This is a genomic window from Kordia aestuariivivens (assembly GCF_014397005.1).
GTDB classification, from domain to species: domain Bacteria; phylum Bacteroidota; class Bacteroidia; order Flavobacteriales; family Flavobacteriaceae; genus Kordia; species Kordia aestuariivivens.
Genome location: NZ_JACGWS010000009.1, coordinates 1 through 57,671 on the forward strand (window position 1 = coordinate 1; position 57,671 = coordinate 57,671).

Annotated in this window: 55 protein-coding genes and 1 pseudogene (1 of these 56 running past the window's edge); 21 read left to right on the plus strand and 35 right to left on the minus strand. The window is 34.8% G+C overall.

The features are described 5' to 3' along the window. A pseudogene (locus tag H2O64_RS24050) lies at window positions 1-127 on the plus strand (NAD(P)/FAD-dependent oxidoreductase); the annotation flags it as partial. 238 nt (window positions 128-365) lie between these two features. Here H2O64_RS24050 and trxA read toward each other — a convergent pair. Further along, window positions 366-662 (minus strand): thioredoxin, encoded by a 297-nt coding sequence (gene trxA, locus H2O64_RS14555; protein ID WP_187562938.1) that lies wholly within the window; start codon window positions 660-662, stop codon window positions 366-368. 1,151 nt (window positions 663-1,813) lie between these two features. On the opposite strand from trxA, the gene ffh reads away from it, so the two are divergent. From ffh to H2O64_RS14570, 3 genes are all read left to right on the plus strand, one after another. After that, a complete protein-coding gene (ffh, locus tag H2O64_RS14560) occupies window positions 1,814-3,145 on the plus strand; it encodes a signal recognition particle protein (RefSeq protein ID WP_187562939.1) in 1,332 nt (443 codons plus the stop codon). Between the two features lie 119 nt (window positions 3,146-3,264). Then, window positions 3,265-4,152, plus strand: coding sequence for a bifunctional 5,10-methylenetetrahydrofolate dehydrogenase/5,10-methenyltetrahydrofolate cyclohydrolase (locus tag H2O64_RS14565; protein ID WP_187562940.1), 888 nt, complete (start codon window positions 3,265-3,267; stop codon window positions 4,150-4,152). 190 nt (window positions 4,153-4,342) lie between these two features. Next, window positions 4,343-4,783 carry an SRPBCC family protein gene (locus tag H2O64_RS14570; protein WP_187562941.1) on the plus strand — a complete coding sequence of 147 codons (441 nt, stop codon included), beginning with the start codon at window positions 4,343-4,345 and terminating at the stop codon, window positions 4,781-4,783. A gap of 192 nt (window positions 4,784-4,975) precedes the next feature. Here the strand turns inward: H2O64_RS14570 and H2O64_RS14575 are convergent, their stop codons facing one another. After that, on the minus strand, window positions 4,976-5,362 hold the full coding sequence (locus tag H2O64_RS14575; protein ID WP_187562942.1) for an HU family DNA-binding protein: 387 nt from the start codon (window positions 5,360-5,362) through the stop codon (window positions 4,976-4,978). 850 nt (window positions 5,363-6,212) lie between these two features. Here H2O64_RS14575 and H2O64_RS14580 point away from each other — a divergent pair. Next, window positions 6,213-7,577, plus strand: a complete 1,365-nt coding sequence (locus H2O64_RS14580; protein ID WP_187562943.1) for a hypothetical protein — start codon at window positions 6,213-6,215, stop codon at window positions 7,575-7,577. Window positions 7,578-7,807: 230 nt separating this feature from the next. Here the strand turns inward: H2O64_RS14580 and H2O64_RS14585 are convergent, their stop codons facing one another. The 8 genes from H2O64_RS14585 to H2O64_RS14620 all read right to left on the minus strand — a co-directional run bounded on the left by H2O64_RS14585 (window position 7,808) and on the right by H2O64_RS14620 (window position 19,087). Next, window positions 7,808-10,516: a carboxypeptidase-like regulatory domain-containing protein gene (locus H2O64_RS14585; protein WP_187562944.1), complete on the minus strand. Its 2,709-nt coding sequence runs from the start codon at window positions 10,514-10,516 to the stop codon at window positions 7,808-7,810. Window positions 10,517-10,595: 79 nt separating this feature from the next. Continuing rightward, on the minus strand, window positions 10,596-11,438 hold the full coding sequence (locus H2O64_RS14590; RefSeq protein WP_187562945.1) for a GLPGLI family protein: 843 nt from the start codon (window positions 11,436-11,438) through the stop codon (window positions 10,596-10,598). Between the two features lie 175 nt (window positions 11,439-11,613). Further along, on the minus strand, window positions 11,614-12,192 hold the full coding sequence (locus H2O64_RS14595) for a hypothetical protein (protein WP_187562946.1): 579 nt from the start codon (window positions 12,190-12,192) through the stop codon (window positions 11,614-11,616). A 254-nt stretch (window positions 12,193-12,446) separates the two neighbouring features. Then, window positions 12,447-13,199: a LytR/AlgR family response regulator transcription factor gene (locus H2O64_RS14600; protein WP_187562947.1), complete on the minus strand. Its 753-nt coding sequence runs from the start codon at window positions 13,197-13,199 to the stop codon at window positions 12,447-12,449. A gap of 344 nt (window positions 13,200-13,543) precedes the next feature. Continuing rightward, window positions 13,544-16,579, minus strand: a complete 3,036-nt coding sequence (locus H2O64_RS14605) for a ligand-binding sensor domain-containing protein (protein ID WP_187562948.1) — start codon at window positions 16,577-16,579, stop codon at window positions 13,544-13,546. A 1-nt stretch (window position 16,580) separates the two neighbouring features. After that, window positions 16,581-17,369 carry an SH3 domain-containing protein gene (locus tag H2O64_RS14610; protein ID WP_187562949.1) on the minus strand — a complete coding sequence of 263 codons (789 nt, stop codon included), beginning with the start codon at window positions 17,367-17,369 and terminating at the stop codon, window positions 16,581-16,583. A 185-nt stretch (window positions 17,370-17,554) separates the two neighbouring features. Beyond that, on the minus strand, window positions 17,555-18,604 hold the full coding sequence (locus tag H2O64_RS14615) for a hypothetical protein (protein WP_187562950.1): 1,050 nt from the start codon (window positions 18,602-18,604) through the stop codon (window positions 17,555-17,557). Between the two features lie 267 nt (window positions 18,605-18,871). Continuing rightward, a complete protein-coding gene (locus H2O64_RS14620; RefSeq protein WP_187562951.1) occupies window positions 18,872-19,087 on the minus strand; it encodes a hypothetical protein in 216 nt (71 codons plus the stop codon). 370 nt (window positions 19,088-19,457) lie between these two features. On the opposite strand from H2O64_RS14620, the gene H2O64_RS14625 reads away from it, so the two are divergent. After that, window positions 19,458-20,924 (plus strand): hypothetical protein, encoded by a 1,467-nt coding sequence (locus tag H2O64_RS14625; protein WP_187562952.1) that lies wholly within the window; start codon window positions 19,458-19,460, stop codon window positions 20,922-20,924. Between the two features lie 161 nt (window positions 20,925-21,085). On the opposite strand, the gene H2O64_RS14630 is transcribed toward H2O64_RS14625, so the two are convergent. The 4 genes from H2O64_RS14630 to H2O64_RS14645 form a co-directional block, all read right to left on the minus strand. Beyond that, window positions 21,086-21,457, minus strand: a complete 372-nt coding sequence (locus tag H2O64_RS14630; protein ID WP_187562953.1) for a cupin domain-containing protein — start codon at window positions 21,455-21,457, stop codon at window positions 21,086-21,088. Continuing rightward, complete coding sequence (locus H2O64_RS14635; RefSeq protein ID WP_187562954.1) at window positions 21,447-22,037, minus strand: hypothetical protein; 591 nt, start codon at window positions 22,035-22,037, stop codon at window positions 21,447-21,449. Before H2O64_RS14635 ends, H2O64_RS14630 begins: the two co-directional genes overlap by 11 nt. A gap of 63 nt (window positions 22,038-22,100) precedes the next feature. Then, window positions 22,101-23,615, minus strand: coding sequence for a helicase HerA-like domain-containing protein (locus H2O64_RS14640; RefSeq protein WP_187562955.1), 1,515 nt, complete (start codon window positions 23,613-23,615; stop codon window positions 22,101-22,103). Between the two features lie 162 nt (window positions 23,616-23,777). Beyond that, entirely contained in the window at window positions 23,778-26,117 is a 2,340-nt protein-coding gene (locus tag H2O64_RS14645) for a T9SS type A sorting domain-containing protein (RefSeq protein ID WP_187562956.1), read from the minus strand. Window positions 26,118-26,347: 230 nt separating this feature from the next. Between H2O64_RS14645 and H2O64_RS14650 the strand changes: the two genes are divergently transcribed. Then, a complete protein-coding gene (locus H2O64_RS14650; RefSeq protein WP_187562957.1) occupies window positions 26,348-26,881 on the plus strand; it encodes a DUF2059 domain-containing protein in 534 nt (177 codons plus the stop codon). Window positions 26,882-26,935: 54 nt separating this feature from the next. Here the strand turns inward: H2O64_RS14650 and H2O64_RS14655 are convergent, their stop codons facing one another. Beyond that, the gene (locus tag H2O64_RS14655; RefSeq protein ID WP_187562958.1) at window positions 26,936-27,640 is read right to left on the minus strand and encodes a class I SAM-dependent methyltransferase; all 705 of its coding nucleotides are present in this window, start codon (window positions 27,638-27,640) and stop codon (window positions 26,936-26,938) included. Between the two features lie 582 nt (window positions 27,641-28,222). Between H2O64_RS14655 and H2O64_RS14660 the strand changes: the two genes are divergently transcribed. The 6 genes from H2O64_RS14660 to H2O64_RS14685 all read left to right on the plus strand — a co-directional run bounded on the left by H2O64_RS14660 (window position 28,223) and on the right by H2O64_RS14685 (window position 34,478). Continuing rightward, complete coding sequence (locus H2O64_RS14660) at window positions 28,223-28,738, plus strand: YkgJ family cysteine cluster protein (protein ID WP_187562959.1); 516 nt, start codon at window positions 28,223-28,225, stop codon at window positions 28,736-28,738. 56 nt (window positions 28,739-28,794) lie between these two features. Beyond that, complete coding sequence (locus H2O64_RS14665; RefSeq protein ID WP_187562960.1) at window positions 28,795-29,646, plus strand: sterol desaturase family protein; 852 nt, start codon at window positions 28,795-28,797, stop codon at window positions 29,644-29,646. Window positions 29,647-29,655: 9 nt separating this feature from the next. Beyond that, window positions 29,656-30,894: a glycosyltransferase gene (locus tag H2O64_RS14670; RefSeq protein ID WP_187562961.1), complete on the plus strand. Its 1,239-nt coding sequence runs from the start codon at window positions 29,656-29,658 to the stop codon at window positions 30,892-30,894. Between the two features lie 63 nt (window positions 30,895-30,957). Then, window positions 30,958-31,620 carry a hypothetical protein gene (locus H2O64_RS14675; protein ID WP_187562962.1) on the plus strand — a complete coding sequence of 221 codons (663 nt, stop codon included), beginning with the start codon at window positions 30,958-30,960 and terminating at the stop codon, window positions 31,618-31,620. Window positions 31,621-31,785: 165 nt separating this feature from the next. Then, the gene (locus tag H2O64_RS14680; protein ID WP_187562963.1) at window positions 31,786-33,027 is read left to right on the plus strand and encodes an ABC transporter permease; all 1,242 of its coding nucleotides are present in this window, start codon (window positions 31,786-31,788) and stop codon (window positions 33,025-33,027) included. A gap of 89 nt (window positions 33,028-33,116) precedes the next feature. Beyond that, the gene (locus tag H2O64_RS14685) at window positions 33,117-34,478 is read left to right on the plus strand and encodes a pyridoxal-phosphate dependent enzyme (protein WP_187562964.1); all 1,362 of its coding nucleotides are present in this window, start codon (window positions 33,117-33,119) and stop codon (window positions 34,476-34,478) included. A gap of 66 nt (window positions 34,479-34,544) precedes the next feature. Here the strand turns inward: H2O64_RS14685 and H2O64_RS14690 are convergent, their stop codons facing one another. From H2O64_RS14690 to H2O64_RS14705, 4 genes are all read right to left on the minus strand, one after another. After that, window positions 34,545-34,907 carry a hypothetical protein gene (locus H2O64_RS14690; RefSeq protein ID WP_187562965.1) on the minus strand — a complete coding sequence of 121 codons (363 nt, stop codon included), beginning with the start codon at window positions 34,905-34,907 and terminating at the stop codon, window positions 34,545-34,547. Window positions 34,908-35,471: 564 nt separating this feature from the next. After that, the gene (locus H2O64_RS14695; RefSeq protein ID WP_187562966.1) at window positions 35,472-36,218 is read right to left on the minus strand and encodes an LVIVD repeat-containing protein; all 747 of its coding nucleotides are present in this window, start codon (window positions 36,216-36,218) and stop codon (window positions 35,472-35,474) included. Window positions 36,219-36,223: 5 nt separating this feature from the next. Next, window positions 36,224-36,715 (minus strand): hypothetical protein, encoded by a 492-nt coding sequence (locus tag H2O64_RS14700; RefSeq protein WP_187562967.1) that lies wholly within the window; start codon window positions 36,713-36,715, stop codon window positions 36,224-36,226. Window positions 36,716-36,844: 129 nt separating this feature from the next. After that, entirely contained in the window at window positions 36,845-37,018 is a 174-nt protein-coding gene (locus H2O64_RS14705) for a hypothetical protein (RefSeq protein ID WP_187562968.1), read from the minus strand. Window positions 37,019-37,343: 325 nt separating this feature from the next. Here H2O64_RS14705 and H2O64_RS14710 point away from each other — a divergent pair, with 325 nt between their 5' ends. Then, window positions 37,344-38,471, plus strand: coding sequence for a M57 family metalloprotease (locus H2O64_RS14710; protein ID WP_187562969.1), 1,128 nt, complete (start codon window positions 37,344-37,346; stop codon window positions 38,469-38,471). 249 nt (window positions 38,472-38,720) lie between these two features. On the opposite strand, the gene H2O64_RS14715 is transcribed toward H2O64_RS14710, so the two are convergent. From H2O64_RS14715 to H2O64_RS14725, 3 genes are all read right to left on the minus strand, one after another. Then, the gene (locus tag H2O64_RS14715) at window positions 38,721-38,873 is read right to left on the minus strand and encodes a hypothetical protein (RefSeq protein WP_187562970.1); all 153 of its coding nucleotides are present in this window, start codon (window positions 38,871-38,873) and stop codon (window positions 38,721-38,723) included. 415 nt (window positions 38,874-39,288) lie between these two features. Continuing rightward, a complete protein-coding gene (locus tag H2O64_RS14720) occupies window positions 39,289-39,450 on the minus strand; it encodes a hypothetical protein (RefSeq protein ID WP_187562971.1) in 162 nt (53 codons plus the stop codon). A 215-nt stretch (window positions 39,451-39,665) separates the two neighbouring features. After that, window positions 39,666-39,881 (minus strand): hypothetical protein, encoded by a 216-nt coding sequence (locus H2O64_RS14725; RefSeq protein ID WP_187562972.1) that lies wholly within the window; start codon window positions 39,879-39,881, stop codon window positions 39,666-39,668. Between the two features lie 79 nt (window positions 39,882-39,960). Here H2O64_RS14725 and H2O64_RS14730 point away from each other — a divergent pair, with 79 nt between their 5' ends. The 5 genes from H2O64_RS14730 (at window position 39,961) to H2O64_RS14750 (ending at window position 43,313) form a co-directional block, all read left to right on the plus strand. Further along, window positions 39,961-40,737, plus strand: coding sequence for a DUF6261 family protein (locus H2O64_RS14730; protein WP_187562973.1), 777 nt, complete (start codon window positions 39,961-39,963; stop codon window positions 40,735-40,737). A 382-nt stretch (window positions 40,738-41,119) separates the two neighbouring features. After that, entirely contained in the window at window positions 41,120-41,377 is a 258-nt protein-coding gene (locus H2O64_RS14735; RefSeq protein ID WP_187562974.1) for a hypothetical protein, read from the plus strand. Between the two features lie 122 nt (window positions 41,378-41,499). Then, window positions 41,500-42,012, plus strand: coding sequence for a hypothetical protein (locus tag H2O64_RS14740; RefSeq protein WP_187562975.1), 513 nt, complete (start codon window positions 41,500-41,502; stop codon window positions 42,010-42,012). A gap of 12 nt (window positions 42,013-42,024) precedes the next feature. Continuing rightward, a complete protein-coding gene (locus H2O64_RS14745; RefSeq protein WP_187562976.1) occupies window positions 42,025-42,249 on the plus strand; it encodes a hypothetical protein in 225 nt (74 codons plus the stop codon). Window positions 42,250-42,440: 191 nt separating this feature from the next. After that, window positions 42,441-43,313: an HNH endonuclease gene (locus H2O64_RS14750; RefSeq protein WP_317173834.1), complete on the plus strand. Its 873-nt coding sequence runs from the start codon at window positions 42,441-42,443 to the stop codon at window positions 43,311-43,313. Window positions 43,314-43,416: 103 nt separating this feature from the next. On the opposite strand, the gene H2O64_RS14755 is transcribed toward H2O64_RS14750, so the two are convergent. The 12 genes from H2O64_RS14755 to H2O64_RS14810 all read right to left on the minus strand — a co-directional run bounded on the left by H2O64_RS14755 (window position 43,417) and on the right by H2O64_RS14810 (window position 55,869). Next, complete coding sequence (locus H2O64_RS14755; protein WP_187562978.1) at window positions 43,417-43,758, minus strand: hypothetical protein; 342 nt, start codon at window positions 43,756-43,758, stop codon at window positions 43,417-43,419. Beyond that, on the minus strand, window positions 43,758-44,381 hold the full coding sequence (locus tag H2O64_RS14760; protein WP_187562979.1) for a JAB domain-containing protein: 624 nt from the start codon (window positions 44,379-44,381) through the stop codon (window positions 43,758-43,760). The genes H2O64_RS14755 and H2O64_RS14760 overlap by 1 nt, the downstream gene beginning before the upstream one ends. 412 nt (window positions 44,382-44,793) lie before the next feature. Beyond that, complete coding sequence (locus tag H2O64_RS14765) at window positions 44,794-44,934, minus strand: hypothetical protein (protein ID WP_187562980.1); 141 nt, start codon at window positions 44,932-44,934, stop codon at window positions 44,794-44,796. Between the two features lie 109 nt (window positions 44,935-45,043). Further along, entirely contained in the window at window positions 45,044-45,289 is a 246-nt protein-coding gene (locus H2O64_RS14770) for a hypothetical protein (RefSeq protein ID WP_187562981.1), read from the minus strand. Window positions 45,290-45,504: 215 nt separating this feature from the next. Next, a complete protein-coding gene (locus tag H2O64_RS14775) occupies window positions 45,505-45,750 on the minus strand; it encodes a hypothetical protein (protein WP_187562982.1) in 246 nt (81 codons plus the stop codon). 215 nt (window positions 45,751-45,965) lie between these two features. After that, entirely contained in the window at window positions 45,966-46,214 is a 249-nt protein-coding gene (locus H2O64_RS14780) for a hypothetical protein (RefSeq protein ID WP_187562983.1), read from the minus strand. 481 nt (window positions 46,215-46,695) lie between these two features. Beyond that, the gene (locus H2O64_RS14785; protein WP_187562984.1) at window positions 46,696-47,082 is read right to left on the minus strand and encodes a hypothetical protein; all 387 of its coding nucleotides are present in this window, start codon (window positions 47,080-47,082) and stop codon (window positions 46,696-46,698) included. A gap of 236 nt (window positions 47,083-47,318) precedes the next feature. Further along, window positions 47,319-49,589 (minus strand): beta-glucosidase BglX, encoded by a 2,271-nt coding sequence (gene bglX, locus H2O64_RS14790; RefSeq protein WP_187562985.1) that lies wholly within the window; start codon window positions 49,587-49,589, stop codon window positions 47,319-47,321. 115 nt (window positions 49,590-49,704) lie between these two features. Next, window positions 49,705-50,643, minus strand: a complete 939-nt coding sequence (locus H2O64_RS14795; protein WP_187563139.1) for a carbohydrate kinase family protein — start codon at window positions 50,641-50,643, stop codon at window positions 49,705-49,707. Beyond that, window positions 50,643-51,818: a glycoside hydrolase 100 family protein gene (locus H2O64_RS14800; RefSeq protein ID WP_187562986.1), complete on the minus strand. Its 1,176-nt coding sequence runs from the start codon at window positions 51,816-51,818 to the stop codon at window positions 50,643-50,645. The genes H2O64_RS14795 and H2O64_RS14800 overlap by 1 nt, the downstream gene beginning before the upstream one ends. Further along, a complete protein-coding gene (locus H2O64_RS14805) occupies window positions 51,815-53,119 on the minus strand; it encodes an MFS transporter (RefSeq protein ID WP_187562987.1) in 1,305 nt (434 codons plus the stop codon). Before H2O64_RS14805 ends, H2O64_RS14800 begins: the two co-directional genes overlap by 4 nt. A 134-nt stretch (window positions 53,120-53,253) precedes the next feature. Beyond that, window positions 53,254-55,869 carry a TonB-dependent receptor gene (locus H2O64_RS14810; RefSeq protein WP_187562988.1) on the minus strand — a complete coding sequence of 872 codons (2,616 nt, stop codon included), beginning with the start codon at window positions 55,867-55,869 and terminating at the stop codon, window positions 53,254-53,256. Between the two features lie 158 nt (window positions 55,870-56,027). On the opposite strand from H2O64_RS14810, the gene H2O64_RS14815 reads away from it, so the two are divergent. Beyond that, window positions 56,028-57,047, plus strand: coding sequence for a LacI family DNA-binding transcriptional regulator (locus tag H2O64_RS14815; protein WP_187562989.1), 1,020 nt, complete (start codon window positions 56,028-56,030; stop codon window positions 57,045-57,047). Window positions 57,048-57,175: 128 nt separating this feature from the next. Here the strand turns inward: H2O64_RS14815 and H2O64_RS24220 are convergent, their stop codons facing one another. Beyond that, a complete protein-coding gene (locus H2O64_RS24220) occupies window positions 57,176-57,301 on the minus strand; it encodes a hypothetical protein (protein WP_262890646.1) in 126 nt (41 codons plus the stop codon). 363 nt (window positions 57,302-57,664) lie between these two features. On the opposite strand from H2O64_RS24220, the gene H2O64_RS14820 reads away from it, so the two are divergent. Then, window positions 57,665-57,671: the 5' portion of a hypothetical protein gene (locus H2O64_RS14820; protein WP_187562990.1), read on the plus strand. Its footprint extends 1,451 nt past the window's final position; the window shows 7 of its 1,458 coding nt (coding positions 1-7); the start codon lies at window positions 57,665-57,667; its stop codon lies off the right edge, out of view.

A 57,671-nucleotide genomic window follows, 5' to 3' on the forward strand; every position in this document is an offset into this window, starting at 1 on the left:
AGATCCAAAATTAAAACGACTCTTAATCAAGGATTCATCAAAAGAACATTGGAGACTTTGGGTTCTTAAAAAATATATTCTACCCTATCTATATTGGAATAAAATGCTAAAAGGGAAAGAAGTCTAATACAAATGTCAATCTGTTTTCCTCAATACAATAGATAGTGATTTCTTGACCTAAAAGTAAGCGAATAATATTGACCACATAAAAGAGTATTTCAATGGTGCTAGCACCAAAAATAGTTGGTATTTTTGTTAAAAATATTTCTGAAATCCGCTTGGTGCGCATTGAATCTGCATGCAATAATACAGTTTTTGCTACTTATCCTTTTTTTGCTTCTATATGTATACTCATAATCTACATTTTAATTTGATTTTATAATTTTTATAATATCATCTTTTTGAAGCACTCCAGATTGTCGCCACACTTGTTTGCTATTTTTAAACAATAGCATAGTTGGAACACCACGTACTTGGTATTTTACAGCTAGCGGTTGATTTTTATCTACATCTATTTTTATGACCTTAACGGTGTCTCCTAATTCTTGTTTTACTTGTTTTAAAATTGGAGACAATATTTTACATGGACCACACCAATCGGCAAAAAAATCTACTAATACTGGTGTATCTGAATTAATGATTTTATTAAAACTACTCTTCATTACTTCTATTTTTTATTGCTTTTTCTAATCTTAAGCTCACATTGTTTATTATTATCATTACTAAATAACTTATTAAAATTTTAATAAAATACTATTAGCCCTTCTTAAATGGATTTATAGTATAATTAACTAATACAAACTTAAAGAGTTATTAACTTTATATATATGATATAGATCATTTTATAATGAAAGCTAACCCTTTATAATAAAAATACTAGATAACAAAAAATCATACGCCGTTAAAGGATTGTACTGCTAAATTTTTAATTAGTAAACTTCTACAATTTGTGTTCAACTTTTCGAACATATAGTTCTTTTAAGGTATTTATTGCTTCTTGTATAAATACATCAGTTAATACATCAATTTTTTTTAATTCTTCAACGGAAATCCTTTTAATATATGTTGTGTTTTACAACCTTCATTTAAAGGAACTATTGTGTTGCAACTCACTACTAATAAATAGCCGCAAGCTATTCTTCCCTTTTTGATAACTGTAAGATTGTTTGAAACGAAATCTTTAATAATACAAAGAATAGTTTTTTTAACATTGATCCATTAACTGATAGTTAAAACCTTATAACCAAAAACTAAGGGAAGTCCTTATATTTTAATTCAATAAGATATTCATCTTATTATTTCTAATCTTTTACTTGATTTTGTATCAAATATGAATAGAATTTTAATAATGCTTTACAGTTTATGAATGTTCATGATGATTCGTTAAGCTTCGTTTAAAACAATTTGTATTTATTGCATTATTTTTTAACCTACACAGGTTTTTTACTCTTCATGAGTAAAAATTAAAGATTTATGTATATTTTTGAAATCTTTAATTAAATAAGAGAATACACAAACGAATACGATTAGGTCGCTCTTTAGTTTTTTTAAATATATAAATATTTGATTTTAAGAATATTACATTTAAAAAATCTTTAAGGAACAGCGGATAGCCTGACCGCCGTACACGGAACAGCGTGGAAGTGTAAAGGTGGGAACGCCCTAATAAAAAAATGTATTTTCTTAATGATACATAGTTTATTTGGTATAACTATTCACAAGGAACTTAGGAACTGAAAACGAGTGGTTTTATACTTTCAAAATTTAGAAGTTTCCCCTATCTTTGCTTCTTCTAAAAAAGAATACACATCGTATGTTTAATAATTTAAGTGAAAAGCTAGATAAAGCGTTGCATGTACTGAAAGGTCATGGAAGTATAACGGAAGTAAATGTTGCCGAAACATTAAAAGAAGTGCGTAGAGCATTGCTTGATGCCGATGTAAACTTTAAAATCGCAAAAGATTTTACTGCTAGAGTAAAGGAAAAAGCTTTAGGACAAAACGTATTAACGACATTACAACCAGGACAATTGATGGTGAAACTCGTAAAAGACGAGTTAACCGAATTGATGGGTGGCGATGCAGCAGGAATTAACTTGTCGGGAAGTCCATCGATCATTTTGATGTCTGGTTTACAAGGTTCGGGTAAAACGACGTTTTCGGGGAAACTTGCCAATTATTTAAAAACTAAAAAAACAAAGAAACCTTTATTAGTTGCCTGTGATGTATACCGTCCGGCGGCGATTGATCAGTTACACATTGTAGGTGAGCAGATAAAAGTAGATGTATATTCAGATAAAGGAAATACAGATCCGGTTGCCATTGCACAAGCAGGTGTTGCCCATGCAAAAGAAAACGGACACAATGTAGTTATTATAGATACCGCAGGTCGTTTGGCAGTGGATGAAGTGATGATGACCGAAATTGCAAATATTCATAAAGCCATTGAACCACAAGAAACATTATTTGTGGTGGATTCCATGACAGGGCAAGATGCGGTAAATACAGCAAAAAGCTTTAACGATGTATTGAACTTTGATGGAGTTATCTTAACGAAATTAGATGGTGATACACGTGGTGGAGCAGCAATATCTATTAAATCAGTCGTAAACAAACCAATCAAATTTATTGGTACAGGTGAAAAGATGGAAGCCATTGATGTTTTCTATCCTACACGTATGGCAGATCGTATTTTGGGAATGGGAGATGTTGTCTCTTTAGTAGAAAGAGCCCAAGAGCAATTTGATGAAGAAGAAGCACGAAAGTTACAAAAGAAAATTGCGAAGAATCAGTTTGGTTTTGACGATTTCTTAAAGCAAATACAGCAAGTGAAGAAAATGGGGAACATGAAAGACTTAGTCGGCATGATTCCTGGCGCTTCCAAAGCAATGAAAGGTATGGAAATTGAAGATGATGCCTTTAAACATATTGAAGCGTTAATTCACTCTATGACTCCAGATGAACGTTCAAAGCCAACGCTTATCAATGCAAGTCGTAAAAAGCGTATTGCAAAAGGAGCAGGGCGTTCGGTACAAGAAATGAATCAATTACTAAAGCAGTTTGACCAAATGAGCAAAATGATGAAGATGATGCAAGGCGGCGGCGGAAGAAAGATGATGCAGATGATGAAAGGTATGGGCGGGTAATTTTTTAAATGCTAAATGCTAAATGTAAAATGCTAAATTTTAAATTTAAAAGTATTTTCACCTAATACCTAATACCTAATACCTAATACCTATTACCACACAACACAACACAACTATACATGATTTTATTAGACGGAAAAAAGGTATCCAATGAAATAAAAGACGAAATAGCCGCTGAGGTTACTAAAATGAAAGAACGTGGCGAAAAAGTTCCCCATTTGGCAGCAGTTTTAGTAGGAGATGATGGCGCAAGTTTAACGTATGTAGGCAGTAAAGTGCGCTCGTGTGAGCGTGTCGGATTTGAATCTACAATGGTGCGTATGTCTAATACAACTTCGGAACTTGAACTATTAAAAAGGATTCACGAATTGAATGACGATGATGATATTGACGGATTCATCATTCAGTTGCCTTTACCACCACAAATCAATACGCAAAAAGTATTAATGGCGGTGCATCCTGATAAAGATGTAGACGGATTCCATCCTGAGAACTTCGGGAAAATGGCCTTAGACATGTCTACCTTTATTCCTGCAACACCTTTCGGGATTCTAGAATTATTAGAACGTTACGACGTTGAAACCAAAGGAAAACATACCGTAGTAATTGGAAGAAGTCACATTGTGGGAAGACCGATGAGTATTTTAATGGGAAGAAGAGGTTTTCCAGGAAACTCAACCGTTACCTTAACACACAGTCATACCAAAAACATTACACAAATTACTTGTCAGGCAGACATTATCATTACCGCTTTGGGGCAACCAAATTTCTTAAAAGCAGAAATGGTAAAAGATGATGCCGTTGTCATAGATGTAGGAATTACACGTGTTCCAGACGAAACAAGAAAACGCGGATATCGTATTACTGGTGATGTAGATTTTGAAAACGTAAGCAAAAAGACAAGTCATATTACACCTGTTCCAGGCGGTGTTGGACCTATGACCATTGCGATGTTACTAAAAAACACCTTACTCGCTAGAGAACGTCACAGAATGAATTTAAAATAATACACGTTATACCATATACTGAAAAGCAACTTTGAAAGAAGTTGCTTTTTTGTTTCTGCGTCACCTTGAACTTGATTCAAGGTCTCACCACGCAGCACAAAGTTTCCCGACTTTGTACTTATCAAACTTGATTTATACTTTCAGGTAAGAACTAAATCAAAATTAAATTATCTTTATATAAAATTATAATATGAAAGCTTCTGAACCACCAATCATCGTCTCACAAGTATTTGAAGCTTCTGCTGAAACTGTATGGAATGCCATTACGGAAGTGGAACAAATGCAGCAATGGTTCTTTGATAACATTCCCGATTTCAAAGCTGAAGTAGGTTTTCAAACACAGTTTAATGTAAAAGCACCTTCGCGCGACTTTCTACATATCTGGAAAGTTACCGAAGTTGTTCCGCAACAAAAGATCGTGACCAATTGGAAATATGAAAATTGCAAAGGGAATTCGTTTGTAACTTTTGAATTAAAGCCACACAAAGATGGAACACAGTTCACGGTAACGACAAAAGTAACAGAAGACTTCTCTGACGACATTCCTGAATTTGAACGTGAAAGTTGTATTGGCGGTTGGACTTATTTTATAAAAGAACGGTTATATCCTTATCTGCTTAAAACAATATAAAAGGTTTTAATCTAATTCGGGAGTTTGCTTTTATGCAGAATAGAAATGTAAACACGTTAAGAATTTTTGAAGCCTTGGAAAAATCGAAGATTGGCTTCGCCGAATTTAAATTTGGCAAACAAATTTTTCATTTCATGAATTCCGATTTATGAAAATAATGTTGTATGAATAAAAGAACATAAAAAATAAAAGTTACGAATGCTTCTTAAAAGCAACACCTTTCATTCGTTTCTTAAACTCTACACTAGGTCTAAACTTCACACTTACATCCTTTATAGATTGTGCATTCACAGCCTCAGGCGTATCTTTTCCTTCACTACTAATATGGACACTAAACGTTCCAAAATCGCCTAAAGAAACAGTATTGCCATTGCACAAATACTCAGGTAACAAATGCACTAAACCTTGCAATACGGCAATTGTATCAATCTCACTTACGGTAGAAATAGCGGCGAGGCGTTCACTCAATTGTTTTAAGTCAATCTTATTTCGCGCTGTGGTTGATGCATAATATTTCTTGGTGCCACCACCAGCTACACCGGGCGTTCCACGTTCTGTGACTTTATATTTTATAGGCATATCTTGTTGTTTTAAAGTTTTACACTTGAGAAAACGATCCTCTTATCAAGTGTATTTGTATTTATTAACTTGATCTTTTAAAAATTTACTACTTATAAAGATAAACTTTAATACCTATTAAAAAAAAGTTTAATATGTATTAAAAATAATTTTTATATGTATTAAAAAAATTAAATACCTTGATCTTTTTATGAAAACATCAAGACAAAACATATAAAACTCCTTGATCATAGCATTCATTCGTAAAGATAAAATGTATTGTTTGGCGGTATGGAAATGTTGGTTGCTAAAGATGATTTTATAAAACTTGTTGGTAGTTACTGCTATTACTAGAAATCTTATTGTATTTGTATAGTATTATCTTATATTTATAAAGGACAACAGAAACAAGAACTTCGTGTACAGAGTAAAACAAGAGTTCTATACATATTTCTTACTAAACAAAACGTATGATTCCTAAAACTAAAATACTTTCTGGACTTATTTTTATTAGTGTCGGACAATTGATAGCCTTACTCATTTGGTTGGTTTTTAATCACAACTATTTTGTTATAGTATTGATAAGTTCAACAGTAGGTTTTATTGTAAGCTATAAAGAAAAGAAAACAACTAAAAAAAAGGTGACGTAAAGTAACATACAGAAAATACTATATAGTAACTAAAGGTAGAAAATGACATACGTGTCTTTTCTGCCTTTTTTGTTTTTGGGATGGTTTGTTAGTGATTTCTGCTATCATTACGGGAAACCTCATTGTGTAGTTGTAATGTTTGTCTTATATTTATAGGGAATTATAGGGATTCTGAATAGAAGTTCTATACATACGTTAGCTTTCATCAAAAAAACACAAATATGGATATTACATCAATGTTCAGAGGAAATCAAGAAATAATTGGTTCAAAGCGACAAATTCTTTCATCTCTTAAAGATTACTTTGATTTAGGATTAATATCTAAGTTAAATGGAGACTCGAAAAAGAAAACAGAAGACTTGGTTTTTGAGGAAGATGAATCCTTCTGGCATAATGCTTTAAATTCGAATCTTTACCCTGGACAAATAATTAGATTAAACAATTTTAAAATATTAGAGTGGATACCATCGTCTCCAGGAAGATACCATACGATTGAGGCAAAAATAGAAAGAGAATCAGCATTAAGAAGATACTTTGAAAATGAAAAGAGAAAAGGAGTTGACCAAAGGAAAGGAAGATTCATAGAATTAAGACCGAGTGGTAAAAAGAGTATGGTAAAAGGTGGTTTGGGTTCATTAAGAGTTGGTCCAAAACAAGTAATGGGAAATCTAAAATATATCATGTGTGCTTCTTCATCTGGTGTAAGTCATGAAGGTATTGTTGTTTTATTAGAAAAAGAATTTTATGAAAAATTAATCGAGGAAATCAAAGCTAAACGAAATCCAACAGTAAATCTTATTGGAAGAGTTATGCTAATACCAAAAGAATTATCACTTATCAATTTTGAGTATCATAGAGAAGTGCCAAAATATTATGTAGATGTAGAAGAGTGTAATTTATTGCCCAATAAAAGTCCTAATCAAGGTCTTGTTAGTGTTGCCATTACTTATGCTCGTGAAGAAGAATTAAGTGAATATGGAGCCTTTTCGTATTCTTTCTGTCAATTTGCTGCATTAGGAACTGATTTATTAGGAATAGCAGATTGGTTAACAAACTACGCAGTCAAATATTCAAAATCTGAATCGCCTATAATTATTGGTGATTATGACGAATATCATGACTATTTTGAAAAAGTTGAATTCCCCATAAGTGACATTGCGAACGGGAAAATATCAATAGATAATTTATATAAATTTAAAAAACTTTTTGATTTTCAAATAAATGAAAAAACTATGGGAGATAAAAACATATTTAACAATACACAAATAGGTGCAGTTGGCTCAAATGCTACTTCGTCCAATAATTCCTTTCAACAAATCAACTACAATGTTCCTGAAGATTTAGACTATGACAAACTTCATAGTCAATTAAAACAATTAAGAGAAAATTTGGCTACACGAGCAAAGTCACCAGAAGAATTTAAAGCAATTGGTGAAGTTGCAATAGCAGAATTGGCTTCTAAGGAAAAAGACGGAAACAAAGTTATTAAGTATTTGAAAGATGCTGGGAAATGGGTTTTCGATACAGCAAAAGATATTGGAGTTGATGTTGTAACAGAATTAATAAAGAAACAAATGGAATTGTAAAAAAAGAAGATGAGAAGCGATAGAGTGTAAACGCTTTAGCTGCGCATAGAATCTAAAGCGTTTACACGAACCATTATACTCCAATCAAAACAAAATCCTTCCAAAAAAATAATTCAATTCAAATCTAATAATCACCATTTTTGAATAAAACACAAAAAAACCAAACAACAATTTCCACAACTGCTGTTCGGTTTTCAACTCATAATAACTTACTAACTAAGTAACTTTTTCTACAACGTATACACAAATCGGAACGTTACAAACCTTGGTTGTATAAACGTTTCGGAAGTAAATACCGATAAATTGTTGGCACTGTTTCGTACCTGAGAACTAATATCTAAAATATTCGTCGCTTTGATTTCATATTCCCATTTGGCATCTCTATTCTTTCTGTACGAAAGTGTCGCATTCCAGTTTTGGAACGATTGCGATTCGCCATTTCCTAAATCTTGATTCGTATAGGTATAATCTGAACGTAAAGTCAAACGCTTCCAGATATACGCATCAAAACTTATCGATGGAGCCGTCGTGACAAACTTCGTCTTACGACTTCCTTGCGTATTATTGGTCACCTGATAGCGATAGCGTACGCTCACGTTTGGTGCTTCCCTGTAATTTGTACGGATGCCTGGCGTGTACGTTTGTGTATAACCTTCATTCAATGATTGTTGTCCTTGAATAAACTGATTGATCTTACTATAATTAAAACTAGCATTCAACGTTCCTCTGATCTTCCCGAAAGTTCGTTGCACACGTCCAAAGACATTTACATTTTCATCTGCAAAATTAGAGTTGAAAAAAGTACTCGTTCGGATCACATTCTCAAAATTCGTTAAGCCACGTACTTGATCAATATTACTTGAATACGATGCTCTAGCGAATACATTTGTATAATTAAACAAGTTGAAACTTGTATATACTAAACTCACATTGTGCGACAATGCATTTTGTAAATCGGGCGTTCCAAATTGATAACTATTAAAATTATTCATCACTAAACCTTCTGCCAATCGTGTTACATCTGTAAACTGATTACGCATGCTGTAGCGCAAGGTCAATGCTTCACTCTTTTTAAACTGAATTCGTGTTTCTAAATCTGGTAAAAAGCGAAAGAAGTTGTCCTTAAAGGTTTCTCCAAATTGTGTATTGTTATTCCCATAAGCATGCAGTGAAAAACCGGGCGTAAACGTGAACTTACCACTTTTTAATCGGTAATGAACTCCTAAATATACATCACTAAAGTTGTATTCGGTATCGTTTGTAGCACGTCCAGCATTAAATGTTGGCGTTGGATTTAATGTAAGTCCAGGTCCTAAAAACTGGAAAAGATTGGAATTGAATTCTTGACGACTCAAAATAGTTCCAAGCGTAATATTGATATTACTTTTCGAATTTAAAATATTGTAATAATCCAACTTCGCATCCAATTGATTGGACTTGATTTGTCTGTTCTGATTCAAACTATAATTATCTACGGAAGTGTCCAAACCTAAAGCTACTGCAGTAGTATCAAAAGCACCATTTTGTTCATTGCCTAAAGTGGCATTGTAAAACGGATCTTCGTTTTTCAACAAATGCTGTGCTTCAAATGCCAGAATATTTGTTTCATTAATCGTATAATAATAATTTATATTTTGATTGATGCTATACGGAGTCACCTCATCTAATTGATCAGTATTTCCGATCACCGATGAAAAAACATTTTGTACTTGTGAATCGTTTGATACGCGACCCAACACATCATAATCTAGTTGATTGTTAGCATTAGGTTGATAGGAAGCGCTCAGTTTTACTAATACTTGATCAGAGCGTTCTCTACTTTTTTGTTCCGTTGCTTCATCAGGAATTCCTAATTCTGGATCTGTATATTGTACAAAACTTGTTTCTTTGGAAAGTATTCGGCTGCTGTTGTAGATAACAAATCCACTAAAATCCAACGCCTGATTTGGAGAGTAACTAAAATTCCCTGTGGCAAGTTTATTTTCTATTTCTAATGCATTCTCTTGATTCGTCAAGAAGTTGAGTCCATTATCTCCCAAATTAATATTCGTTCCGCTACTTCTGCTTGGCGCTCTAAAACCGCCGCCGAAGTTTCTAATATCTCGACGTGATAAGGCAAGCTCACCGATGTTGTTTACATCTCCAATAAAATTGATCGTATATTTTGGACTGTAATAGAATAGTTTTGGTTGAAATAAATACAATTCATTATCTGGTGAAGCTCCTGATCCGGCAGTGATATTCCCAAACCAAAAGTTTTCTTTTCCTTCTTTCAGTTTGATATTAATAGCGACATTATCTTGATTGTTTGTCACACTTCTCAGTTGACCAACTTCAGAATAGTTACGCAATACTTGAATTTTATCAACTGCTTTCGACGGAATGTTCTTCGTTGCTAATTTGGTGTCTCCATCAAAAAAGTCTTTTCCATTCACCATTAACTTATTGACAACTTTTCCTTCTACTTCTATCTGTCCATCTTCATTGATTTCTACTCCGGGTAGTTTTTCAAGAACATCTTCTAACTTTCGTTCCGTACCATTTTTAAAAGAGTCCGCATTGTAGATTAAAGTATCGCCTTTTACGGTGACGGGCATTTCGTAGGTAAGCTTTACGGCATCTAATTTATTTCCTTCTCTAAGGATAAAATCTTTTATGATATCAACTTCTTTCGTGGAAAGTGTTTCTTCCAAGTTTTTTAAACCGATATAACTTACTTGAATTTTATAGGTAGCATTCTTTCCCAATGCTAGTTTGTATTTACCATTCGCATCTGTAATGCTATACGATTCTAAAGCACTTGTTTCTTTATTGATGGCAATTACATTTGCCAATTCTAAAGGTTTGTTCAAGCTGTCTTTTACGACGCCTTCCATTTTAATTTGTGCAAAAGTTAAGTTCGCTGCAAAGAATAGGAGAATGCAAAGTATTTTTTTCATTAGTGTTTATTACTGGTTAGTTTTAAATATCTAATTTAGACTATATATTAAAGCAAAGGTTTAATATTAAATTAAAAGTCTAACCTCTTCTTCTCCCGCGATTGTTTCTCATTTCAAGCATTTTTTTCTGAACAGTTGCTTGATATTCACTTTTAGTTGTTTCCTTTCCTTTATCTGGTGCTTCAATTTTAATTTCATCACCTGAGTTTAGTACTATTTTAGAACATAGCATTGTTGTATTGTCTGCACTAACTTCTAAAATTAAACCCGGCAATCCCCAATATTCAGCCGGACCATGACTTACTGGTATTTGTGGTGTATACCAAGCTTCAACTTCTGTCATTTTTACTTCAGGTTCCTTAGCTTCAACTGGTGTGCCATCCGCTTTCTTTGCGTCAGTTGTAGGTCTTCTTAAGTCACCCCACGAAAAATTATACCAAGCCAATTCGCTTGTTGGAATGGAAGCTGTTGCTTTAAAGCAAGTATATTGTCCTATTTGCTTTGTTTCTTTCCCCATTTTCCATTCAATGGTTTGTAATTTATCTTTCACTAGAAATTTCTTTCCATAGAACTCTTGACTTTGCACTAAGGCATTTTGCTTCACATTTTTATATTGTTCACCTCTAGCGAAGTTGCTTCCCCAAGAATCTGTTGCGCCAGAAATTGCATCGAGTTTGTCTTCTTCTTTAAAAACAGATGCTTCTTTGTCAAAACTTAAAACGTATGTTTTTTCCAATCGATTTTTTAAACGTGCTGCCACGTCCTTTTTCTGAGCTTCACTCAATCTTGCTCCCCAACTTCCTAACTCCATTTTTGATTTAGAAAAATAGTAGGCTTGTCCTTGAAATTCTTGGACATTTGGCTTGAATGATAGTAATACTAAAAAAGAGAGTGCGAAGAATTTAAGTAGTAATGACTTCATGACTTGTATTTAAAGTTAGAATTGTTCAACGAATATAGTTAAACATTAAACACTTTAGCCTTATTTCTTAAAAAATTAACATTAATTTATGTTGATGACGCTAAAAATGGATGTTTCTTCTAATAACCTAATAACCTAATAACCTAATAACCTAATAACCTAATAACCTAATAACCTATTCCTCACGCTTCACACACGCAATCTTCCAAAACGGAAAAACAACGGTTTCGGTTTTGTCAACCCATTCGCCAACCCATTTGTAACCTTTGTCAGTAATGTCGTAAAACGTTAAACGTGAAAATCCATCGGTACCATTTGGCGCTTTTTGTGGTTTGTATAATACAATTCGTCCATCATCAGTTTTGTTGCCTTCCCAAGCAGCTAAGGTTGCTGTTGGAGAAGCAGATGCGTAGTAATGTACATACCATTTTAAACTGTCTTTACTGAATTGACGAATGCTTCCCGAATGCTTTCCATCTGCCTTTAAAGTTTCATCTTGGATTGCCATGCCGTTCATAATGTACTTAAACTTCCAAGTCATTTTTACAGCTTTCGCCCAAGTTCTATCTGGGTTTCTTCGTTCCGAATCGCAATCGCACATACCAATTAGCGGTTTAAAATCATCCAACTGTTTTGGTGCTTTCGGATTCTTTGTTCCGTACGGATCAATTTCTGTAGGTTCATATTCGCTTTGCGCTGTCGCTACGGCTGCAACCAATAAAAATAAGACTAGGAGTGAGGATGGTGTTTTCATAATTCAGTTTTTAAATGCTTAGGAAGATAAGAAAATAAAAATTGATAGAAAATGTTCTTTTTTATTTAACAGTTTTCAGTTGTCGGTTTTCAGTTTCGTCAGTTCGAGTGGCGAATCGGAGATTCGTTGTATCGAGAACAGTTTTGTATATCGAATGATTCTCGATACTTCGTCTTCAACTCAACTCTAGTGACGGCTTATAAATCTAACAAGTCTAACAAATCTAAGATGTCCAACAATCTAAGGAGTCTAAGTTATTTCCGATGAATACTACTCAAAACTTCCATCACTTCTACTTTTTTACGAACAGAAACAGGAACTGTACTTTTATCTTTCAATAATATATAACCGCCATCAGTTTTAATGAACGCTTTTATGAATTGCAGATTGACCAAATGACTTTGATGTACACGTAAGAATTGGTAATTGCGCAACATGTCTGAGAAGTATTTGAGCGTTTTCGTCACGAAAATCTTCTGTCCGTCTAGTAAATAGAAAATGGTGTTATTACTGTCCGATTCACACCGAATGATTTCATCCAAACTCACAATAATGATTTTATCTAACGTGTGAAGCGAAATTTTATTTGGCTTTTCATTTGGAGCCGCCAAGGTATCTTTTAGAATGTCCAACCGTTCTTTGTTCGGATGAATTTGACTTTTAGCTTTGTTGATCGCCAACGAAAGTTCTTCTTCTGCGTACGGTTTCAATACATAATCAATGGCAGCAAATTTAAACGCACGAATCGCGAATTCGTCACTTGCCGTTACAAAGATAATTTTGGATGTTAAGTTTGGAAAAATTTCCAATACATCAAAACCAGAACCATCGCCCAACATAATATCTAAAAATAAAATATCGGGTTGTTGCTTGCGCAAGAGTTTTGCCGTTTCTACAACACTGGAAGCCGTTCCAATAATATTCAATTCAGGATGTAAACGTTCAATATCGCCTTTAAGCATTTGTAAAGCAGCAGGAATATCGTCAACAATAACAGTGGTAAGCATAGTTTTTTTAGTTGTGAGTTATGAGTATTGAGTTATGAGTTGTGCACTTCGACTTCGCTCAGTGTGAAAGTTTTTAGTGTAACTACTTTATCTTTTACATTTAAAATTTGGCGTTTAATATTTAACCTTTTTTCTTCATTTCATTCCAAAAAATCACTTGAAGAGACGTATTGTGAATCAGAACTTAAAGCGTCACTTCGAGTGAAATTCGTTAGAATTTTGTATCGAGAAGTACTTTGAATCGTAATTGATCTAAAATTCTAACAATCTAACAATCTAACAGCGAAGCAGTCTAATATCTAACAGCGTCAGCGGTCTAAACTTTCACATTCAGCATTTAACATTTAATAATCCGTTTCCAACGGAATTTTAAATGAAATTTTCGTTCCTGCTAAGGTATGATCTTTTTCGGAAACTTCTTCAATCTTTAAGGTGTTGCGACCTGCCAAGGATTCAATACGTTCTTTGGTCACTTCCAACGCCATCGATTGATGATCGGTGTTGGTTTTGTTTTGCTGTGATTGATAAATTCCGATGCCGTTATCTGTTATACTTGCATACAAAAAGTCATTGTCTGTTGAGAAATGAACTTTCAATTCGCCCGGTCGTTGCAACGGCATGATTCCGTGTCGAATTGCGTTTTCTACAAACGGCTGAATCAACATGGGCGGAATTAACACTTCTTCCGGATCTAACTCAGAGTTCAACTCAATTTCATACGCGAAGTCTTTGCTTGCCATTAATTTTTCTACTTCTACATAGTTTTTCAAGGTTTTTATTTCTTGCGCAAGCGTAATGGTATCTTTTCTGGAATTCGTCAAGGTTTCACGCAATAATACGGCAAACGTATTGATGGTTTTGTCCATCTTCGCAATATCGTTTCGGCTCATGCCTTTAATTCCATTCAACACATTGAAAATAAAATGCGGATTCATCTGCAAGCGCAGTGCTTTGTGTTCAAGCGATAACAAATGGTTTTCGAGTTGTAAACGTTCACGAATGGCACGGTTTTTCGCTTTTACACGTTTAATGTATAAGAGTACCATCGCGATCGCAATTAAACCCAAAATTCCCCACAACAAATTGCGAAACCATGTTTTTTTGTACAAAGGTTGAATGACATGAAATTTGAAACCAATCGCATCACTTTCGAGCCAATCTTTATTGCGTGATCTCGCTAAAAATGTATGATCGCCATAATCTAAACCACCAAATGTAATTTTGTTTTCCTTCGTCCACGGACTCCAATTGTCTTTGTCAAATTTGTACTGATATACAATCGCTTCCGGATTGTCCAAATCGACCGAACGAAACCGAAACGCTAAGTGATTTTTATCTTCTGAAAGTTGTAATTGTTTGTCTGAATTTGTCCAATCGTGCAAGTCTATCGAATCTAAACTTTGATAGGCAACTTCGATATTTTCAAAATGTATTTGCGGTTTTGATGATTCTTGTTCTGAAGTTGAAGGCGCATATTTGGTAAGTCCATAAATGGTTCCAAACCAAAGATTTCCTTCGGTGTTTTTTGTGATTGCGTTATGACAGGTTTCTATTCCTAAAAAACCATCATTTTCACCATAATGAATTACATTGACGATTTCATTTTTCTTATTTAATGAAATTTGATCTACGCCACGTTCGCTTCCTGCCCAAAGCATGCCGTTATCGTCAAAAATAAGTTGGTAAATATTCTTTGAATACAATTCTTTTTCACCGCGTAATTCCTCAAATTTTAATTCTTTAGATAAGGTTGAATACCAAATTCCTTTCCCAAAAGTACCAATGTACATATCGTAATTATGAAAAAGAATCGTTCCGATCGTGACTTCTTCTCCAGTAACATCTTTGGGTTCAATATGTGTGACTTTGTTGTTTTTGATATAACCTAAATGTCCTTTACTTGTGGAATACCAAACACGACCAGTTTCATCGCGCGCCAAATCGCGAATTGCTAAATCTTTAATGCCTTGTTCAGCGCCAAAAGCTTTAAGATTGTAGATTTTTTTGCTTTTGTAATCGTATTGAAAACTCACAATTCCGTCTGAATAGGTTGCGACCCAAATTCGCGAACCGTATATTTTTATGTTCCGAATCCAATTGGATGGCAAACCATCTTCTGTAGTAATTGTGGCCGTATAAATGTCTTCTAATTGCAGTTTTTCATAGCTGATTTCATCCACTAATATGCTATCGTACACAATAGTATCGCGTATTTTTTTTTGATAAATGTAAATTCCTTTGTTTTCAGTTCCTGCCCAAATTCTATTTCCGGTATCGTTTGTTAAGGTTTTTACTTTTACGTTCAGATATTCACTCGTTGTTGTTTCTTGATGAATTCCGGTAGAATCAATCGTCATTAAACCAGATTCTGATGTAGAAAGCCATAAAGTATTTTCCAGATGATGAACGGCGTAAATTCGATTCGCGGTTAAACCATTATTTTTAGTGTAATGCCTAAAGTTGTTCTTTTCAAACTTAAACAATCCGCCACCTGAAGAACCAATCCACACATTGTTTTGACGATCTTTGTACGCTATGCGAATGTTGTACACCGATAAACCATTTCGTTTTGTAATGGACTTTTCTACTAAATTATCCTCTAAATTGACACGTTTTATGCCTGCGTTTGTAGTGTTGATCCATAATTCAGACGCATTGATCAAGTTGATACTATTGATTTGTTTTACTTCTGAAACGATTTGAAAACTTTCTTTTCCTTTCTCAAACAAAAAAATACCATCTGTAAAACTCGCAGCGATTATTTTTTCTTTGTATTGTACCAACGATTTAAAATCGCCATTGAGCATTTTTATAAACTTTCCAGTGTTTGACAAACGATCTGTTTTCCACAAACCATTTCTGGAAGCAATCCAAAACGAAGTACCATCAAATAAAATAGCATTAATTTGTGTCGAATTGATACTTGCATTACAATCCACACGTTTTGGCTCATCAACAGTATTGTAAGCGTAAATTCCTTTTCGAGTTGCTAAAAAGACTTTATCATTCACCATTTCCATATCATACACACGTGGAGTCGTATAGTTTTTGAATGTATTTTTAATGCGAACCGAAAGTCCTTGACGCGTTCCTATGAATAAGCTATTTTTTTGAAAAAGCAGGGATTGAATGTAATTAGAGCCTAAACCGTTTTTTTCAGTATAAACTTTAAAAGAAATTCCGTCAAAACGGGCAATTCCGCCACCTTGTGTTCCAACCCATAAATACCCAGCAGCATCTTGTGTGACAGCATTTACTTGCGATTGTGGCAAACCATCTTTCAAGGTATATGCGCGTAACTGATTGTTTTGTGCGTTTGAAAACCAAGTTCCAAATACCACAAAAAAGAGTAGGAGATATTTTTGTAAAAACAGTTTCATATTAATTAGACGTTTCTCTTTTTTTGAATTCTTTTGAAAATTCTGGAACTAATTTCGTGCCATTCCATTCGTATATGCGTGTTATTTTTTTCGTTTCAAACCAGCGTTTTTCTTCATCTACTTGTTCCTCTTCTTCTTTTGTAAATAGAATAATTGGCTGTCCGTTTTCTTCATCTATTTTGTATGTAAATGTTTCTGATAAACCATAGATTCCACCATCTCCAATTTCAGATAAATCGGCTACTTTGACTAATTCATAATTCTCCTTCAAAAATAATACCGTGTTTCCACCTTCTTCTCCACAAGAATCGCCAAAATAGTTAATGATCACAATTTGTAGTATGTTTTTTAAATCGTGATGAGCTTCAAAACTGATCCCGATACTTTCATTCATGAGTTTTTGCGTGGTTTCTGTATAGGCTTTTGTAGTTGTATTGTATACAATTCGGATGTGTACTTGATCGTTTTCTTCATCTGGTATTTTACGAAAGTAAAAGTGTTGATTTCCACTTTTTTTGTGTCCATTCGCGATAAATTTTCCAGCAATGAATCCTTTTTCACCTTGAAAATCTACTTCATACCAAGCAGTTTTAGAAGTTGCATCTTCTAGAAAAAAATAAGTCTTTTTAATAATTTTCACCTCATCACCAATGCGAAGTAATGTTACAACTTCGGAAGTCGTATTTGGTTCGGCTCTTAGTTTTACATTATCGCCAAATAATGAATACGTCTTATCAATGTCATACTTATGGTATAAATAGGTAGTATCGTTTTGAGCTTGACTCAGCATACAAAACATAAAAGATAAAAGAAGTAAAACAGTGTTGGGTTTGAAAATATACATAAAGCAAATATAAGTTAATTAGGTTGAAATTTTTTGGTTTGTAAAATTGAGCACAGTCGAGAATATCTATTCGCTAGATAAGCATCTCGACTGCGCTCGATGTGACATTTTTTTTGAAAAGGTTACATTAATCAAAGTTGTGTATAATACCGTTGATTGTCAAATTCTGTACGCACATACGATAATGGATTGTTACGTTGCATCATTGGTTTCAATACGCAAACCGCCGTAGTTTTTCCTTTGATGATTACTTTTTGCCCAACTTTTACAGCGTTCCATCTAAACTTTTCTATGGAAATTCCCATGTCTGTGATGCGATTTTTGTATTCTTGGTTATCGTCAATCCAATCCATAATTTCATTTGCATCTGCTAAAGAAGGTACATCTTCATCATCTGAGAATTCAATTTCCCAACGCACAGGAATATTAAATTTATACGCAAATGCTTTTCCTGGTTCTTCTTCTTCTTTTGTTCTAATCGCGTCTAACCAATGAATATCTTCTAAAGGATATTTACGGATAAACTGCTTTGATAAATCTACATTTCCGGGCGATTGTGCTGTTGGATAATATCCGTAGAATGCTTTTGCTAAGAAATGTTTTTGAAACTGTCCGTTAAAAACCGTTGCGTGTTGTGTTGCGAATACTTTTGGCTGGTAATTTGCCGTAAACGTTTGCTTTAAGATATTTAATAAATCTGTATCTTTTCCTAATTCAGAAGTGTGAAATACCAATTTGCTATCTTTTGCTAACACATTTTCAAGCTTCGGAAGTTTGCCTTCTTTCAAACAGTTGAGTAAGCTTTTTTGTGAAAGTAACTCGCCGTGAATTGTCGTTTCTAGCGAAAGTCCTTTTTTAGAATTTCCTTTATTTACAATGTGAATCTCGCTATAATCTTGTTTGTGATGGTTTTTATTTAACCAAGCAATGATTTCTTGAAGCGAAAATGCATCGTCTACAATTGTATAACTCAATCCTTGAAAATGTGCTGTTGCATCTTTATAATACGTGCTAGAACCTTTGTCATATCCAGCGATGAATACAACGGATTGTTTAGAAGCAAGTACTTCGCTTGTGGTTGCTTCAGCGAGTTCATCTGAACTTTCTTTTGGGGAACATGCAAATACGAATGTTAATACAAGTCCCATGAATGCTGCCATTTTTAGTGCTTTTGTTTTCATAGTGTTGTTGTTTTTAAAGTTATTTTTTTGAGTTATGAGTTATGAGTTATGAGTTGTCAGTTATGAGTTTTTTAATCATTTAATCTTTCAATCTTTTAATTAATATGAAAATCAGCTTGGATAAGATCAATCCACTTTTTGATTGAAATCACGATTGTTATTGCTTTTGAAAACCCACTCTTCAATAGTTTGCAATCGTAGCTTTTGACAGCCATCAAAAGTATCCAAGCTGAGATTCCCCAACTAACCAACTAACCTAAATTTGTTTTATCTTTTTAATGTGATAGAAGCTTCTCGTCGCATTGGCAAAGTAATATGTCGTAAGCGCATTCGTTTTGCCAAGGTTGGACTTTGAATCCATATGCCATCTTGAAATAGCGCGACTGTATTTACTTTCCCTTCGCCATCAAACTGCATTTTGATTTGCGAATAGCTATTCAAATAATTTTGAATCATTTTTGTTGCTGTTATATCGTACCACATTTGATGTTGCTGTTTAAAGTTTGTATCTTTTTAATTGTGATTAAGATGACTTTGTTTCTTAATTACATTTCAAATGTAGTGGCAACTTCAGGCTTTTTCGGAGTCGTTTTAGAATTCGTTAGCGTTAAACTAGAATTCGTTTAAAATCTTCAGAAACCTTTTTGTTTTTTATCATTTACGATTGGAATTGTCTGTGTTCAGAAAGATTCAATACACAAATACTACTACTAGTTCCAAGTGATTTCTTGAAACCGTAATAAAAATCCGTCTTTTTCCTGTATCGAATTAGTTTTTATGCTCTTACACAGTGTATTAGTGCGTTGTAATTTTGTCCTTTAAAATGATATATAACCTAAAAACTAAAAAAAACATGGGAACTATTAAATCAACTTGGGCAGGAACGCCCATTTCTTTAGACGACCAATTAGAAGATGCGGCTTGGTCAGGCGCGCAAGACAAACAAATGAAATTCGATGGCGGTTTTATGCTTGCCAAGAATGATGCTAAATATTTATATGTAGTGTTGGATGTTGTAAAAGACACACACAACGATCCTGGAACAGGCGATTATTTCTGGTTTACTTTTGATTTGAATCGTAACAGAGCCATTACACCACGATATGATGTAAACTATGGAAACTATCCTGGAAACCCAAATAAGATGGGAAGACAGTATTATTTAGGCGCAGGACGATGGACAGGTTTGCTAAATGAAGTACAAAAGTCAGAATGTAAAAGTACATTCGGAACTTCCCCAAATTCTTCAACACCGCACAGAATCTGGAAATTCAAATTTAGATTGACAGATTTAAAAATCAACTTATTATGGTGGTGGTTTAGTTCATACACAAAGTTTGGATTCAGAGTGCATTCAAACAAACCAAATTTAAACTACGATACACCTGCAAATTTCTTTAGAGATTTTTCTAAGTTACATACCTTGTATTTCTCTAGAAAACCATCTATTTCAACAGCAGATTTAGGTCCAGTGATGGGAAGTGTAGGATTGATTCCAACAACAAAGATTAATTCGTCAGGACGTGCTACTACAGCTTCAAACTATTTCATTTATGCTCGAAATGCTGCTTTTGGTGGCTTGTTGAATGTAATTGGAAACCGTACAAAGATGAATCAGTTGCCTGGAATCGGAGCAAAGAAGTATAAAGTATTTCATAGAAAAGGAACTTCAGGAGGATTTTCTGAGTTTGTAACTTCTTGGTACAACTACAAGTGGAATGGTTCCGATTATGTATTGGAAGCATCTTCACCAGATAGTAGTAATTTCTACAAAATGCCAAATTCAGGTGTCGATTATTCTATTGATGATTTATTGTTTCAATTCAATTCAACAAAACTCAATACAGGATTGCATCAGTTTAAAGTAAAATTCTATAACAATGCAGGAATAGAAGTTGGTGCAACAAGTCCAGAACAAGTATTAGGAATGTATATTGATAATAATGTGCCAGAAGTAAGTATCAATTCTGTTAAGTATAAAAATGCAGAAATTGGTGCGTGTGGTATTGTGAATTTACAAAACGCAAACGATCAAATAGATGTAGATTTTGAAGCGTTTGATACCGAAGGAAACTTATTGGATTATAGCTTAACAGCACGTTGGGGCGATGGAGATTCTAAGAATATTGTCTACAAGAAGTACGATCCAGTAACAACTCCAGGAAATTGGAAAGGAAGTCACCATATTTTAGGAAGTTTTAAAGCTGAAAAGACGTGTGCACATTCATTTAATGTATACGCAAGAGCCAGAACTACCAATGGATATGGCTATGTAGGAAAGAATACTACATACAGATATGTAACGATTATTAAGCCGTAATTACGGTTATGATTGTAGAGTAAAAAGGTTATTTAGAAAAGTACGATTGCGTCAAACTGAACTTGATTCAGTTTCACATAATCATTGAAATTGCAACGATGAGATTCTGAAATAAATTCAGAATGACGTTTCAAAATCATTTTTCTAAATAACCTTTATTATTATTTTTCTTCTCGGTTTACCAAATCCATAGAGAATGCAGGTAAACAAATTGCTAAGTATTCGCAGTCTTCTTCAAACGGATTGGAATATTGTACGCGCGTATTTTTTTCAATTTTAATCGATTGTCCAGCTTCCAACACAATAGTTTCACCTTCAATGATAAATTGTTTTTTTCCTTTGATGATGTATGTGAATTCATCAAATTCAGGAGATTGATAGGGTTCGCTCCATTTTGGTGGCGCAACCATGTGTGCAATACTTACATCCGAATTTCCATCGGTAGCATTTCCAAAATGTTCCTCAATCAGTTTTCCGTCAGTTGTTGGCACCACAAAAGGTGCTTTTTGAACTTTATATTTTTTAGAGCTCATCTTTTGAATCGTTTTTAGCGGCTTCCGTATGTTCCCAATTGATCATGAAATACTTGATTTTTGCTGCATCAGGTATTTGAAGTGCTTCAATATTCAAGTTGATATCGTAGCGTAAATCTTCGGGAAGTTGTTTTTTATCAATCGTAAAATATTCGTTTCCATCCACCGTAATGACAAGATTTCTGAACGTATTGTGAATGTTTCTAATTTTATAATGTTCGCGAATATCCTTAAACGTACTTTTTAGCGTAAGCCCTTTGGCAGTTTTAAAACGTGGATCGTGAACTTGAATCGTTTTGATTTTTTCCTTCACGTCATGTTGCTGTCTTGGCGTTAAGGTTAGCAATTGTTTTCCACCTTTTTCATAAATCAAATATTTGTCGTCTCCGGCTTGTACAAAGTCACCTTCGCCAATGCGTTTTACCAAAGAATCGTTGGCAAAAATAGAATCTAATTGTTGTACAGTAATTTCTTTAGATAGTTTTCCAATTTGATCTTTTTGAATCAAAAACGGATCTTCTTTTTTTGCACAACTTGTCAAACAAGCAATGATAATAGTAAGTAATAGAGACTTTTTCACGCGATTTTTAGTTTATATTTTTAATGATGAAAGGATAACCTTTTTATTATTTTTTTATTGTTGCTATTTGATAACTTTTTTCAGAATACCTAAAATACTTCTGATAAATGTCGCACTTGTCAACACTTTAATGATAGGATTTTGGCGTGTACTTTTTCTGCTAGAAGTTCTGGAAGATTTTGCTTTTTCTTTTGCCTTTTCTTCTTTCTCGTGAAGCTTCTCAGCTTTTTCAATCTTTTCGTTGAGCATTTCGTATGCACTCTCACGATCGATTGTTGAGTTGTATTTTTTGACTAATTTTGAATTGTCAATCACTTCATCTAATTCAGAAGCTGTTAAAACGTCCATGCGACTCATTGGCGCACGTAACATGGTTGCAGCTAATGGCGTTGGTCTTCCTTTTTCATCTAAAGCAGAAACCAAGGCTTCTCCAATACCTAAGGAAGTTAATACTTCGGCAGTATCATAATATTCAGAATCTGGATAGTTTTCTGCGGTAAGCTTGATGGCTTTTCGATCTTTTGCTGTAAATGCACGCAATGCATGCTGTATTTTTAAACCTAATTGCCCTAAAACTGCTTCTGGAACATCCGTTGGATTTTGTGTGACAAAGTACAATCCGATTCCTTTGGAACGAATCAGTTTTACAATACTTTCAATTTGACTTAATAAGGCTTTGGAAGCTTCTTTAAAGATTAGATGTGCTTCGTCAATAAACAATACCAACTCTGGTCGTCCGCTATCGCCTTGCTCAGGAAATGTCTCATAAATTTCTGCTAATAAGCTCAACATAAACGTTGAAAATAGCTTTGGTTTGTCTTGAATATCTGTTAAACGAATAATGTTTATATAACCGCGTCCGTTTTTGTCAATTCGAGTTAAATCGTTTACATCAAATGAAGTTTCACCAAAAAACAATTCAGCGCCTTGTTGTTCGAGTTCTACAATTTTACGAAGAATAGATCCTGTAGAAGCTGTGGAAATTCGTCCGTATTGTTCTTTAAATTCTTCTTTTCCTTCGCCCGTAGCATATTGCAATACTTTTTTGAAATCTTTTAAATCAAGCAATGGCATTTTGTTGTCGTCGCAATATTTAAAAACAACGGCAACAATTCCTGATTGTGTTTCTGTTAAGTCTAAAATTCGAGAAAGTAATACAGGTCCAAATTCGGAAACTGTAGCACGCAAACGCACACCATCTTGATCGGATAAGGAAAGAATTTCAATTGGAAAGCTTTTTGCTTCAAATGGAAACCCAATTTTAGCATGACGTTCGTCAATTTTTGCATGTCCAGGACTTGGTTGTGCAATTCCACTTAAATCACCTTTTAAGTCCATTAATAACACAGGAATTCCTTTATCGGAAAGATTTTCGGCAAGTACTTGAAGCGTTTTTGTTTTTCCAGTTCCAGTGGCTCCAGCAATCAAACCATGTCTATTCAGGGTTTTTAGCGGAATTTTCACAAACGCATCTGTAACCGTTTGACCTTCATACATAGCCGATCCTACGGTAATATAATCACCTTTTGTAATATATCCTTTGTCAATATGATCAATAAAATTGTCCTTACTACTCATGAGTTCCAAAATTTGGTTAAAAGTAAGCGATTTTAGTGAAGTCTAAAAAAAATGCTGTTAGATTTCCGCTAAAGTTTTTCAATCACAAAGTAGCACAAAAAAGAGCATCCGCTTTTCAAAAGAAAAACGGATGCTTTATTATATAATGTAATGCTACTATTTCTAGTATTTTACAATCTTTTTAGTCACACTAATATTTGAATCTAGATCAGTAATTCTGATAAAGTACATACCTGCAGCTTCGCTTCTCATAGAAAGTGTATTGTTTCCATTGCTAAACGATCCCGCTTGTATACGTTGTCCAGTAATACTGCTAATTTCATAAGCTACGTTCGTAAAATTGCTTACAGCAACTGTAAAATCAGCCGCAGAAGGATTTGGATAAATTCGTAAGTTGCTACCTAATAGGCTTTCGCTTACGCTTAATGATGGATCTGTTATTTTGAATAAGTCAGAAGCAGTTGCTCCGAAATCTCCATTTCCAGTAACTAAAATATTAGAAGCTCCATCTTCCAAACGGTAAGTTCCAGCTCCATACAGACAGCAAATTCCATCTCCATACGAGTCATTTATTGTAAATGTATAACAGTCATCAAATGCTGTGATAGTGATATCTTGAATTTCATCTGGTTGCGTACCATTTGTTCCTGTAGTCGTATAGGGTCCGCCACTTCCAACAACAGTTCCTGCTGAATTTGCTAATTGCCAAGTTGTTTCTCCTCCGTAACGGTCAGGTGTAATGATCACTCTTATTGTTGTTGTTGCGAAACTATCAGGAATAGTAAAGTTTTTTGTGTTAGAATCATTTGATGGCGATTGATCTACATTTCCATTTGGGTTAGCTACAGTAGCTACGAATGAATGTGCGCCTTGACCTGATACAGCGATAGCTGATAAAGGAATATCTTCAAATTGATCTGTTGATAAACTTCCTGTCCAGTTAATTGTTACTGCAGTATTACTATCTAATTGGTGCATGATAGTAGCACTTGTTAATTGTAAGTTTCCTGCATTTCTAATACGTAATGTTGGTGTAATGGTTGCATCACATAAATCAGTTGGAATATTTAATATGCTAATAGCTGCATCATAATCAAATGTTTGTAATGGAGGAAATTGTACCAAATCCATTGGGTTTGTTCCTGCTGGATCTAACCAGAATTGTAATTGTGTAGCGTTTGTTGTACCGAAGTCCCAAGAAACACCAAAACGTCCATAAATATCAAAACCTCCGTTGTCATTGGTTCCAGAACATGCTGCAGATCCACCAGATAGTTTTCCGATGATTAATCCATTTTGATCAAATAGTGGAGATCCAGAAGAACCTGGCTCCGTTACTCCTAAATCCCAATCAGCAATTCTCCACATTTCAGTAGTTGGATTTCCGTTGAAATTTGATACAGTTCTTGTCGCTCCTTCAAAATCGACACATACTTTTTGAATGTCTCCACTTGGATGATGAACACCAACGTTTAAAGAAGGAACTGCCGTTGTAGAACGGTTCCAACCTGCCCAAACTACATCTGGACTTCCTGCGAAGAAAGCTGCATCTGTAATTTCAACTAACGCCATATCTGATTCTGAGTTAGCAGCTCTTAAAATTGCTCCACTCGCAGTTTGTAAAAATGTATTATCTACACTTGGTGCAGTTGTAGCACAGTCAGCAACTGACGCATCACTTGCCCAGTTGAAACGAAATGCCCAACCAGCTACCGAACCACCTAAACAGTGATTTGCAGTTAAGAAGTATGGAGTTCCATCATTGTTTGTGTTGTTTACCAAAGCTCCCGTACAAAATCCGTTTCCACCGCTAACAAGCATTCCAACAGATTTTTTTACATCATCTTTAATATCATTTGCAAGTACTGAAGTTCCAGTAATATCGCAGTTTACATCTACGTTACAAGCTCCTGAGTCATTTAAAGCTTCAGGGTTATTTTCGTTGTACATGTCTGCAGTTCTGTATCCGTGAATTACGTTTCCGATATTCAATCGTGCCTGACCACTTACTTTTTTTGGTTCAAAATATTCAATCCAAAGACTTTCACCATTCACCATCCATGTTCCTAAAATTTCTTCAGGATTGTTATGTAAGTGTGTAAAAGTGTTTAAGATTTGTGAACGATCATCATTATAGATGTATACTTTTCCTCCAACAGGAATATGATAACGATCAAATATTAAGTTCATCGTTAATGCATCAGGAGAAATAATGTTAACTCTCCAAATACGATCTCCGTTTGGTAATGTGTGCCATTTTCCAGCATTATTTAAACCGTAATCTACAAAATGATCATATCCAAATCGCCAAGGAATGGATTTGTCTAAGTCGTTAACAGCATCTTCTGCTTGTAAAGTTGTTAGATTTGGTTTTTGAAGTTCAATTGGGACTACTTTTTCTATAGTAGCGATGTTCCAACTTTCAGGAACAGGACGTTGTAAATTTTGTGCAGTTGCCTGAAAAATAAAGGCAAACAACAGAATAAAAGTAAAGTTTCTCATAGTAAATAGGTTGTGTTAATTAGGTTGCAATTCTTTTTTATGTGAAATTAACGAAAAAATAACATTTTCAAGACTTTTTTTTTAGTTTGTAACACAATTTGTTGGATATTTCTTAATATTTGCCAGAATTTAACAAATTGAGCAATAAAAAAATATCTTTGTACTGCTTTTGGAATGCTATTTGGAAAGCAAACTAGTATAAAACACCTACCCCGTTTTATTTTATAGATATGAAAAAACTATTGATTGCCGTATTGCTTTTCGTTTGTGTACAAACTTCTTTTGCACAAACAGATCCGTACATAGAGAATGTAAAACATTATTTAACAATTAACGGAACGCAAGAACAATACGAAGGTGCTGTTGATGCCATGTTTGTAATGTTGAAAAAACAGTTTAAAGACTATAAAGTTTCAGATGCTATTTGGAAAGAACTCGAAAGTGCTAAAAAGCCGCAAGTAGAAGAAGTGAAAGCCGTTTTAGTTTCTGCTTATAAGGCTTATTTTACAATGAATGATATTAAGAACATGACCGTTTTTTACGAATCAACTGCTGCTAAACTAATGTTGGCTGATCCTTCTAAGTTAACAGCTACTCATCGACAACAAATAGGAAACTTCTACGATTCAGAAACTGGTCAAAAAATGATTGTTAGTAAAGATGGATTGGCAAAAATAGAAGGCGAAATTTCCATGCAATGGAGTGGAGAATTTTATAAAAGTGTCATTCATAAATTAGCAGAAAAAGGCTATAGCTTAAACTAAGTTTTTTAATAAATAACTTCATAAAGTTCACTGAGGCACTCGAAGTGAACTTTATTATTTATATAACTTCGCTAAATAATCATAATGTTCACCTTCAAGGATCAATTCGCATTTTAAGCCAGACGCGTGTGCGGCGTTTTGTAATGTGTTGTAATCAATATACAACCAATTGAAAGGTTCTTCATGTTCGCCTTTGTAGCTTACATTGTATTGTAATTCACCATAATATTCATTTTCAGAAGGAATCCACTTTCCGCCATCTTCATCTTCATCAAACATATAAATGATATCGGAAGAATCTACCAAAATTTGCCCGTCGTCGGTCAATATTGTTTTCAGGTGATTCAAGAAGTTTCCAATTCGATTGAGTTTTCCGCACATACCAGCGCCATTCATCAATAAAAGAATCGTGTCAAACTGTCCAGAAAATTCGAGTACATCTGCAGTGATTGCTTTGTGAATTCCTCTGAGTTTACAGGCTTCTATGGCAGCTTCCGAAACATCAATGGCAGTCACTTCTAAGTTGCGTTCGTTTTGTAAATACAAACTATGACTTCCTGCGCCGCAACCAACATCCAAAACCTTTCCTTTAGCTAGTTGTAAGGCTAGTTGTTCTATTTTTGGCATTTCATCATACGAGCGAAATAAATAGGGAAGTGGCAACGTATCTTCTTCCGAAATAGACGTTGAGGTTGTAATGTCTTCTGTGTAATTTCCTTGCTGGTAGTCTAAAATAGCTTTCCCGAATAAATCTTTCATCTGTGTACGAACTAAGTCGCAAAAATACAGGAAGTAATTGAAATTTCACTTAATAACTTTAGTTCTATATAAAATCATATTGAAAAGAATAGTTCAAGTTATTCAATAATAGTATTTTTTAAAAATTGGAATTATTGCTTCTGATTTTCATTTTCTTTGCTCGCCCAAAGAAAACGAAACAAAAGAAAAGGCGCTTTTTCCAGAGGTATTTTTAGCTGAAAAAGCTAAAACCGCATGTGTTTTTCTAAATTTTTTCCAAGGCTTCAAAAATTTTTAACGAAAAACACCTGCTATACTTCGGAAAAAGAATCCGCAGCGGGCTATTTCTTATACTATATTGAACTTCATAAAAAAAAGCAACGATTCGTACAGAAGTAGTCCTCGTTGCTTGTGTTAACTATAACCTAAATAATTAACCTAGATTCGTAAAATCCCCCAATTTTATGATTCTATTAATTTTGAAAATATACCATAAGTTGTATATTTTCTTCATGTTATACTAACAAGTGCCGCTTTAAATGTTTTGTTACCCAACAAATCAAAAAAATATCATGTATTTTTGTTCACAAACGAAGTAGACACATGCAAGATTTTATCAATGAGCTTCCTAAACTCGCTAAAGACGTGGAAGTAGCGAATAAAAAATTCTTTATTAAGCTCAAAAAGAAAACACCTAAAAATTTAGATTACATCATGCAGGATTTGCATGATGAGGAGTTTGAAAAAACAGATTGTCTTACTTGTGCTAATTGTTGTAAAACGACAAGCCCAATATTTACAAATGCTGATATTGGTCGTATTTCAAAGCATTTCAAGATGAAAGAACATCAATTCATCAGTCAGTTTTTAAACTTTGATGAAGACAATCATTATGTATTGCACACTGCGCCTTGTCACTTTTTAGGAGCCGATAACGAATGTATGATTTACGATGTACGTCCAAAAGCATGCAGAGAATATCCACATACCAATCGCAAAAAGTTTCATAAGATTTCTGAAATCACGATGCATAATATTCCTATTTGTCCTGCTACGTATAATATTGTAGAAAAATTAAAGACCATTTTGGCAGATAAGCCAAAAAAGCAATTCAGATAGATGTACAGAAAAACCGTATCTTTATAACCTTGTAAAACCCAATACATCTTACTATTTTGGAACCTATTTTAGCATATTTTGAATCGATACCTTCTTCGCACAGAAGTGCGATTTTAGTTGGTGGAATTGCCTTTTTTTGGTTGATTGAATATCTAATTCCTTTATTTCGATTCAACTATAAAAAAGTACAACACGCAGGTATAAACATCTTTTTTACGTTGACGACAATTGTGGTCAATTTTGTGCTTGCCTTTTTACTATTCCAAGCTTCAGAATGGACAGTTGCTAATAAATTCGGTATTTTACAATGGATTGATATTCAATTTCCAACCTTATCCGTTTGGTGGTTTGTGCTCATTGGTGTTGCGGCTTTGGACTTTTTTGGTGCTTGGTTGGCGCATTATGTAGAACATAGAATTCCTGTGTTATGGCGTTTTCATTTGGTACATCATACCGATACGCATGTTGATACAACCACTGCAAACAGGCATCATCCGGGCGAAAGTGTTATTCGGTTTGTATTTACCTTACTTGGTGTTGTACTTGTTGGTGCGCCAGTGGCAATTATCATGTTATATCAATCATTATCAGTGGTTTTATCACAGTTTAATCATGCAAATATTGTCATTCCAAAAGTGCTTGACAAATGGATTAGTTACGTCATTGTTTCGCCAAACATGCACAAAGTTCATCATCATTATCAGTTGCCATATACGGATACCAATTACGGAAATATCTTCTCTATTTGGGATCGTATTTTTAGAACCTTCGCTGTCAAAGATCCAAAAACATTGGTCTACGGAGTTGATACGTATCCAGCTGCAGCTGAAAATAACAACTTAAAAAGCTTACTCAAAATTCCTTTCAATAAATATCGTCCGCCGACAACGTTGAATGCGGATGAATAATTTCACTACATGCAACAACACGTTTTAGTTATTGGATATGTGTGGCCAGAACCAAAATCTTCTGCCGCCGGAACGCGCATGTTGCAATTGTTACAGCTTTTTAGAGCGAACGATTGGGAAGTGACGTTTGCATGTCCAGCTGCGAAAAGTGAATTTATTTTTGACTTACGTCAGATAGATATCGCTGTCAAAACTATTCAGATTAATGATGCAAGCTTTGATAAATTTATAAAAAAACTCAATCCGTCTATTGTACTGTTTGATCGTTTTATGATGGAAGAACAATTTGGTTGGCGTGTTGCTGAAAACTGTCCAGCTGCCTTGCGAATTTTGGACACAGAAGATCTACACAGTTTGCGAAAAGCTAGGCATCAAGCATTAAAAGATGGAAAAGAATTTCATATTGATCAATTGAAAAACTATCAATTGGCACAACGCGAAATAGCAAGTGTTTTACGCTGCGATATTTCATTGTTGATTTCAGAAGTAGAACACAATTTGTTAGTCAATGAATTCAAAATTGATACTGAATTGTTGTTATACCTGCCGTTTATGTTGGAAGCGCCATCAAAAGCACAAATAGAAGCCTTGCCAAGTTTTGAAGAACGACACCATTTTGTCACCATCGGAAACTTTTTGCACGCGCCAAATAGAGACATGGTGTTGTATTTAAAAAAAGAAGTTTGGACAATCTTACGAAAAAAGTTCCCCAAAGCAGAAATGCACATTTATGGCTCGTACGCCAAGGAAAACAGTTTGCAACTGAATCAACCGAAAGAAAAATTCTTCGTTCACGGTCGCGCCGAAAGTGCTTCTGAAGTAATTTCTAAAGCAAGAATCTTATTAGCGCCATTGCGTTTTGGTGCAGGTTTAAAAGGGAAGTTTATTGACGGCATGCAAAACGGAACACCTTGTGCAACGACAACAATTGGCGCAGAAGGCATGCATGGAAATCTCCCGTGGAACGGAATTGTTTCAGATGATATCGAAACTTTAGTTGATGAAGCAATTGCTTTATACACAGACAAAAATAGTTGGTTGCAAGCACAACAAAATGGTTTTGAAATTCTCGCAAAGCGGTATCCAAAAGAAATCTTTCAACAGCAGTTGTTAGAGAAAATTCAGATCATACTCAAAAATTTAGAAACACATCGCACGCAAAACTTTATGGGAAGTTTGTTGCAATTGCACACTACAAATAGCACGAAATATATGTCTAAGTGGATTGAGGAGAAGAATAGAAAATAAATGCTAAATGTTGAATTTTAAATGTAAAATGTAAAAGTTTTTCAACAATAAAATTATAAGTAGATGTTTAAATTATTTAGAAAGAAAAAAGTAACAATTGACTCCATTAAAATACCAAAATTTGGGTTGAAGGAGGTTGAAAACACGAAGGAAGAACAAGCTTTTGTCAATCAAGAACAAACACTTGTATTGTTGAAGAATTTTTTTGACTTAGAACCTGATCTTCCAACAATAAAAGACATCGATTTTTTAAGAAAGTTTTACAGAGAACTCATTGCTCCAAATGGAGGCGCACTTATTGAGGTTGATTTGCTACAATTAAAAGGATTTGCTACGGTAAAAACAATTTTTAAATTTCCTATGGACCCTAAAGGAATGGCGTATGTAGGATCAATTACGATTCCTTTTGAAAACTATAGTTATGTTGTAAAAGTTCAAGCTGCTGAAGTTGGTATGACAGGTATGAGAGATGCCGTAATATTAGATAAGTTAATGGGAACAAAAGAGGTGTTCATAGGCGATGATGATGAAATTAAAAATTGGTTTAGTGATCCGTATGATTCAGAAATTACAAACCCAGGTTTACGAAATAAATCGGATGCAAGACAGTATGATGCTGAATTTCCAGAGCATCCATTAAGTCTCGTGCGAAAAATGCTTGACAATATAGAACAGGAAATTGTGTTTGATACTAAGTTAACTGAGATTGCTAAGTTTGATAAGTAGAATGTAAAAGTTTTTATTCTGTAAACTGTAACTAGACGTATGTGTTGGCAGTTGCAAGTGCTTTCTGCGCATTTTGTTGTTCTTTAGCGTCACATCTTGTGAAAAATCCAATTAATAACAACAATAAAAATGTATTTTTGAAAAATATATAAACCATTCTTTAATTTGAATTACGAGTTTTTTATTGCCAAACGTATTATTAAGGCAAAACAGTATAAAAGTAGTGTGTCAGCAACAATCATAAAAATTGCAATTGCCGCAATAGCTATTGGTATTGTGATGATGATGGTTGCGATTGCTACGGGAATGGGATTGCAAAAAACGATTCAAGAAAAAGTTGCGGCTTTTAACGGGCATATTCAAATCTCTAATTTTGACAATAACGACTCGGAAGTTTCGTTGATGCCTTTAGATTCAAAACAAGCTTTTTATCCAGAATTTACAGATGTTTCAGGCATTAAGCACATTCAAGCAGTAGCAACCAAAGCAGGAATTATTCGCACAGAAAAAACGTTTGAAGGTGTGTTGGCTAAAGGTGTTGGTGCCGATTATAATTGGGATGCTTTTAAAGACTTTTTAAAAGAAGGACGCTTGCCTGATGTTGCTGGAAAACGTGAAAATAGAGAGGTATTAATTTCTGCATACTTGGCGCGGCGATTAGAATTGAAACTTGGCGATACGTTTAAGTCTTTATTCTTAAAAGAAAATACAAGCGAAATCCCGAACGAACGCACCTTTGAGATTGTTGGAATTTACGAATCGGGTTTTCAGAAGTTTGATGCTAATGTAATGTTGGTCGATATTCGCCACATACAACGCATGAATAAATGGAACGCTGATCAAGTGGGTAACTTTGAAGTCTTCTTGGATGATTTTGATATGATTCAGGATAAAGGTGATGAAATCTACAGCGTGATTCCACCAAACTTAGATACACAAAGTGTTACGAGCAAGTTTCCGTTTATTTTTGAATGGATTTCATTGTTTGATGTCAATATATTTCTCATCATCGGCATTATAATTATTGTTGGAGGCATCAATATGATTACCGCACTTTTGGTCTTGATTTTAGATAGAACACCTATGATCGGAATCTTAAAATCACTCGGAAGTAGCGATTGGAGCATTCGTAAAATCTTTTTATACAATGCTGCGTATTTGATTGCTATTGGATTGTTTTGGGGAAATGTTATTGGTATTTCTTGTATCTGGCTACAACGCACCTTTGGATTTTTAAAATTCCCGAACCCTGAGCAATATCACACGGCTATCATTCCAACACACATTGAAGTTTGGCATATCCTAGCGCTCAATGTGGGCACATTAGTATTGTGTGTGCTAATGTTATTAATTCCTTCCTATATCATCACAAAAATTACGCCTGTAAAAGCGATTAAGTTTCAATAAAAGAATAGTCTACTAATTAACAAGACTTTAAATATTGTATGACATTAAATTGATAGAACTTTGTATCTTTGTCGCTTGAAAAAATAAGAATGGAATACGCAGAAAATATATTAGGGACTATTGGAAATACACCTTTAGTCAAAATGAATGCCTTAGTAAAAGACGTTGATGCTTTGGTATTGGCAAAATACGAAACATTCAATCCAGGGAATTCTGTAAAAGATAGAATGGCGGTAAAGATGATTGAAGATGCAGAAGCAGATGGACGTTTACAGCCAGGCGGAACAATCATAGAAGGAACTTCTGGAAATACAGGAATGGGATTGGCATTAGCTGCCATTATAAAAGGATACAAGCTTGTTTGCGTAATGGCAGACAAACAATCAAAAGAAAAGATAGATATTTTACGTGCCGTTGGCGCAGAAGTAGTGGTATGTCCAACTGCGGTTGAGCCAGATGATCCACGATCGTACTATTCTGTGTCAAAACGTTTGGGAGAAGAAACACCAAACTCATGGTATGTAAACCAATATGACAATCCAAGTAATGCTGCTGCGCATTACGAAAGTACAGGTCCAGAAATTTGGAAACAAACCGATGGGAAAGTCACACACTTTATTGTGGGCGTTGGTACAGGTGGAACTATTTCTGGTGTTGGAAAATACTTGAAAGAACAAAATCCGGATATAAAAATTTGGGGCGTTGATACCTATGGTTCTGTCTTTAAAAAATATCATGAAACAGGCATCTTTGATGAAAACGAAATCTATTCATACATCACGGAAGGAATTGGAGAAGATATTTTACCTAAAAACGTAAACTTTGATATTATTGATGGTTTTACGAAAGTAACCGATAAAGATGCTGCGGTATACACGCAGCGTTTGGCAAAGGAAGAAGGTATGTTTTTAGGAAACTCTGCCGGATCAGCCATTAAAGGATTGTTACAACTAAAAGAACACTTTACAAAAGACGATGTTGTCGTGGTGTTATTCCATGATCATGGAAGTAGATATGTTGGAAAAATGTTTAATGACGACTGGATGCGCGAACGTGGTTTCTTAGAAAAAGAAGTTTCTACGGCTGCCGATCTAATCAACGATCATCACGATAAACCTTTGGTTACCGTAAAAACAGGTGAATTGGTTTCGCATGCTCTTGAACGGATGCGTAAATTCAAAATATCACAAATTCCTGTGGTTGATGCAGATGGTTTTGTAGGTTCTATTGACGAAACGGTATTGTTTACAAAATTTATGGAGAACAAAGATATTGCAGATACATATATTGCAGATGTCATGCAAAAACCATTTCCAATAGTACAAAAGAACGCTTCTATTGATGATATTTCTAAGTTAATCACCAAAGATAATCAAGCATTATTGGTCGATTTAGGAGATGATAAGTATCATATTATTACAAAGTACGATATTATTAAAGGAATTCATTAAACCCTTACTTATAGCGCATAAAAAAAGTCGAATAGCAATATTCGACTTTTTTTGTGTTGTATATTTTTATAATATGGGTTCTTTGTTTTTGTAGTCGGAAACGAGTTTTTTATAACGTTTCTCTAAATTTCTATTGTCAATTAGTATAATAACTAATATGGAGAAGAAGATAAGTATAGAAAAACTGAGAATAGAAACTAAAGGGTTTTTGTCAGTGCTTAGTCCGCCACCGTCAGAATTGCTCGTTATTGTAGGTCTAGGTAACACACCAGTATCATTGGTATTGTTACTTACGACTGTTGAGTTAATATTTACCTTTGATCGATCTTTGTCGGTCGTATTAAAAGCTGGTAGGCTATAGGTGAATATGAGAAATAATAATATGGTAATATGTATTTTCACAGCATAAATGTATAAAAAAAAACTCACAAAAATAATTTTAACTACTGATTTTTAATATTTTAGGAATTTTAAAAGTGAAATCTTCTGTTTGTGTTGGTGTTTTATAGCCGCACATTCTTTCGCTGCGCGATCGCATCAACAGATGATATTTTAAAATTCATGAAGCATTAGTTCTTGATGTGTAAAGGTGCGTAACTGTGCTTTTGTATTTTAGTTAAACTCCTTAATTATCAATAGTTTACTGTGGTTTTTTGCAATTGGTTAAATTCATTAATATCACTAAAAGAAGCATCTTAGTTTCAAAAAAGTTGATGAACAGCGGCAAAAGTTTAGGGGGAAGATTATGCTTGCTAAAGATCAACTCAGTATTGAAAACGGAATTTCTATATTCCGATCATTCATTCAGTGTTTCCACAAAAATAACAACTTTTTTCTTAAAATATTGTATTTCAGCATTAGATTAACTGCAAAGAAAGGAAGATTAACTGCATTTCTTAAGATTTCCTTTGTAAGAATACAATACTAGAGGTTTCTTACGCTTCTATACATAGATTTTTACTTGGTGTAATTGGTTTTAATACAATTGCTATATTATAAGCTTAATGTACTTAATAAGGTTTCATTTTGTATATCGTTTGAATCTAATGCATATTGATACACGCCTTGCGCTCCAATTAAAATCAATAAGTCATCCTGAATAATAACATCAAAACTTTCCGTATCAATTGCATGTACTAAGTTCATATCTTCAGGATCAGAAATGTCAAATATTTTTACCTCATCATCACATACAAATAAGTAATCGCCATAAAAGCCCATTCCCACAGGTCCTGCTAAATTTCGTTGTGAAATCAACACTGGGTTTGATACATCGGTTACGTCATACACTTCCAATACATTTAAGTTTACGCCACATTGATTTCCACCTTTTAGGGTCACAAACGCATGTGTTTCGTTAGCAATCACAGGATCACAAGCCGTAAAGTGTTGTACGGATGATAATAATTGAGGTGTTTCAAGCGTAGCGGCATCATAAATAAACATGCCGTTTCGAGAACCGATATACAAATAGGTTTTGTAAGCGAATAAGGTTTCAATATTAAATCCAATATTGATGGAGTTTACCAAAACTGGATTTTCGTTATTGCTAATATTAAAAACATTTAGGTTCTGATAATCTACCGTATACAAATAATCGTTCAGTATGGTAAAGCGCGCCAACGATCCTGATTGTCCATCTTCGCTGGCAAAATTACCGTCAGTAGCTGCGTTGTCAGCATCACAAGCAACAAGAATCATTGCTATGCTGAGTATACATATATATGTGATTTTTTTCATCATTTTTAGTTTAGGATCCAATTAACAACGATTTCATCTGCACTTAGCTCCGGATGATAAAAATCGGGAGAATATAATATGGGAAATACGTCTCTAACTCTTTTAGTTTCAGTAATGCTTGTTAAGGATTCATTAAACTTTAATGCGACTAAATCGACTGCTTGGTTTATGTAGAAAGATTCACCTTTAAAAATGATGTCTGTTACGCCTGGAGTTGTCAAAAATCGTTCTACAATTGGGTTGGAAGGATCTTGGTTATTAATAATGTGAAAGCCAACATTGGGTTCATTCACAAATAAATAGCCGCTGATGACATATATTTTTCCTGTTTCTAAAATTGGGCGTGCCGCTTGCAGTTCAATAGAACTTTCTAGTTCCGTGCGTGAAAGTATGACAGCTTCGTAGTTGCTGTTTATTATAGGAGCTCCGTCGTCGTCTCCATAAATACAGGAAACAAGACTCAGGCAGAGTAGTGCCGATAAAATTTTGGTTTTCATTGTGGTTGTTTGTTGATAGATACAGAAGTATGCAAAAGGTTGCGTTGCCCTTGTGAAGAATGTGAAAAACGAATCGCAAACTAAAGCTTGCCTAAGCGTACTTTAGTATGCGATGAAATTTTAAAATGACTATTTCTCAGTAGGACATTCTGGACAAGAATGACAACTAAGATTGCATGTACATATACCAACAGGAATTGAGGTTCGTCCATTGTCTAATTTTCCACCTTCAATAATGAGGCGGTCTAGTTTACTAATCGATTTCTTGTTTAGTACTAAACTTTTTGAAATTACTTTTTTCATGATATAATAAATTTGGATTATTCAATAATATACAAATAAATACCAGACTTCGTATACCATATATCTATATGCGACACAAACTAAGGATTCTAATAAAGCCAATTAAACTGACGTGAAAAAACAACAACAGTTCTAGTAACAATGTCTTATCAAAAAAATCATGGTACGGTTACTAAATACAATAGCATAAGGAAATTATCTGACATGAAGCGCATTGTTTTTGATAGCTTATGTATGGTGTTTCCGTAAGATATTGGTTACGTGTTTGCTTAACTTTATAGAGTAATATTTTAATTATTCTATAAACCACAAATCAAACTTAACCATGAAAAAAGTTTTTAATTACCAGCTAGTGTTCATTTTGATGGGCTTGCTCTTTGTAGTAGGTTGCCAAAATGATCCAGAAGAATTAATTGAAGAAGCAACCACAACAGCGCGTGTTGATGTAAAATGGCTTGCTTCAGACAACCATCCTGTGGTGCAGTTATTGTATAGCAGAGGGTATGAAAAAGGCACTATTTATGAAACAGAAGAACACTTCTTAGCGCCACCAGATTTATTGTACAGCAAAGACATTAATGATTATGACTTGTCAGACGATGGGAGCAATGCTAAGCAAGCGTTTAACACAGGGAAGTTAGTGTCCTTAAACAGAATGCGCATCAATGTATTTATTGATAGTTCTGTTGGAACAAATTTAACAACAGATTCCGTAAATGCTATTGCCCAACTAAACGGAATCAATAACTGTGCGTTGTTTTTTGTGCGTGTATTCAATGCGAATCAGGCAAACATTACCATTCGAAGCGATTTTGGCGCAGAAAGTTCTAACGTATTAGGAAGAGCAGGATTCCCATCTAACGGACGTGCATTTAACACCGTTACATTAAACGTAGATACATTAGGTGCTTATGGATCTACATTAAGAAGAAATGTAGTCATTCATGAATTGGGTCATTGTGTAGGACTAAGGCATACTGATTGGAGCGCCAACGGCGAAGGAGGTGCAGTTAACATTCCAGGCACAAGTGCTAACGATACAGGATCAATCATGTGGCATACAGCTCGTGGTGGTGGTGCATTTTCTGCGGGTGATTTAGTAGCTTTTAGAGCCTTATTTCCACGTGCTTTGCGTATCGATGTTGTCAACGTAATTGACGATTATGACTATGGCGAAATTTATATACAAGACGATGTATTTGTAGATGTCTTTACAAACGGAAGCTACACTACCTCAACAACCTTAAACAGAAATGTAAATGTTAGCTATCGCATCAATGTGCAGGAGTACAACCATACTTCAGGAAGTTACTATTACAACCGAAACCGTACTTTAACGGCAGGAAGCAGTCGGTATTTTATTGATGAAGAAGAAGAAGAATGTTCGCCGTATCAAGGTGAAACCTGTACAGAGGAATATTTAGAAATCAGGTTGGCATCGTCCATATTATAACACGATTCATCACCTACTAGAAACACTTATTTTTATATGTAAAAGCCCAATGATATCGTTGGGCTTTTTTGATTTGTTAGACAGTTAGACTTGTTGGATTGTGTTTCATTTCGACCCAGCTCAATGACCTTATTTCTGAACACCGAACACCGAACACTGCATTTCGACCTTGCTCAATGACCTATTACTGAACACTGAAAACTGAAAACTGAAAACTGAAAACTCTTCTTCTTATGGTTTTTTTAGTGCCTAATGACAGTGGCAAATAGATGCCGGTCTTGATCGTTCGCAATTGGCTCTTGTGTAATTACTATCAAGAGGTGCTTGCAATCCTCCTGTAAGGTTGTAATTAGAAATTGATTTCTTTTGAAGTTGTAACGATGTTAATCCTTTCTTTTTCATAGTAATATGTTTTAGTTAAACCTAAAATTACTAAAACAAACGAATGTTGTATTACGGGAATACCGTAGACTTATTGGGTGTTAAATTTGTTGTACATCATAAACGTAGTCTTCGGCTCCGCTCAGACTTCTTTTCCGTGCATCCGAGTGCTGCATTTCGACCCAGCTCAATGACCTCATTTCTGAACATCGAACACTGAAAACTGAACACTGAATACTGAATACTGAACACCGAACACTGAACACTGAGAACTAAACACTGAACACTGAACACTGAACACTGAATACTGAAAACTGAATACTGAACACTGAACACTGAAAACTCTTCTTATTATTATTGCCTCAGTAATACATACCATGAGCCATAAAAAAAGCGAACCGAAGTTCGCTTTCATTCTATTAATAAGTAAACATGTTTACTTAATATGACAACCTAAGCCGCCTTCTTGCACTGGAACAGAGTTGCATGTTACTTCGGTAGCATGTGGTGCTTGTGTTCCACCTTTAAGACGGTTCGTTTTTAAGATAGCTACTTGTTTCTTGTTCAATTGTAAGGTTTGTACATTTCTTTTTTTCATGATATAAGGTTTTTTGGTTATGAAACTAAAGTAAGAAAGTAAGCTCACAATATGTTACGGGAAAACCATCGTTTGCATCTGCTAGTTTTTTCGTAAGAAAAATTAGAAGCGAGTACGGATGTTTTGCCTGAATTTGCCTCGTTTTATCACTATTCATACTATTTGTTTTTAAAAAATAACTGAGATTCATCATATGAAACACGCTTGCAGCAGCCTTATGTAGTCAAAAGTTTTCGTGTTGCACGTCTGCGAGACGCTTTCAAATCCGTTGGAAAGTCTGTTGCACGTCTGCGAGAACGTTTCCAACACGTCGGAAAGCTCCCTGCAGGTCTGCGAGACGTTTTCAAATGCGTCGGAAAGCTTCCTGCAGGTCTGCGAGACGCTTCCAAACGCGTTGGAAAGCTCCCTGCATTGCTGCGAGAAGGTTTCAAACGGCTTTTTATTGCGAATTATGCAATAAAAAGCTAAAAAGTGAACAAAAAATTATTAATTCTTTAAAATCGATGAATTATGGAAACACCAGTTTTCTCTCGCTATCGTAATAGCGAATTTTTACAATACATGAAAGATGTATTAGAATTAGTCAACGCGCATGACGTTGCAACATTACAGTTAACGGCACAACACAGTGTCTTAACTACAGTAACCGATCAAATGGATGATTTGTTTCAGCAGGAACAGAGTAGTGGTATTACCCAAGAACTGATTGATTTAGATACCCAACGCGATAAAGCGTTTATGGGAATTAAAGCAATTTTGGAAGGCTATCAATACCACTATGATGAAGCTATAAAGAATGCCGCACGTAATTTGTTGTTCAACTTGAATAACTACGGTACCAACATTCCACGGATGAATTACCAAGCAGAAACTGCCGTGATAGACAGCATGTTGTCTGATTGGGAAACGGAAACAAAACTAGTCGCAGCTATTACCACGTTAAAACTTGCGGATTGGATTGCAGAACTAAAAACGGCAAACGCAACATTTAACGATCGGTACTTGGCACGTGTTTCGGAAACAGCAGCCAATCCTGCTACGAGTTTTACGGCTATCCGCGAAGATGGTACAATAGCTTACCGCAAATTGGTATCGCATATTGAGGCACATGCTACGCTTGGAAGCAACGTTATTCACCAAGAGTTGGTGAGTGAGGTAGGCGTCTTAGCAAAGCAGTACAACCAAACGGTTGGGTTGCGACTTGGCTCAGATGCTACTGATGAGGTTTCGGATGGCATACAAGACGGAGAAGATACTAATGGTTCGGATGGAGAAACGAAGAGTTAGTATATTCTGTTATTACGAGGAGCGGTAGCAACGAAGTAATCTGTTTATCAAAAACACTCAAATAGTTTTATGGCTAGTTGGGTGTGTTTTTTTTTGTTGGTGTATATTGTTTTGAGCAAAAAACATCCAACTGCACACACAAATTTTCCGAGAAGTTAGTATCTTTAACACTCCCTCAAAGTAGTAGCAAAAGGCTACGTACTTTTTCTTTTTAGTTTGCATAATCAAAAAACCTTCTAGTAACAATAATGTCTTGTCTATAGTAGTAGTCTGCTATATAATAGTCTATTAGCAATATGAAAAAACACAGAGCGTAGATGCTCTGACTATTCTTTGTGTTCGTTTGGTATTCAGAGTTATAATTAAAATTAAATAATTGATTATGTTAAAAAACATTTTAAAATTACAAGGAGTTCAAGAGTTGAGCAAACAAAAGCAAAAGGCTGTAAGCGGTGGTAGAACCGAAATTGATGGTGTTTGCTGTTTTAACAGTGCCGATTATTATATGGAAAGTGTTCCTAACTATGCAGATCCTGCGTATGAAGGGTATTTGACACATTCACAGCGTCATGATATTTGGTTACAAGCGTATGATGGTTGTATGGCGGGTATGGTTAATGCATGTCTTCCTGCGCAGTAAGTAAACGTATATATTAGAAAGCCATCCAAATAGTTTATAGCTGTTTGTGTGGCTTTTTTAGTAAAGCCAAAAAAGATCGTTAAATTTGAGAATTATAAAAACTTTAAAATTGCTGCATAATTATGGGAGAATTTAGATACCAATTATTTCCAAGGTCATTTGGAATAACAGAACAAGTTGAAGAAGCAATAAAATGTTTTGAAAATAATTTCAACCTAATAGATTCACACACCCACAATTATGGTAGTAATGAAGTTCTTGAAATTGTGAGAGATGAATTAGAAAGTATCGGATTTAAAATAGAAAAGAGTAAAAAGAAAGATGACAAAATTAGAGTTCCGGTTCTATTTGGATTAAATAATAAAATTGATAAATTTTTTGATGCTGATGGTATAAGTGAAGATAAAACGATTGTTCTAGAAGTTGAAGCAGGAAGAGCATATCGAAATAATCAATTTTTAAAAGACGTATTTCAAGCTTGTATGATGCCTTCTGTTGAATATCTAATTCTAGCTGTAAGAAATACCTATGCTGGAACAGATGATTTTCAAAGTATATTTGCTTTTTTAGAAACGCTATATGTTAATGGAAGATTAAAGTTGCCTCTAAAAGGAATTGTTTTAATTGGATATTAAAAATTGATAAAAATGAATACTAATTGTGATTTATGCAACGGTAAAGGCTGGATTTGTAGTGCTGCCTATTACTCAAAATTTGTTAAAGACGGCACTACAATAATTGAAAAGTGTGATGAATGTGAATTTTTTTTAGATGACAATGAAGCTTCTCAATTTGCTTCAAAAACTGAAAATGTATTATCTTTTAAAATTCAAAATGGAATTAATGTGAAAATTGATTTTCATTTGAATTAAAATTTATTCTTGTAACTGCGTTAGGGATTGGAGAGAAAATCCTTTTGTGAGGCACGAACAAAAGATTGTAACGGAAAGCCCGACCCTTAGGGTAACGCCCAAAAGATTTAAGATACTTACTGATAGATAGTTTAAGACTTTATTCAGATAATGTAGTTTTTATAGATGGTAATAATCCATATCGATTTTCTATTAATAAAAAGACATTTTTTGTTTTAATCAAAAATGTACACGAATCGGGAGATGGAAGAGAAAATCAAGATGAGTGTAGAATTCAAGTTGCAAAGTCTAAAAGTTTTAATGTAGCATTAAGTTCGGGAAATGATGTAATTGTATTGGGCTATTTTGCAGACGAAAAAGTCTTTACCGCTTGGAATCCTTATCTTATGAGAGAAAGATTTAATCAAAAACAGACAGTATCTCTTTATTCAAGATTTTCAACTCAAAAATTAGCCGCAAAGGAAAAAATAGGATCTTACAGAGATAGTAATGGGCAATCTGTGATAAGTTTTGTTCCTGACTATCTCGGTTTATATTTAGAAAACTTAAGTTTTATTCATTTAGTAACCGATATAGAATTAAAAGAACTAGTAGAACAATCAGACTCCTTAAATAACGACAATGCTGATGGAGAATTTGATTCATCTGAAGGAAAACTAACTATAACGCATGCTAGACAAAAAAGAGACCCTAGCTTTAGAAAGAAAGTCTATGACGCTTATAATAATAGATGTGCAATGTGTGGAATAGGATTAGAGTTAATTGAAGCTGCTCATATTGTTCCTCATTCGCATGAAAAAGGTACGGATGAAATTGATAATGGCATGGGACTTTGCGCCTTACATCATACTGCTTATGATCGTTCTTTAATTTACTTTGATGAAGAATTAAATATTCTTATCAATGAAAATAAAATGGAATATTTGGAAAAAGTAGGTCTTGATTCTGGTATCAGAAAATTTGAGAAATTAGCTTTTGATAAAGTTCAGATTCCAAAAAATCATACATTAAGACCTAATATTGGAAATATTAAAATAGCAAATCAAACTAGAGGGATATTTTAGTATACGTGATATTCAATATATTTTAAGTTTTAATGGTAGTAAAGAATTTTTATACTAACCATCTGCATAAGAGTTGTTGGTGAATTTCGAAGCTTATAAGATATTATCTTAATACGGTTTCTTCCTCACTTTTACTTTTTTCAATCCTATGCTGTGCAACACTCCTTAGCCAAAAAACATCCATCAAAAGCAACACATAAAATAGTCCTATAAAATGATTAGGAATATTGGATTGATTTACACGAATTACATGATGATGTTCAATGGAACCTTCCCAACCCAATCGATAAAAAAGTAAAAGAGCAATAAATATAATTAATATCCTTGAAGTGCTTTCATAGAATTTAGGTTTCTTATACGCTAAGAAGATCAATATTGTTGCACTTATCACAGCTATAATAGCCGTATGGATTAAGGTAACTTCTAATAAAAAATCTCCAATCATTATTCCAATCCTTTTATATCCCGAATATACAAACCAGTCAATTCTTTGATCGTTTGATTGTCAAAACCTTTCGCTTTCATCTTACGCGCCACTTCCATCGCTTTCGCTTTCTCAGCATTCTTACGTTCATAGCGCAATTGCATTTCCTTCATTTGGTCGCTTTCCCGATCTTGAATTTCATAGAGCCCGCTTTTGCGAAGTGCTGACATAATGCCTTTATCCTTAAAAGAGGTAAAGCCACTTTCGGTAATAATTAAATGATCTATGACGTCAATATTAATGAGCTTACCAACTTTTAAAAGTCTGTCGGTAATGTCTTTATCACTTGCAGATACTTTCAAGTTTCCACTTGGATGGTTGTGTACCAATATCATGCGTACGGCAAGTTTGTAAATTCCCATACGGAACACATCGGGCGGAGATGCATTTACTCTGTTTTGCGCGCCAATGGCAATGAGTTCTACAAACAAAATGCTATTATCAGCTTTGAGTCCTACAACCCAAAAGTGTTCTTGCGCTCTGCGAATTTTATTCTGACGCAGCAGTATTTGTTGCATTACACTGTATACGTCGTGCGCATTGAGGATTTGTATTTTTTGTGCTTCGGTCAGTCGTACGTTCATATTTCAAATATACATTATTAATTCAAAATGTGTCACATCGAGCGGAGTCGAGATGTTAAATGTTAAATTAAAAAGTAAAGCGTTCATAAATTTACTAATTTAGGATGTATGATTAGTTGTGTATTGAGATTTTAGTAGTGAGAAGTGAGGTCATATCTTTATAAGGTTTCTAATTTACAAATAACGAACAACAAACCAGTAAAAAACAAATCAACAAAAAACAGAAAACAAACAACAGGAGCAAAGCGACTAACCGCTACCTCAAAAAACTGTTTCTCGATACAATTTTTCTTCATTTCATTGCAAAAAATCACTCGAAATGACGTTTTTTGATCGCCAAGAGCCAAGAGCCAAGAGCTGAGCGAAGCCCAAACAAAAAAAAGCGAACCGAAGTTCGCTTGTTCATTATCAATTACAACGGATAACAACAATGTTCTCGTGTACCGTTTTGCATATTGGAGTGTGAATACCCTTTTCCTTTTACATGTGTAGTGTGTAAGGTAGAAATTGCTTTCTTGTGAAGGTTCAATACTTTTAAACGTTGCTTTTTCATACTAAAATGGTTTTAAAAATTAATAATGATAAAATGTAAGCATATAAAAGCGTGAACCCGTGCGAGGTTTCACAAATAGTTTAAAAATACGTGCCTGTAAGTACGCGGACTATCGATAGCCATCCATACAAAGAGAAGCAGGATTTGTATCTGTGTCTACAAATTTAGTTTTTCCAACACCTCGAGGACAAGCAGCAACAGAGTCGCACTTCATTAACTCAGAACATCCTGTCGCCGTAACTTCCTGTATTGTACGAATAATAGCGATGGTAATATCAGTACCACCAGAAATTGTTTGCAAATTAGAAATTGTTGCTTTTGTTAAGCTTAAGGTTTTTAGATTCTTTTTTTTCATAATTGTGGAGTTTTATAATGGTTTTACTAAGTTTCTTTTAAATGATTATCATTTTAAATGTTAAATTTTGTACTTACCTAATACCTAATACCTAATACCTAATACCTAATACCTAATACCTAATACCTAATACCTAATACCCAATACCAAGTACTTTAATAAAGCGATTGAACAGCTACGGAATTTAGTAATGATTTAGAAATTTAGACCTATTATTAATGACGTATACAAGCGGAAGCAGGTTTTGTATCGATATTTACAAATCTTGTTTTTGGAACACCTACGGGGCAAATTCCATCAGAATCACATGCAGCAAATTTTGAACAAGTGCCTACTGTTGCATAATCTGTGGTGCGAATAATAATAGTAAAAATGTCTGTTCCACCGTTAAGAGTTTTTGCGGTTAAACTAGAAATGGTTGCTCTTTTTAGGTTCAATGTTTTTAGATTCTTTTTTTTCATAATTGTGGAGTTTTAAAATAGTTTTATTAAGCTTCTTTTAAATGATTATAATTTTAAATGTTGAATTGTAAATGTTAAATTTTGTACTTCCCTAATACCTAATACCTAATACCTAATACCTAATACCTAATACCTAATACCTAATACCTAATACCTAATACCTAATACCTAATACCCAATACCTAATACCCAATACCAAGCACTCAATGAATATCTTAACAAACAGGACGCGTTTCGGTATCTACTTCATTAGTTTTACAAACATTTCCAGTACATGCCGCAACAGAGTCACACTCCATAAACTGAGAACACCCAGTTACAGTAGCTTGCGGAATTGGTATTGTGCGAATAATGGTTTTTACAGCAATAATAATACTATCAGTACCACCAGAAATAGTTTGTGTACGTAAACTAGAAATTGTTGACTTTGTTAGGCGTAAGGTTTTTAGATTCTTTTTTTTCATAATTGTGGAGTTTTATAATGATTTTACTAAGTTTCTTCTTTGAGTAATTAGAATTTTAACGTAAAAAGATAAAAAGAAAACGCAACAATGAACTACGGTTTTACCGTAAAACAGAAAGTTATGGATTGAAAATGAGTGGATTATGGTTTGATCTCGTCTTTGCGAGCGGAGCGATCTACTTATGAAGAAACAGATTGCCACAAGTTTTTTCAAAACTTTCGGAATGACGTATGTAATTTTTTAGTTTTGAACATTGAACACTGAACACTGAACACTGAACACTGAACACTGAACACTGAACACTGAACACTGAACACTGAACACTGAACACTGAAAACTGAACGGAGCGAAGCAATCTCATTCATGGAATGCATTAAGCAGATTACTTCAGCAGGAAGGTGCTTCGGATGACGGAATATAGAACAATGTTGGGTTAATTAAACTTGTGGGACATTGAGCTTTATCGAAATGTTGGTCTTTTCTATTTGCTATTGTATCTTTCTAATACCAACTTCATCGTGTACATAAATCCACCGTTGTCAATAGGGGCTACTACGGTCTCATAAGGTTGAGGAATCCCTACATCTTTTATAGTTTGGGTATCGGTATCGTTTTGTGCTAAGAAAATAAACGTAACAGATAAGGGAGTATATCTAGAGAGCGATTTAATAAACTCAACTTTTCTTGATTCTTCTCTGAAAGAGAGATCAACCATAAAAAGGTCAATTTTTTCTTGGGTTATTATTGACAGCGCTTTTGGGTATGATCTGGACTCATGGAATTCAAGATTATAGTCTGTTAATGCCTCTTTAATATATTCAAAGGTTGCATTACGTTTTGTTATAATAAGTACTTCTATTTTGCTCATGTGAGGAATGATAGTGGTTAGTATTGTGTAAATGAACTCTCGTATTTTTTATGCTGAAAGCTAAATGTAAATTTTGGTTTAGCTCAATGAAAACAAAACTTTTTTAGTTTCTGAAAACTGAAAACTATTTCTCGATAGTTCTGCTGGGCTTGTCGAAGTACAATTTTTCTTCATTCCATTGCGAAAAACCATTCGAAATGACATATGTAATTTTTAGTTTTCTAACAACTAACAACTCATTCAACCGTAAACCGCTCCTTAAGCACCGTATACGAACTTCCACCAACGAATACTTCAAAGTCGCCAGGTTCTACAATGTACGTTCCGTTGTTGTCGTAAAAACCAAGTTCTTTTTTGGTCAGGGTAAATTGAATCGTTTTCGTTTCTCCTTTTTTGAAGTTTACCAATTCAAAACCTTTTAGTTCTTTTACAGGGCGTGTAATGCTAGCATATAAGTCTCTGATGTATAACTGTACGACTTCTTTTCCGTCGTAGTTTCCTGTATTGGTGACATCTACTGTAATTTTGATGTTGTCATTCACAGAGAAATCTTTTCCGTGTATTGTAAAGTTTGTATACTTAAAAGTGGTATAACTCAGTCCATGTCCAAAAGGATACAAAGGTGTATTTGCAACATCTATATAGTGTGACCAAAAAACGTTTTCATTGTTGTTATAAGGTCTTCCGGTGCTTTTGTAGTTATAGTATATAGGAATCTGTCCCACGTTTCTAGGAAAGGTCATAGGTAACTTTCCACTCGGATTGTAATCGCCATATAATACTTGTGCAATGGCATTTCCTGATTGTGTGCCTAGTTGCCAAGCTTCTACAATAGTAGGAATGTGCTCGGCTGCCCATTCTATGGCTAACGGTCTTCCGTTGTTGAGTACCAATACAATGTTTTTGTTAACGGCGTATACGGCTTCTAGCAATTCTTGTTGCAAACCTAGTAAGTCTAAACTCGTTCTGCTGCGTGCTTCGCCACTTTGAAAACCGTGTTCACCCAATACCATCACCACAACATCCGCTGTTTTTGCAGCTTGTACTGCTTCCTTAATACCATCTCGGTTAGTCGTGTTTATTTGAACTTCTTTAATGAAAGCGGTGTTTCCAATGACTAAATCCACTCCTTTATTATGTGTGAGTGTATTGCCCGTATATTTTTTCATTCCTTCCAAAACAGAAACCGCACTGTTATTGTCAGAGGCAAGTCGCCAGCTTCCTAGTGGACTGTTTTTATCTGCCGCAAGCGGTCCGATTACCGCTATTTTTTGTCCTTCCTTTTTCAGTGGAAGTATATTCCCTTCATTCTTTAAAAGTACAATTGATTTTTTAGCGATATCCAATACGGCTTCATGATGTTTTACATGTCCGATAGTTTCTTTTTCGTGTTCAGCATCGCAATAGGTATATGGATTGTCAAAAAGACCTAGTTCATACTTTACAGTTAAAATACGTCGTACTGCATCGTCAATAATGCGTTCTTCAACGACACCATCTTTCACGAGTTTTACCAATTCTTGAATGTATACGTTTCCTTCCATGTCTAAGTCAGAACCTGCGCGTGCCGCAAGTATCGCAGCTTGTCGTTTGTCTTTGGCGTGTCCCCAATCAATTAATTCGGAAATAGAAGCCCAATCAGAAACGACAAATCCTTTAAAGTCCCATTTGCCTTTTAGGATGTCTCTTTGTAGAAATTCGTTCGCCGTCACAGGAATCCCATTAAGATCGTTAAACGAATTCATGAATGTTTTTACGTCACTTTCAGCTGCAGCTTTAAAAGGTGGCAATACGGTATTGTATAATGTTGAGGTTCCAATGTCTACGGTGTTGTATTCTTTTCCAGCTTCTGTAAAACCATACGCTGCAAAATGTTTTGCACAGGCTGCAATGGTATTTTTTTGGGTTAAATCGTCTCCTTGAAAACCTTCTACACGTGCTTTGGCAATTTTACTTCCCAAGTATGGATCTTCTCCAGCACCTTCCATAACTCTTCCCCAACGTGGATCTCTTGAAACATCAACCATTGGCGCAAATGTCCAGTTGATTCCAGCCGCAGATGCTTCCGTAGCAGCAACGCGTGCAGAATTTTTGATGGCTTTTAAATCCCAACTTGACGATTCTGCAATTGGAACAGGACTTATGGTTTTGTAACCGTGTATCACATCAAACCCAATTAAAAGAGGAATTCCTAAGCGTGTTTCTTCAACGGCAATGCGTTGTAACTCTTTCACTTTTTTGGAGCCTCGCACATTTAACATCGCGCCAACCCAACCTTTTTTGAGGTGTTCATATTTTGTTTTCGCTGATCCGCCTTCAGGTACAGGACCTGTTGCGTCCCAAAAACCATTGTACATATTCATTTGCCCCACTTTTTCTTCAAGGGTCATTTTTGCGAGTAAAGAATCAACTTTCATGTGTACGGATACTTTTGAAACTTCCGTTTGTGCATAGGAAGTGGTAACGAGGAATAGTAGGATAAAAAAAAGCTTTGGAAAAAGGCTCATGAATTGCGTTTGTTCAAATATATACATCACGCAGTATAGAAACAAATATTGCAATATATTCCTATGGTACTTTTTGTTTAAAGCATTAGAAAGCCTTTTTGAATGTAGTTGAGATTTACTTTTTTAAGAGTTCAGATAAGATATTAATGTTGTTCGGCAATCTTCCGACGTTTTGTAGTTTAAGCGCTGCTAAGTTTAATGCGATTCGTAAACAATCTTCAATGGTATTTTCTTTTAGATACGCAAATAAGAAGCCTGACCAAAACGCATCGCCTGCGCCCGTCGCATCCATGACTTTGTTAATTTTGATTGCGGGTTTATGAATCAATTCTTTGTTGCGTTGCGATAGTTTTACGCCGTTTTTCCCTAAAGTTAAACACACTAAATCTACACCAAGTTTGTGAAAGAACTCAAAGACTTCTTCATGCGTTAAGGTATCATCAAACAAACGCGCAACATCGTCCTCACTAATTTTTACTAACGGATTGTAGCTACAATATTCTTTAATAATGTGCAATGCATTTTCTTTATTCTGCCATATTTTTTCAGAATAGTTGATGTCAATACTCAATTTACAACCGAGTTGAAATGCTTCTTTTGCTTTTGAAATGATCGTTTTTTGTGCCGGGTTTTTGCTTAACGCGAAACACGTTGTGTGAAAAATAGTCGTCTTTTTAAGTAAGCTTGAAGGTAGTTGCGTTTCTGTAATGAGAAAGTCTGCATTTCTGTATGGAATGAAATCGGGTGTATCTAACGATCGCGATACAAAAATAATCGATGTTGGACTTGTCTCAATTTTTTTGATGTGATCAATGTTGATCTCTACTTCATTCAGTCTTTCTAAAATATATGCTCCTAATCCGTCAGTACCAATACTTGCTACTAAGGTTGTGTTGAGTCCTAAACGCGCCGTATTCATGGCTACATTCGTTGGCGAACCGCCTAAGTATCTGTGATAATCTCTGGTATTATTGATAAGCACACCTTCTTGATGTCCGATGAAGTCTACTAAGGCTTCACCTACGCAAAGAATATCTATGTCTCTATTTGTGATCAAACTAAAAGTCTTTTTCCGTTAATGTATTGTGCTACTAATATTTCGCCTGCGGCACTCCAGGTACAACTTGGAACTCCGATGGCTTTTTGAGTTTTTGAATTGAAATTTTCATAAAACCCATAGTCTTCTTTCGCGTTTAGCTTTTGTATTTCTGCTAAAACTGCTTGTGCACTTTCTATGTTATGTTGCGAAACCAAACTGATTCCGTAAAAACCATTCACCATTTGCCACGTACCGCCATTGTGAAATTCATACGGGAAGTTTCTGAATTCGTATTTGCAATTGTTGACTAATAATTTCCAATCGTCATCAGCTTCTGTGATGGGTTTCCAGAAAGCAGGCACTAATTGTAAAGGCAAACTTTTGCGTAAATCTTCTGTATATGTTGTCAAGTCATCTTGAAAACTTTGATCGCCCAGTTTCAATAATTGCGCGATGGCATTTCCAAACGCGTCAAACATCGTCTGATAACCCGAAGGATTTACAGAAGCCATCCAATACGAATGCTTTTGTAAACTTTTGTATGCTTTTGGATGAAAAGGCTTTTCGTAATTTGTTTTTCTATAGTTTCCGTTTAATTTTTCTGTGATGCGTTCCATCTTTGTTTGAAACTTCTCAGATGGACGTAACCTTTGCATACAGCGCAATGCCCACAATCTTAATACCTGATCGTAAAACGTGTGACCTTCCGTGATGTATTCGTCTGCCCAATTTCCAGATCGTGGAACGTATATTAAATCGTTGTTATTAAATTCCCACGCTTCTAGCAGTTTGAATCCTTTTTCAATATTTGGAAGTAATTCTTCGAGTAATTCTTCATCATTTAGCATCCAACAATAGTTGCAAACACCAATGATAAACCAAGAAATGGTATCTACTCTGCCAGCCAAACCACCAAAACTTACCTCAACTTCATTGTTTTCTTTGAAATATACATTAGAAGGAATGTGTCCTAATTCATGTTGATGCTTCGCAAGTGTTTGTACTGTGTTTTTAAACGTATTGATTAAGGTTTCATCTCCATCAAGTAAGGCGGAAAGTCCACAAATAACGCCGTCTCTTGCCCAAACGCGCTTGTAGTTCGTGATGTTTTCGGCACTCGCTAAAAAACCCTTTTCTGAACTCGCTTTGCGCAATAATGCAATGGCTTTTATGTAGGATTCATTCGTCATGCAGTCGCTACTTTCTTTTTCGTTTGAATCATTAGTGTACAGACTAAACTTATGAGTAATAATACGCCTGCAAACGTGATTGCATTTCGCGGATCGTTCCCTAAAAAGGTTTTTAAGATATATCCAAATGATACTGTTTGAAGAATCATCGGGATGACAATCATCATGTTAATGATTCCCATATATACACCATAGCGTTCTTTTGGAATTTCAGAAACAACCATCAGATACGGAATTCCCATCATACTTGCCCAACCAATTCCAAAACCAGTAATGGCAAAGAGTAATAGGTTTTTATCTTCTATGTGCGGAAACGCTAAAAAGCCAAGTGCTGCTAGTAGTAAACAAAACGCGTGTACTTTTTTGGGACTGTATTTTTTGGCAAATCCGACTAAGGCAAACGCTACTAAAAACGTAACCACATTGTACCAGCCGTTTACCAAACCTGTCCAACTTACAGCTTCACTGTATGCTTCTGTATCGTCAGGTGTTGCATTCCAAACAGAAAGTGCGACACTTTTGGAGGAGTTTTGCCAATAGCAAAATAGCGCATACCATTGAAATAGATAGACTAATGCTAATTGCCACATTACTTTTGGCATGTCTTTCACTGCCGAAAAAATCTCTATTAAAGGTCCTAAAACACTTCTTTTTTCGCTTCTTAGTTTTGCTAATTCTTCGTCGGTAGGCGGAATTTCTTTGGTTTTACTAACACTCCATAATATAGACGCTATGGAACAAAAAGCACCTAAGAAAAAAGAAGCGTATACCCACGTTGGTAATGAACCTGTGGTTCCTATAAAAATTAAAGGGAAAATGAATAGTGATAAATTCGCTAATACTTGCCCCAAACCTGTAAAGAAACTTTGCATTTGAAAGCCAAGCGGTTGTTGTTCGTCATCTAATTTGTCTGCAATCAATGCTCTGTAAGGCTCCATTGCTGTGTTATTTCCCACATCTAAAATCCATAGTAAACCAGCTGCCATCCATAACGAACTACTGTATGGAAATACTAATAAGGTTAAACTACATAAGATAGCACCTATTAAGAAAAAAGGTTTGCGTCTTCCAAATCGGGGACTCCATGTTTTATCGCTTATTGCTCCAATAATAGGTTGTACTAACAAACCTGTTACTGGACCAGCAAGATGTAATATTGGAATTTGATCTGGGCTTGCACCTAAGAAATCATAAATGGGTGTTACTGCACTTTGTTGTAGACCAAAACTGTATTGAATTCCGAAGAATCCAACATTCATGTTTAATATTTGCCAGAAACTTAATTTAACTTTTTTAAACATTGTGCTATTTTTTTAATATTCCTTTTCAGGAAATATCTCGGAGATTCAAGATACTATTTTAAGTAAAAAAAAGAGCTAACATTAATTAACATTAACTCTTTTTCACTAATTAAAAAACTTATGGATTCAAATAATTAAAACATGTATTGTAGTGTAAGAGATATAGATCTTCCAGGTAAAGGTCTTGCTCTTACGATATTCGTTTGTCCTTCTACAATGCTTCCTTCTTCTGATTCAGTAATCCCTAAAGAATCAAATAAATTGTTTGCCGCGATGTTTGCGTTTAATGATTTTGTAATTCCAATGTTAATGAAACTATTTACCATTACAAACCCTGGCATGATGAGTTCGTTAGAATCTTGTGCATACGCTTTTGTTTGCCCAATGAAACTTAAACCAACTGAGTTTTGCTTTTCTTTTCCAAAGTTATATGTTGGAATGATGTTATAGATAAAATCAGGTTGTCTTCTTGGTGTGTTTCCTGCATTGTCTCCAGAATCTACTTCTGCATCTGTCCAAGTAACTGCTCCACGTACACTGAAATCGTTGAATTTGTAGAAACCTTCTACTTCCACACCAAACGACTTGTAATCGTTTTCAATGATGCTGTTTGTCGATGCTTCAAATCCGCCTTCTTCTTCTGTTTTTGCGTAGAATGCTGTTGCATAAATAGCTCCGTTTTCAAAACCTCTTTTGTATCCAAATTCAGCTTGTGTGATAAAATCTAAGGCATTGATACGATCGCCATCTAAGTAATCTAATCCTGAGAATAAGATTCTGTCTGCTTTTGCAGAAGCACCTTTACTGTATCTACCAAATACAGCTTGTGTGTCATTTAGTTTGTAGTTTAACCCTAAAGAGTATGATACATAGTCATAATCGTAATCTACTGCTGTAGGGTTTGCAGTGTCTATTGCAAATACGTTTTGTTCTGGAACAGAAATCACTCCGTCATTGTTTACATCAAACTCTCTTTGCGTTCCGCCTGTAAACGAACCTGAAACACGTCCTTTGTCATAACGTAAACTTGCGTCAATCGTAAAGTTTTCTGTTGCTTCTAATGTAAAGTTTACATAAGGTGCAGAAACGTTGTAGTCTGTATCATAGTTTCTGTGTAGATTTCCCCAGAAAGGAGTTCCATACGCATATAAACCATTTTCACTGAGTGCGCCACCAGTTGCATCAAATGCATTGATGAGTCGTGCATTGTCGTCATTTACTTCTTGTAAGTATGAATTCCATAACCATGACATTGAGATACTTTGAAACGATTTGAAATATCCTACCGTAACATCTAAGTTGTCAAATGATTTTGAGAGTTTGAAATCGTTCATGAAGTTATTGAAGTTGTTCAATTCTACATCAAACATGTGAATTCTTGCTACTAAGCTGTTTCCGCCAACCGCAGTACCATCTGTAAAAGCAAGTGTTGAACCTGTTCCGAAAGAATCTGCTATGGTATTTGCATCAGCTACTTGTGAAGGAAATGGCGATACAAATGTACCATTGTTAGAAGAGAAACGTCCGTTGTTGCTTACTTTCCAGTTATTTCCTAAATCGAAATTTGCTTGCATACCTATAGAGGTAGAAATTGGATTCATTCCTTCGGTAACATCACCTCTTTGTACTTGTCCGTCAGCACCAAGTCTCACCGTTTGTGTAAGGTTTGCACTGTGTAATGAACCTCTTGTTGCGTCAAAGTTTGGCGCATTGCCCCAATCTGGATTGCTGTTTGTTCCCGTTACTTGTATTGGCATTGGTAAATACGCGGCTGCTCTATCATTTAGATATTTAGCATATACACGTATGGAACCTTTTTCAAATTCTTTTGTTAGGCTTAGTTTTAACTGTCCACCATTATTAGCAGTAAATCCAGTTTCTCTAACGCCTTCTCCAGCTCTGTAAAATCCACCTGTGTGGAAATATAAACCTTCTCCTATTTGGGAACCGTAACTAAAGTCTGTTCTGAAAGAGTTATAATCTAAACCAAAGGTAGTTCCGATAGCGCCACCTTCATTTTTTCCTGTTTTGCTAATGATATTGATAATTCCACCAGGTCCGTTAGATGTCAATGTGGATGCTGAACCTCCACGGATTGCTTCTATTCTTTTTACATTATAATCAAATCGTGTAAAAATATCTGCGGTTCCAAAAGAGATATCACCATATAATAATACAGGCAGACCATCTTCTTGTAGTTGTACATATTTAGATCCACCAGAAGAAATTGGTACACCACGAACTGCAATGTTTGCGTTTCCTTCTCCACCAGATGATTCTGCACGAATACCTGGAATTGTTCTAAAGATTTCCGCCGTAGTTCTTGGTGCTGATTGTTTAATGGTTGCTGGTCGCATGCTCGTTACAGAGATACTCGATTCAATTTTTGATCTAGGATTTACAACTCCCGTTATAATTACTTGATCTAAAGATTCTGCGTCTTCGGCTAAGGTAATAGTGAGTGTAACATCTGTACCACTTACAGTTACTGCCTTATTAAAAGTTGTATATCCAATAGAAGATGCTTTTAGCGTATACGTTCCGTCTTCTACATTAGTGATAGAAAATTTCCCATCAAAATCCGTGACAGCTCCTTTTGTAGTTCCGTCTAAAACGACATTTACTCCCGGAATAGGAATTCCTTTTTGGTCATTTACAGTACCTGAAATTTTGGTCTGAGCAAAGGACATTGTTGCCACAAGAAAGAGCAACACTGAACAAAGCTTCTTTAAGTTAGTATAGTTTTTCATTGTATTATTAATAGTTTTTGGATTAATTTTCTACTAAATTATATTTATTCACATGCTATATTACATTTTTCGCAACGAAAACGTTTTCGATTTTACCGAAAACGTTTTCGATTTTGTATTTTGTGGGTTCTTTAAATAAAAAAACTACTTTAGTTTCCATGAAACCAGTCACTTTAAAAGATATTGCAGAAACCTTAGGTATTTCTATTACTACCGTTTCAAAAGCTTTAAAAGGGTATCCCGATGTTAGTAAAAAAACGCGCGCCTTAGTTAAAGAACTCGCCAAGACTTTAAATTATAAGCCAAATGCTTTTGCTGTCAACTTGCGAACCGAAGAATCTAAAACCATCGGATTGATTATTCCCGAAATCGTACATCACTTTTTTTCGAGTGTGATTAAAGGAATCATCAGTCAGGCAGAGAAAAAAGGCTATTTGGTTATTATTCTACAATCGAATGAATCGTATGAGCTAGAAAAGAAACAGCTAGACTTGTTATTGAGTAAGCGTGTAGATGGCATTTTAATTTCACTAGCCAACGGAACTGCCGATTTTAAGCATTTGGTAGAAGTGATAGAACAAGGAAAACCTTTGGTGATGTTTGATAAGATAGCGAAGATTGTCAAATGTTCTAAAGTAATTATTGACGATCGAAAAGCTGCTTATACCGCAACGCAGCATTTGATTGATACAGGGTGCAAGCGCATTGCACATTTTAGAGGTCCATTGTTACCTCAAAACGCCATTGATCGATTTTTGGGGTATAAAAAAGCATTGTTAGACAATAATATGGTATACGATCCTTCTTTGGTGTATCTATTTGAAGATATGACTTTTGAAGTTGGAGAAATGTTTGCTAAGAAAATAATGGACGAACATACGGATGTTGATGGCATTTTTGTAAATACAGATTTGGTAGCTATCGGTGCTATTACGGAGTTTAATAGGCAAGGCGTTAAAATTCCTGAAGATATTTCTATCGTAGGTTTTAGCAATTGGTTTATGTCTTCTGCAATTACACCCTCATTAACCACCATAAATCAACCTGGGTTTGAGATGGGAAAAAAGGCTTTTAAGCAATTGTATAAGGAGATGAAAGCTAAGAAAAATAAAAAAGAGGTGATCCCTAAAATCATTGAATTGGAGACGGTTTTAGTGAAACGAAATTCTACCAAATAATACTACTGAGCTACTATTTGTATGTGCTAAAGAATGATTTAATACGTGTAGCTTCTTGAGTTAAATTTTGACTAAAAAAATAGGTCAGAATTTCTTCCGACCCTAGCTGAACCTTAGTTCGTTTTGAATTATTCTTGTACACAACATTCTGATAAATCTGTCCAATCGCTTCTACGTAAGCCGCCTCTAAGCAGCTCAGGATTCATGTCAGAAACGTGTAATTTGTTGACTTTTAATGTTAATAATGAAAACAAGATGGTTAAGAAATGCTAAAAACACTACGTATTAGAATTTTAAACTACATAAGCTTTGTGAAATTTGTGGAGTCGGAGAGGAAAATTTCGAACTTTTTGGAAGAGGATTTGGAGTTGATCGTTTGTATATCAATACGAAGTTATTATTGATAAATTGAATCTTATATACATCTGCTCCAGACTATAAAATAGTTTGATAAAACGATGGAAAGAGAACATGAGAAGTGGAATTGGACCTTTATACACAATATTTGATCTTTTTTAAGTATCCATAAGATTTACTCTTAAATACTTTTGCTGTAAGATTTACTCTAAATTGAGTTAATCACAAAGTAATTACTAATTTCAAATCAAACTTTTCTTATGGAAA

Coding starts and splice junctions, on each gene's coding strand:
- trxA (WP_187562938.1), bottom strand. CDS start 662: ATGAAGAGTAGTTTTAATAAAATCATTAATTCAGATACACCAGTATTA.
- ffh (WP_187562939.1), top strand. CDS start 1,814: ATGTTTAATAATTTAAGTGAAAAGCTAGATAAAGCGTTGCATGTACTG.
- H2O64_RS14565 (WP_187562940.1), top strand. CDS start 3,265: ATGATTTTATTAGACGGAAAAAAGGTATCCAATGAAATAAAAGACGAA.
- H2O64_RS14570 (WP_187562941.1), top strand. CDS start 4,343: ATGAAAGCTTCTGAACCACCAATCATCGTCTCACAAGTATTTGAAGCT.
- H2O64_RS14575 (WP_187562942.1), bottom strand. CDS start 5,362: ATGCCTATAAAATATAAAGTCACAGAACGTGGAACGCCCGGTGTAGCT.
- H2O64_RS14580 (WP_187562943.1), top strand. CDS start 6,213: ATGGATATTACATCAATGTTCAGAGGAAATCAAGAAATAATTGGTTCA.
- H2O64_RS14585 (WP_187562944.1), bottom strand. CDS start 10,516: ATGAAAAAAATACTTTGCATTCTCCTATTCTTTGCAGCGAACTTAACT.
- H2O64_RS14590 (WP_187562945.1), bottom strand. CDS start 11,438: ATGAAGTCATTACTACTTAAATTCTTCGCACTCTCTTTTTTAGTATTA.
- H2O64_RS14595 (WP_187562946.1), bottom strand. CDS start 12,192: ATGAAAACACCATCCTCACTCCTAGTCTTATTTTTATTGGTTGCAGCC.
- H2O64_RS14600 (WP_187562947.1), bottom strand. CDS start 13,199: ATGCTTACCACTGTTATTGTTGACGATATTCCTGCTGCTTTACAAATG.
- H2O64_RS14605 (WP_187562948.1), bottom strand. CDS start 16,579: ATGAAACTGTTTTTACAAAAATATCTCCTACTCTTTTTTGTGGTATTT.
- H2O64_RS14610 (WP_187562949.1), bottom strand. CDS start 17,369: ATGCTGAGTCAAGCTCAAAACGATACTACCTATTTATACCATAAGTAT.
- H2O64_RS14615 (WP_187562950.1), bottom strand. CDS start 18,604: ATGAAAACAAAAGCACTAAAAATGGCAGCATTCATGGGACTTGTATTA.
- H2O64_RS14620 (WP_187562951.1), bottom strand. CDS start 19,087: ATGTGGTACGATATAACAGCAACAAAAATGATTCAAAATTATTTGAAT.
- H2O64_RS14625 (WP_187562952.1), top strand. CDS start 19,458: ATGGGAACTATTAAATCAACTTGGGCAGGAACGCCCATTTCTTTAGAC.
- H2O64_RS14630 (WP_187562953.1), bottom strand. CDS start 21,457: ATGAGCTCTAAAAAATATAAAGTTCAAAAAGCACCTTTTGTGGTGCCA.
- H2O64_RS14640 (WP_187562955.1), bottom strand. CDS start 23,615: ATGAGTAGTAAGGACAATTTTATTGATCATATTGACAAAGGATATATT.
- H2O64_RS14645 (WP_187562956.1), bottom strand. CDS start 26,117: ATGAGAAACTTTACTTTTATTCTGTTGTTTGCCTTTATTTTTCAGGCA.
- H2O64_RS14650 (WP_187562957.1), top strand. CDS start 26,348: ATGAAAAAACTATTGATTGCCGTATTGCTTTTCGTTTGTGTACAAACT.
- H2O64_RS14655 (WP_187562958.1), bottom strand. CDS start 27,640: ATGAAAGATTTATTCGGGAAAGCTATTTTAGACTACCAGCAAGGAAAT.
- H2O64_RS14660 (WP_187562959.1), top strand. CDS start 28,223: ATGCAAGATTTTATCAATGAGCTTCCTAAACTCGCTAAAGACGTGGAA.
- H2O64_RS14670 (WP_187562961.1), top strand. CDS start 29,656: ATGCAACAACACGTTTTAGTTATTGGATATGTGTGGCCAGAACCAAAA.
- H2O64_RS14675 (WP_187562962.1), top strand. CDS start 30,958: ATGTTTAAATTATTTAGAAAGAAAAAAGTAACAATTGACTCCATTAAA.
- H2O64_RS14685 (WP_187562964.1), top strand. CDS start 33,117: ATGGAATACGCAGAAAATATATTAGGGACTATTGGAAATACACCTTTA.
- H2O64_RS14695 (WP_187562966.1), bottom strand. CDS start 36,218: ATGAAAAAAATCACATATATATGTATACTCAGCATAGCAATGATTCTT.
- H2O64_RS14700 (WP_187562967.1), bottom strand. CDS start 36,715: ATGAAAACCAAAATTTTATCGGCACTACTCTGCCTGAGTCTTGTTTCC.
- H2O64_RS14705 (WP_187562968.1), bottom strand. CDS start 37,018: ATGAAAAAAGTAATTTCAAAAAGTTTAGTACTAAACAAGAAATCGATT.
- H2O64_RS14710 (WP_187562969.1), top strand. CDS start 37,344: ATGAAAAAAGTTTTTAATTACCAGCTAGTGTTCATTTTGATGGGCTTG.
- H2O64_RS14715 (WP_187562970.1), bottom strand. CDS start 38,873: ATGAAAAAGAAAGGATTAACATCGTTACAACTTCAAAAGAAATCAATT.
- H2O64_RS14720 (WP_187562971.1), bottom strand. CDS start 39,450: ATGAAAAAAAGAAATGTACAAACCTTACAATTGAACAAGAAACAAGTA.
- H2O64_RS14730 (WP_187562973.1), top strand. CDS start 39,961: ATGGAAACACCAGTTTTCTCTCGCTATCGTAATAGCGAATTTTTACAA.
- H2O64_RS14735 (WP_187562974.1), top strand. CDS start 41,120: ATGTTAAAAAACATTTTAAAATTACAAGGAGTTCAAGAGTTGAGCAAA.
- H2O64_RS14740 (WP_187562975.1), top strand. CDS start 41,500: ATGGGAGAATTTAGATACCAATTATTTCCAAGGTCATTTGGAATAACA.
- H2O64_RS14745 (WP_187562976.1), top strand. CDS start 42,025: ATGAATACTAATTGTGATTTATGCAACGGTAAAGGCTGGATTTGTAGT.
- H2O64_RS14755 (WP_187562978.1), bottom strand. CDS start 43,758: ATGATTGGAGATTTTTTATTAGAAGTTACCTTAATCCATACGGCTATT.
- H2O64_RS14760 (WP_187562979.1), bottom strand. CDS start 44,381: ATGAACGTACGACTGACCGAAGCACAAAAAATACAAATCCTCAATGCG.
- H2O64_RS14765 (WP_187562980.1), bottom strand. CDS start 44,934: ATGAAAAAGCAACGTTTAAAAGTATTGAACCTTCACAAGAAAGCAATT.
- H2O64_RS14770 (WP_187562981.1), bottom strand. CDS start 45,289: ATGAAAAAAAAGAATCTAAAAACCTTAAGCTTAACAAAAGCAACAATT.
- H2O64_RS14775 (WP_187562982.1), bottom strand. CDS start 45,750: ATGAAAAAAAAGAATCTAAAAACATTGAACCTAAAAAGAGCAACCATT.
- H2O64_RS14780 (WP_187562983.1), bottom strand. CDS start 46,214: ATGAAAAAAAAGAATCTAAAAACCTTACGCCTAACAAAGTCAACAATT.
- H2O64_RS14785 (WP_187562984.1), bottom strand. CDS start 47,082: ATGAGCAAAATAGAAGTACTTATTATAACAAAACGTAATGCAACCTTT.
- bglX (WP_187562985.1), bottom strand. CDS start 49,589: ATGAGCCTTTTTCCAAAGCTTTTTTTTATCCTACTATTCCTCGTTACC.
- H2O64_RS14800 (WP_187562986.1), bottom strand. CDS start 51,818: ATGACGAATGAATCCTACATAAAAGCCATTGCATTATTGCGCAAAGCG.
- H2O64_RS14805 (WP_187562987.1), bottom strand. CDS start 53,119: ATGTTTAAAAAAGTTAAATTAAGTTTCTGGCAAATATTAAACATGAAT.
- H2O64_RS14810 (WP_187562988.1), bottom strand. CDS start 55,869: ATGAAAAACTATACTAACTTAAAGAAGCTTTGTTCAGTGTTGCTCTTT.
- H2O64_RS14815 (WP_187562989.1), top strand. CDS start 56,028: ATGAAACCAGTCACTTTAAAAGATATTGCAGAAACCTTAGGTATTTCT.